Annotated in this window: 53 protein-coding genes and 3 tRNA genes (2 of these 56 running past the window's edge); 30 read left to right on the top strand and 26 right to left on the bottom strand. The window is 68.4% G+C overall.

Annotated elements, in window-relative coordinates:
* Positions 1-148: the 5' portion of a protein sorting system archaetidylserine synthase gene (locus BMW35_RS03135; RefSeq protein ID WP_089667944.1), read on the bottom strand. The gene continues 530 nt to the left of window position 1, outside the view; 148 of the gene's 678 nt are visible here — the first part of the coding sequence; the start codon lies at positions 146-148; its stop codon lies off the left edge, out of view.
* Positions 149-254: 106 nt separating this feature from the next.
* Here BMW35_RS03135 and BMW35_RS03130 point away from each other — a divergent pair, with 106 nt between their 5' ends.
* Positions 255-704 carry a cupredoxin domain-containing protein gene (locus BMW35_RS03130; RefSeq protein ID WP_089667943.1) on the top strand — a complete coding sequence of 150 codons (450 nt, stop codon included), beginning with the start codon at positions 255-257 and terminating at the stop codon, positions 702-704.
* Positions 705-778: 74 nt separating this feature from the next.
* On the opposite strand, the gene BMW35_RS03125 is transcribed toward BMW35_RS03130, so the two are convergent.
* From BMW35_RS03125 to BMW35_RS03110, 4 genes are read right to left on the bottom strand one after another with little or no spacing between them, the layout of a single operon-like run.
* Positions 779-1,408, bottom strand: a complete 630-nt coding sequence (locus tag BMW35_RS03125; protein ID WP_089667942.1) for a 30S ribosomal protein S3ae — start codon at positions 1,406-1,408, stop codon at positions 779-781.
* Entirely contained in the window at positions 1,405-1,644 is a 240-nt protein-coding gene (locus tag BMW35_RS03120; RefSeq protein WP_089667941.1) for a KEOPS complex subunit Pcc1, read from the bottom strand. The genes BMW35_RS03125 and BMW35_RS03120 overlap by 4 nt, the downstream gene beginning before the upstream one ends.
* Entirely contained in the window at positions 1,641-2,708 is a 1,068-nt protein-coding gene (locus tag BMW35_RS03115; RefSeq protein WP_089667940.1) for a hypothetical protein, read from the bottom strand. The genes BMW35_RS03120 and BMW35_RS03115 overlap by 4 nt, the downstream gene beginning before the upstream one ends.
* Positions 2,709-3,173 carry a 30S ribosomal protein S15 gene (locus BMW35_RS03110; RefSeq protein WP_089667939.1) on the bottom strand — a complete coding sequence of 155 codons (465 nt, stop codon included), beginning with the start codon at positions 3,171-3,173 and terminating at the stop codon, positions 2,709-2,711.
* Between the two features lie 219 nt (positions 3,174-3,392).
* On the opposite strand from BMW35_RS03110, the gene BMW35_RS03105 reads away from it, so the two are divergent.
* Positions 3,393-3,464, top strand: a tRNA-Ala gene (locus BMW35_RS03105).
* Positions 3,465-3,849: 385 nt separating this feature from the next.
* Positions 3,850-4,725 (top strand): thermonuclease family protein, encoded by an 876-nt coding sequence (locus BMW35_RS03095; protein WP_143052138.1) that lies wholly within the window; start codon positions 3,850-3,852, stop codon positions 4,723-4,725.
* Between the two features lie 62 nt (positions 4,726-4,787).
* Here the strand turns inward: BMW35_RS03095 and BMW35_RS03090 are convergent, their stop codons facing one another.
* Positions 4,788-5,156, bottom strand: a complete 369-nt coding sequence (locus BMW35_RS03090; RefSeq protein ID WP_143052137.1) for a PD-(D/E)XK family putative nuclease — start codon at positions 5,154-5,156, stop codon at positions 4,788-4,790.
* A 173-nt stretch (positions 5,157-5,329) separates the two neighbouring features.
* On the opposite strand from BMW35_RS03090, the gene BMW35_RS03085 reads away from it, so the two are divergent.
* Entirely contained in the window at positions 5,330-6,433 is a 1,104-nt protein-coding gene (locus tag BMW35_RS03085; protein ID WP_089667935.1) for a DUF4367 domain-containing protein, read from the top strand.
* Between the two features lie 80 nt (positions 6,434-6,513).
* On the opposite strand, the gene BMW35_RS03080 is transcribed toward BMW35_RS03085, so the two are convergent.
* Both BMW35_RS03080 and BMW35_RS03075 read right to left on the bottom strand, forming a co-directional pair.
* Positions 6,514-8,886 (bottom strand): methyl-accepting chemotaxis protein, encoded by a 2,373-nt coding sequence (locus BMW35_RS03080; protein ID WP_089667934.1) that lies wholly within the window; start codon positions 8,884-8,886, stop codon positions 6,514-6,516.
* A complete protein-coding gene (locus BMW35_RS03075; protein ID WP_394327260.1) occupies positions 8,886-9,845 on the bottom strand; it encodes a BMP family lipoprotein in 960 nt (319 codons plus the stop codon). The genes BMW35_RS03080 and BMW35_RS03075 overlap by 1 nt, the downstream gene beginning before the upstream one ends.
* Before the next feature lie 568 nt (positions 9,846-10,413).
* Here BMW35_RS03075 and BMW35_RS03070 point away from each other — a divergent pair.
* Positions 10,414-10,878, top strand: coding sequence for a plastocyanin/azurin family copper-binding protein (locus BMW35_RS03070; protein ID WP_245708121.1), 465 nt, complete (start codon positions 10,414-10,416; stop codon positions 10,876-10,878).
* A gap of 54 nt (positions 10,879-10,932) precedes the next feature.
* Here BMW35_RS03070 and BMW35_RS03065 read toward each other — a convergent pair whose 3' ends face one another.
* A complete protein-coding gene (locus BMW35_RS03065) occupies positions 10,933-11,337 on the bottom strand; it encodes a CBS domain-containing protein (protein ID WP_089667932.1) in 405 nt (134 codons plus the stop codon).
* Positions 11,338-11,472: 135 nt separating this feature from the next.
* On the opposite strand from BMW35_RS03065, the gene BMW35_RS03060 reads away from it, so the two are divergent.
* Complete coding sequence (locus tag BMW35_RS03060; protein WP_089667931.1) at positions 11,473-12,690, top strand: trans-sulfuration enzyme family protein; 1,218 nt, start codon at positions 11,473-11,475, stop codon at positions 12,688-12,690.
* Here the strand turns inward: BMW35_RS03060 and BMW35_RS03055 are convergent.
* A complete protein-coding gene (locus BMW35_RS03055; RefSeq protein ID WP_089667930.1) occupies positions 12,680-13,798 on the bottom strand; it encodes a hypothetical protein in 1,119 nt (372 codons plus the stop codon). The two genes, BMW35_RS03060 and BMW35_RS03055, sit on opposite strands and share 11 nt — an antisense overlap.
* A gap of 95 nt (positions 13,799-13,893) precedes the next feature.
* Here BMW35_RS03055 and BMW35_RS03050 point away from each other — a divergent pair, with 95 nt between their 5' ends.
* From BMW35_RS03050 to BMW35_RS03005, 10 genes are all read left to right on the top strand, one after another.
* Positions 13,894-15,159: a DUF7405 family protein gene (locus BMW35_RS03050; RefSeq protein ID WP_089667929.1), complete on the top strand. Its 1,266-nt coding sequence runs from the start codon at positions 13,894-13,896 to the stop codon at positions 15,157-15,159.
* Positions 15,152-16,195, top strand: coding sequence for a DUF7350 domain-containing protein (locus BMW35_RS03045; protein WP_089667928.1), 1,044 nt, complete (start codon positions 15,152-15,154; stop codon positions 16,193-16,195). Before BMW35_RS03050 ends, BMW35_RS03045 begins: the two co-directional genes overlap by 8 nt.
* Before the next feature lie 112 nt (positions 16,196-16,307).
* Positions 16,308-17,042, top strand: a complete 735-nt coding sequence (locus BMW35_RS03040; RefSeq protein ID WP_089667927.1) for an ABC transporter ATP-binding protein — start codon at positions 16,308-16,310, stop codon at positions 17,040-17,042.
* Complete coding sequence (locus tag BMW35_RS03035) at positions 17,039-18,280, top strand: ABC transporter permease (RefSeq protein ID WP_089667926.1); 1,242 nt, start codon at positions 17,039-17,041, stop codon at positions 18,278-18,280. Before BMW35_RS03040 ends, BMW35_RS03035 begins: the two co-directional genes overlap by 4 nt.
* Positions 18,281-18,388: 108 nt before the next feature.
* A complete protein-coding gene (locus tag BMW35_RS03030) occupies positions 18,389-21,388 on the top strand; it encodes a type II/IV secretion system ATPase subunit (RefSeq protein WP_089667925.1) in 3,000 nt (999 codons plus the stop codon).
* Positions 21,385-23,406, top strand: a complete 2,022-nt coding sequence (locus tag BMW35_RS03025) for a type II secretion system F family protein (protein ID WP_089667924.1) — start codon at positions 21,385-21,387, stop codon at positions 23,404-23,406. Before BMW35_RS03030 ends, BMW35_RS03025 begins: the two co-directional genes overlap by 4 nt.
* Positions 23,407-23,408: 2 nt before the next feature.
* A complete protein-coding gene (locus BMW35_RS03020; protein ID WP_089667923.1) occupies positions 23,409-23,864 on the top strand; it encodes a DUF7287 family protein in 456 nt (151 codons plus the stop codon).
* A 1-nt stretch (position 23,865) separates the two neighbouring features.
* Positions 23,866-24,447: a DUF7288 family protein gene (locus tag BMW35_RS03015; RefSeq protein WP_089667922.1), complete on the top strand. Its 582-nt coding sequence runs from the start codon at positions 23,866-23,868 to the stop codon at positions 24,445-24,447.
* Positions 24,435-24,881: a DUF7266 family protein gene (locus BMW35_RS03010; protein ID WP_218138584.1), complete on the top strand. Its 447-nt coding sequence runs from the start codon at positions 24,435-24,437 to the stop codon at positions 24,879-24,881. The genes BMW35_RS03015 and BMW35_RS03010 overlap by 13 nt, the downstream gene beginning before the upstream one ends.
* On the top strand, positions 24,874-25,623 hold the full coding sequence (locus tag BMW35_RS03005) for a DUF7289 family protein (protein ID WP_089667921.1): 750 nt from the start codon (positions 24,874-24,876) through the stop codon (positions 25,621-25,623). Before BMW35_RS03010 ends, BMW35_RS03005 begins: the two co-directional genes overlap by 8 nt.
* Here BMW35_RS03005 and BMW35_RS03000 read toward each other — a convergent pair.
* The gene (locus tag BMW35_RS03000) at positions 25,620-26,969 is read right to left on the bottom strand and encodes a DUF7289 family protein (protein ID WP_089667920.1); all 1,350 of its coding nucleotides are present in this window, start codon (positions 26,967-26,969) and stop codon (positions 25,620-25,622) included. The genes BMW35_RS03005 and BMW35_RS03000 overlap by 4 nt on opposite strands.
* 223 nt (positions 26,970-27,192) lie before the next feature.
* Here BMW35_RS03000 and BMW35_RS02995 point away from each other — a divergent pair, with 223 nt between their 5' ends.
* Positions 27,193-28,989, top strand: a complete 1,797-nt coding sequence (locus BMW35_RS02995; RefSeq protein ID WP_089667919.1) for a DUF7289 family protein — start codon at positions 27,193-27,195, stop codon at positions 28,987-28,989.
* Between the two features lie 293 nt (positions 28,990-29,282).
* Here the strand turns inward: BMW35_RS02995 and BMW35_RS02990 are convergent.
* Both BMW35_RS02990 and BMW35_RS02985 read right to left on the bottom strand, forming a co-directional pair.
* A tRNA-Arg gene (locus BMW35_RS02990) sits at positions 29,283-29,355 on the bottom strand.
* Between the two features lie 66 nt (positions 29,356-29,421).
* A complete protein-coding gene (locus BMW35_RS02985; RefSeq protein WP_089667918.1) occupies positions 29,422-29,703 on the bottom strand; it encodes a twin-arginine translocase TatA/TatE family subunit in 282 nt (93 codons plus the stop codon).
* Between the two features lie 481 nt (positions 29,704-30,184).
* Between BMW35_RS02985 and BMW35_RS15245 the strand changes: the two genes are divergently transcribed.
* Positions 30,185-30,502, top strand: coding sequence for a hypothetical protein (locus BMW35_RS15245; RefSeq protein WP_143052135.1), 318 nt, complete (start codon positions 30,185-30,187; stop codon positions 30,500-30,502).
* 464 nt (positions 30,503-30,966) lie between these two features.
* Positions 30,967-31,779 carry an HD domain-containing protein gene (locus tag BMW35_RS02980; RefSeq protein ID WP_089667917.1) on the top strand — a complete coding sequence of 271 codons (813 nt, stop codon included), beginning with the start codon at positions 30,967-30,969 and terminating at the stop codon, positions 31,777-31,779.
* A gap of 12 nt (positions 31,780-31,791) precedes the next feature.
* Here the strand turns inward: BMW35_RS02980 and BMW35_RS02975 are convergent, their stop codons facing one another.
* Complete coding sequence (locus BMW35_RS02975; protein WP_089667916.1) at positions 31,792-32,199, bottom strand: hypothetical protein; 408 nt, start codon at positions 32,197-32,199, stop codon at positions 31,792-31,794.
* Between the two features lie 55 nt (positions 32,200-32,254).
* The gene (locus BMW35_RS02970; protein ID WP_089667915.1) at positions 32,255-33,379 is read right to left on the bottom strand and encodes an aminopeptidase; all 1,125 of its coding nucleotides are present in this window, start codon (positions 33,377-33,379) and stop codon (positions 32,255-32,257) included.
* A 111-nt stretch (positions 33,380-33,490) separates the two neighbouring features.
* Here BMW35_RS02970 and BMW35_RS02965 point away from each other — a divergent pair, with 111 nt between their 5' ends.
* Positions 33,491-34,780: an MFS transporter gene (locus BMW35_RS02965; RefSeq protein WP_089667914.1), complete on the top strand. Its 1,290-nt coding sequence runs from the start codon at positions 33,491-33,493 to the stop codon at positions 34,778-34,780.
* 17 nt (positions 34,781-34,797) lie between these two features.
* On the opposite strand, the gene BMW35_RS02960 is transcribed toward BMW35_RS02965, so the two are convergent.
* The 7 genes from BMW35_RS02960 to BMW35_RS02930 all read right to left on the bottom strand — a co-directional run bounded on the left by BMW35_RS02960 (position 34,798) and on the right by BMW35_RS02930 (position 43,422).
* The gene (locus BMW35_RS02960) at positions 34,798-37,212 is read right to left on the bottom strand and encodes a methyl-accepting chemotaxis protein (RefSeq protein WP_089667913.1); all 2,415 of its coding nucleotides are present in this window, start codon (positions 37,210-37,212) and stop codon (positions 34,798-34,800) included.
* A gap of 324 nt (positions 37,213-37,536) precedes the next feature.
* Positions 37,537-37,607: transfer RNA gene (locus tag BMW35_RS02955), tRNA-Gly, on the bottom strand.
* Between the two features lie 166 nt (positions 37,608-37,773).
* Complete coding sequence (locus BMW35_RS02950; RefSeq protein ID WP_089667912.1) at positions 37,774-38,397, bottom strand: class I SAM-dependent methyltransferase; 624 nt, start codon at positions 38,395-38,397, stop codon at positions 37,774-37,776.
* Positions 38,394-40,490 (bottom strand): type II secretion system F family protein, encoded by a 2,097-nt coding sequence (locus BMW35_RS02945; protein WP_089667911.1) that lies wholly within the window; start codon positions 40,488-40,490, stop codon positions 38,394-38,396. The genes BMW35_RS02950 and BMW35_RS02945 overlap by 4 nt, the downstream gene beginning before the upstream one ends.
* Position 40,491: 1 nt before the next feature.
* Positions 40,492-42,141, bottom strand: a complete 1,650-nt coding sequence (locus BMW35_RS02940) for a type II/IV secretion system ATPase subunit (RefSeq protein WP_089667910.1) — start codon at positions 42,139-42,141, stop codon at positions 40,492-40,494.
* A 75-nt stretch (positions 42,142-42,216) separates the two neighbouring features.
* Positions 42,217-43,146 (bottom strand): D-2-hydroxyacid dehydrogenase, encoded by a 930-nt coding sequence (gene ddh / locus BMW35_RS02935; RefSeq protein WP_089667909.1) that lies wholly within the window; start codon positions 43,144-43,146, stop codon positions 42,217-42,219.
* 60 nt (positions 43,147-43,206) lie between these two features.
* Positions 43,207-43,422, bottom strand: coding sequence for a DUF8107 family protein (locus BMW35_RS02930; RefSeq protein WP_089667908.1), 216 nt, complete (start codon positions 43,420-43,422; stop codon positions 43,207-43,209).
* An 82-nt stretch (positions 43,423-43,504) separates the two neighbouring features.
* Here BMW35_RS02930 and BMW35_RS02925 point away from each other — a divergent pair, with 82 nt between their 5' ends.
* Both BMW35_RS02925 and BMW35_RS02920 read left to right on the top strand, forming a co-directional pair.
* On the top strand, positions 43,505-43,909 hold the full coding sequence (locus BMW35_RS02925) for an SRPBCC family protein (protein ID WP_089667907.1): 405 nt from the start codon (positions 43,505-43,507) through the stop codon (positions 43,907-43,909).
* Between the two features lie 39 nt (positions 43,910-43,948).
* On the top strand, positions 43,949-44,176 hold the full coding sequence (locus BMW35_RS02920; RefSeq protein WP_089667906.1) for a hypothetical protein: 228 nt from the start codon (positions 43,949-43,951) through the stop codon (positions 44,174-44,176).
* Positions 44,177-44,187: 11 nt separating this feature from the next.
* Here BMW35_RS02920 and BMW35_RS02915 read toward each other — a convergent pair whose 3' ends face one another.
* Complete coding sequence (locus BMW35_RS02915) at positions 44,188-45,414, bottom strand: CobW family GTP-binding protein (protein ID WP_089667905.1); 1,227 nt, start codon at positions 45,412-45,414, stop codon at positions 44,188-44,190.
* 96 nt (positions 45,415-45,510) lie between these two features.
* Here BMW35_RS02915 and BMW35_RS02910 point away from each other — a divergent pair, with 96 nt between their 5' ends.
* From BMW35_RS02910 to BMW35_RS02900, 3 genes are all read left to right on the top strand, one after another.
* Positions 45,511-45,807, top strand: a complete 297-nt coding sequence (locus tag BMW35_RS02910) for a DUF7990 family protein (protein ID WP_089667904.1) — start codon at positions 45,511-45,513, stop codon at positions 45,805-45,807.
* Positions 45,808-45,872: 65 nt separating this feature from the next.
* A complete protein-coding gene (locus BMW35_RS02905) occupies positions 45,873-46,847 on the top strand; it encodes an ArsA family ATPase (protein ID WP_089667903.1) in 975 nt (324 codons plus the stop codon).
* 222 nt (positions 46,848-47,069) lie between these two features.
* Complete coding sequence (locus BMW35_RS02900; protein WP_089667902.1) at positions 47,070-48,944, top strand: carbon starvation CstA family protein; 1,875 nt, start codon at positions 47,070-47,072, stop codon at positions 48,942-48,944.
* Between the two features lie 65 nt (positions 48,945-49,009).
* On the opposite strand, the gene BMW35_RS02895 is transcribed toward BMW35_RS02900, so the two are convergent.
* The 3 genes from BMW35_RS02895 to BMW35_RS02885 are packed head-to-tail and all read right to left on the bottom strand — an operon-like array spanning position 49,010 to position 50,828.
* A complete protein-coding gene (locus BMW35_RS02895) occupies positions 49,010-49,630 on the bottom strand; it encodes a DUF8052 family protein (protein WP_089667901.1) in 621 nt (206 codons plus the stop codon).
* Positions 49,627-50,007 carry a cupin domain-containing protein gene (locus tag BMW35_RS02890; RefSeq protein WP_089667900.1) on the bottom strand — a complete coding sequence of 127 codons (381 nt, stop codon included), beginning with the start codon at positions 50,005-50,007 and terminating at the stop codon, positions 49,627-49,629. The genes BMW35_RS02895 and BMW35_RS02890 overlap by 4 nt, the downstream gene beginning before the upstream one ends.
* Before the next feature lie 50 nt (positions 50,008-50,057).
* Entirely contained in the window at positions 50,058-50,828 is a 771-nt protein-coding gene (locus BMW35_RS02885) for a TrmB family transcriptional regulator (RefSeq protein ID WP_089667899.1), read from the bottom strand.
* A gap of 108 nt (positions 50,829-50,936) precedes the next feature.
* Between BMW35_RS02885 and BMW35_RS02880 the strand changes: the two genes are divergently transcribed.
* The 5 genes from BMW35_RS02880 to BMW35_RS02860 form a co-directional block, all read left to right on the top strand.
* Complete coding sequence (locus BMW35_RS02880) at positions 50,937-53,468, top strand: efflux RND transporter permease subunit (RefSeq protein WP_089667898.1); 2,532 nt, start codon at positions 50,937-50,939, stop codon at positions 53,466-53,468.
* Positions 53,469-53,517: 49 nt separating this feature from the next.
* Entirely contained in the window at positions 53,518-53,733 is a 216-nt protein-coding gene (locus tag BMW35_RS02875) for a DUF8007 family protein (protein ID WP_089667897.1), read from the top strand.
* A 53-nt stretch (positions 53,734-53,786) separates the two neighbouring features.
* Positions 53,787-54,260, top strand: coding sequence for a DUF5793 family protein (locus tag BMW35_RS02870; protein WP_089667896.1), 474 nt, complete (start codon positions 53,787-53,789; stop codon positions 54,258-54,260).
* A gap of 74 nt (positions 54,261-54,334) precedes the next feature.
* Complete coding sequence (locus BMW35_RS02865; RefSeq protein ID WP_089667895.1) at positions 54,335-55,696, top strand: phosphohexomutase domain-containing protein; 1,362 nt, start codon at positions 54,335-54,337, stop codon at positions 55,694-55,696.
* A 108-nt stretch (positions 55,697-55,804) separates the two neighbouring features.
* Positions 55,805-56,181: the 5' portion of a BMP family lipoprotein gene (locus tag BMW35_RS02860; RefSeq protein WP_089667894.1), read on the top strand. It continues 673 nt past the right edge of the window; only the first 377 of its 1,050 coding nucleotides appear in the window; the start codon lies at positions 55,805-55,807; its stop codon lies off the right edge, out of view.

Here is a 56,181-nt window from a genome sequence, read left to right as displayed (position 1 = left end):
AGCCGTCGGCGATGGCCGCCAGCAGGACGACGCGAGCGGCCAGGGACACGTCGACGGTCACCGCGACGATGGCGACGAACCCCAGCGCCGCGTTCGCCGCCGTCACGGCGTCTGCTAGTCCCAACCGACCGACGAAACGGGGACCCATACGCTTCGGCCAAGACGAGGGGCGTTCTTACGTGTTTACATCCGCCGTTCTCGGCGGCCGGGAACGGACCGCGCCGATTAAATGCGCGACACACTGACTGTGACGCATGCAACGTCGGGCGTTCATCGCTTCCGGCGGCGGACTCGCCGCCACCGCACTCGCCGGCTGCATCGGGCCGTCGCTGGCGGACTCCGACTACGACATCGGGATGGCGTCGAACGCCTTCATCCCTCAGGATCCAGTGGAGGGCGAGGGACAGCCGACCCACGCGGCGTCTGTCGGCGACACCGTCGTCTGGGCGAACAGCGGCTCCCGCAAGCACACCGTCACAGCCTACGAGAGCGGCGTCCCAGACGGCGCGGACTTCTTCGCCTCAGGCGGCTTCGACTCCGAGTCAGAAGCCCGGGAGGCGTGGGAGAAGAGCCTCAACGGCGGCGGGAACATCGCCCCGGGCGAGACCTACGAGGTCACCTTCGACGTCCCCGGCGAGTACTACTACTTCTGCATCCCCCACGAGGGTGGCGGGATGCGCGGGAAGATTCTCGTCGAGGAGTAGTCTCTGGAGAGTGAACGCTTGTCGGTCGGCACTGCCGTTAGCGAACTGCTGAAATGTGAGAACGTCGGGAGTCGCTACTCCTCGTCGTCTTCGTCGACGTCGACGGCAGTCTCCTCCTCCTCGTAGACCTCCTCGGGGTGGGCTTCGAGGGTCGCCTTCTCGACTTCGACGCGGCGCAGCGGGTAGATGGTGTTGGCCTCGTCGTAGATGGCCGACGACAGCCGGCCCTCGATGACGGAGTCGATGAGCGCCTCGAACGTGCGCTCCTCGCCCGCTTCCTCCACGAGGTCGATCATCGTGCGGCGGATGGCCTTCTGCTGGCTCTGGTCCGCCTGCTTCGTCGTGTACGCGACGGGCTGAATCTTGACGCGGTAGTCGTCGGTCGTCAGCACCGTGATGGTGACGGCGACCTTCGACGAGCCGCGGCGCACCAGACTGCGCTGGTAGTCCCGCGTGAGCTCGTGCTTGACGAACTCGGTCGACGCGGTGTCGCTGCCGACGTCCGAAATCTGGAACGTCAGCTTGACGTTGTTCTCGCCGCCGTCTCGGATGTCCGAGAGCGTCGTCTGAATCGTTCGGTCGTATACCTGTTCGGGTTCTTCCGCGAGTGTCTCACCGAGTTCCGCCCGGTCGAACTCCTCGGGCGCAAGCACGGTGTACCACCGCTTCTCCTGGTTCTGCTTTGAGACGGATCGTTCGCTCATGATTGGTGTGTGGTGTGTCGGTCTGCTGTCTCTGCGACTTCGGCTGCGACGGTGAGGTTCACGACGTAGTCGTCGACCGTGGACTGGAGGCCAGCGGTGTCGCCGCGCTCGACGCGCGTCACGACGCTGCCGTCCTCGACTTCTGTGCTCATCTCTGCGGTGTTGTCCGGGCGGACGCTGGCCGCGACGAGGTCGGGGTCCGCGACATCGGTGCGGACCGTCGCCGTCCGGGTCACAGCGCACCCCGCACGGTCTCGACGAGGGCGTCCTCGTCGTCGGTCTCGGTCGCGGCGAGCCGGCTCGTCCCCACTGCGTCGGGGAGGACCGCGCGGGCGTCCGCGTCGGTCGTCGCGAGCGCGGCGGCCCCGTCGCCGACCGCGAGCACGGCGTCCTCCTCGGCCCGGTAGTCCCGGACGAGGCGGGCGACCGTCGGCTGCGAGTCGGCCGCGTCGACGACGACCACGCCCCGGTGGCGGGCCAATTCGGCGACGCGAACCGTCTCGTGTGCGTCGCGGGCGTGTGCCCGCCACGCCTCAACGACGTCCGTGCGGTCGGCGGCCCCGAGCGCGAACGCGACGCCGAGCCCGGGCGAGTCCCAGGCAAGCGCCGCGAGCACGTCCGCGTACCCTTCGACGGTCTCGAAGACCGAGTCCGGGGTCGCGTGCGGCCGCAGCCCAGCGGCCACGGCGTCGGCCGCCCGCTCGCTCGCGTCCTCGGTCGCGTCGAGTGCGACCACGGACGCCAGCCGGCGGCGCGCGCTCTCGTCGAGCCCCGGTGGGAGCCCGAGTTCCGCGAGGGTCGCCCCTGCGGCCTGCTCGTCGCCCGAGAACGACGCGTGGAACAGCGTCGAGTGCGCCAGCCCCGCGGCCAGGTCGGCAGTCGGCACGCCGACGCCCGGCCGTCGGTCGAGACCAGCGGCCTCCCGAACGTCGCTGGACGGCTCCACACCGTCGGCGACCGCGCCGGCGAACGCCAGCACGGGGTCCGGGTCGCCGCCGGCCTCGCGGACCAGCGCAAACGCGTCGTTCGCCACGTCGTCGGTCACGGACGCAGCCGCGTCCCCGCTCTCGATGCCCACGGTCACGTGAGACGCAGTGCTGTCGTCGAACGAGCCCGGCGCGCTCCGAGCCACCCGCACCTGAAACGGTACGGCGCGCTCGTCGCACGCGTCGGCGAGCATCGCGGCAGCCGCGACGCTCCCGCCGGTCGGTGCCGCCGTCACGCGGACGAACTCCGCGTCAGACAGCACCGACGCCGCGTCGGGCTCGCTCGCGACAGCGCTGCGTCCCGTCGTCGCCATCTATTCGAGGAGTTCCTTCGCTCGCTCGTGCGAGTACGTGAAGTCCTCGTCGAGCTCGTCGCCGCGGTAGTAGTCCGCGAGGCGACGGATCTTCGACTGCGTGTTCTGGAGCGCACGCTTGTTCTGGTGGTCCTGACCGTTCTCCTCCACGTGCTCGTACAGGCGCACGGCCTTCTCCAGGAGGTTCCGGAAGTCCTCGGGGAGCTCCGGCTCCGCGTCGTGCTCCTCGAGAATCTCGGTGACCTTCTTCCCGGTCGCCAGCTTGACGTCGGGAATCGGCGTGCCCTGCACGCCCTCGTCGCGCAGCTTCAGGCCGATCTGCGAGGGGTCGTGCCCCTGCTCGGCCAGCTCCACGACGCGCTCCTCGATGGCGTCCTCGTCTACGTCGCTCCACTCCGGCGGTTCGTCTGCCGTCGGGCGGTCCGAACCACTCGAACCGCGACGGCGCGTATGCATTCGTGCCATTGTTCGGATTGGAACAACACGAGACGCTGCCGGCACCGGGTGGTGCCGCGACACTACCGCAGTCCCAAGCCCGCCAAGCGGCGGGCACGTCGGATCTACGGCCGTGCGTTCCCTACCACTGCCCAGATGGGCCGGCAGGTAAAACGTTTCCATCCGTCCAGCCCGCTCCCGAATCGCGGGGTTTATCAACGACCCCCGGCAACGAATTGATGCGTTCGAGGGCTCGTAGATCAGTGGTAGATCATCCCCCTGGCACGGGGAAGGCCTCGGGTTCAAATCCCGACGAGTCCACTCCCACTTCTTCGCCGTAGCTGGTCCCCAAGCGACGGCTGTTTCCAGCCCTGTCGCTCCAAATTCCTGTTTAGAGTCGCCGCAACCAACTCGCGCAGGGATCGGAGAGGAACAGCCGGGAGAACTGACCCTCACGCTATCCGGCGGTTGGGTTGAGGGAAATGCCGGCTTTTCCGGGTGGTCGGCGTGAGCCTCGCGACGGTCCGGTATTCGCGAGGTCGGCGAGTCCACTCGCTCACTGTCTGCCCGGCCTGCGGCTACGAATTCTCGAAGAACGAGGACCGCTACCACCACCTTGGCGACCACGATCCGGAGGACTTCGGCCTGAGCCCACTCGGTGAGACGCGTCCGGACCACGACGCACCCCTCTTCGGGGGTGGTCGCGGTGGCGAGTGAGGAAGTGCCGGCCGTCGAGTTCGTCACGGCCGCCGAACTGCGGGAGTTCCGTCTCAGAACTGTCTTCGTGAGAGGGTTGTTGTCGGCCCTTTTCAGATGTATTATTATACAACGTCAGATTAGGCAGCGTGGAGTGAAACAGATTATCGCAACTATCGGTCTCGCCATGTTGCTCGCCACTGCGGGTTGCATGGGTGGAGGAACGTCTACGGATACGACAACTGCGATGACGACTGACGCATCAACACCGACAGCCGCACCGACGAGCGCCACGACCACTGCGGCACCTGTTGAGACTGTCGAGAAAGCGCCGTCCACGGAACCGACTGGGGCGAAGTCGTTCCAGACCGGGAACAAGACGGGTATCGCCAGCCGCACCGTCTCTGGTGATACGTTCTTGTTCTACTATGATGAAGCGGACGAGCACGCGCTGGTGAAGCTCGCTGACGTGAGCACTCCGCCGTTGAACGAGTCCGAAGTTACGCCTGCCGACTACGGCTATCACGAAGCGGCCAACGAGAGCGAAACACAGGCACACAAGAAGGCGATTGTGGGGTACGGGTACGATGCAGCCTCGGCTGTAGAGAATGACCTGAACCGGATAGGTGGTGCCCCGACTATCGTTCATACTGACCGGACGACCGAGAACGGGACGCCTCTCGTGTACGTCTACTTCGAGAACGACAACGGTGAGAAGGTGATGTTCAACGAGTACCTCCTCCAGCAGGGCATGGCTACACTGACGAACTCCGACTCCCCGTACGCAGATGCACTACAGGCTGCGGAGACGACTGCTCGGGAGAACAACGTGGGTCTCTGGGCACACGACGACGCCAACGAGAGCAACGAGCGTTCGGTGTACTAGCTGATTCAGATATCCACCACCTCCCCGTTTAATTGTCCGATGAGAGGCGGAGCGCGCGCTTCCTATGAGAGCAGACGCGTCTGACTTTTCCTGTGAGTGGAGACAGCGCTGGACTGTGGGTGGCTCAAGAGACGAAGCCCGATATTACGGACGCAGACAATCCCGATTGTAGCTTGTTCCGTTCCGCGATGCTCGCCGCCGCCGTGCCACCGAAGCGTCGGCAGCCTCGATGCCGGCCGCCGCTCGTGGGCGAGGGCTTCGACGCCGCGTCCCCGAATCCGATACGCCGCGAACACGTAGTAGCCGCCCTCGAGCTGTAGCTGCTCGTGGTAGTCTCGATACAGCTTGAACGTCCCGGGCTGGCCGTCGGCGTGCTCGTGCATCGCGGACTCGATCTCGCGTTCCTCGCCACCCGACCCGTCGGCGTCCACTCCACTACCCGTCACCCGCCATCGGAGAGCGGACGCTCACGACGGCTGTCAGACAGTGTCGAGGTGCGGTCGAGTGCGACCGTCTGTGGTCCAACTGTCGGCCAGATAGCGGGATGCAGCGGCTGAGAACGGGCGTTGCGTTGAAGCACCCGGATACTCGAAGTTCGAGTACGATGGCTCTGAAACGGTTCCCGGTGGTTCTCGGTGTGGTTGTCGTCCTCCTCGTCGCGTCCTTGGCCGGATGTGTCGGTCTCGAGGACTCGTCGACGGCCCAGGAGACCACCACGGCAGCGCCGCAGACGACCGCAGGCGAGTCGCCGTCGGCGGACGTCATCGAACAGCACGCACTCAGCAACAACACGTCCGTCGAGAGCGTCACCGGGACGGTCACAATCACGACCGGGACCGGCAACGGGACACAGACGATGGAGGCGAACGTCTGGCAGGTCCCGCCGAACGACGTGCGCTACGAGTACGTGTCCGGCCCGAGCGAGGGGACGCTGCTCGTGTCGAACGAGTCGACGTTCTGGATGTACAACGAGACCACGAACACCGCCCGCCGGTTCCAGTACGACACCGGGCTCGCGGAGAACCTGACGCGAGCGTTCCAGAACCTCTCGTCGGAGTTCACCGCCGAGTACCAGCGCGAGGAGACGGTCTCCGGCCGGGAGACGTACGTGGTGTCCGTCCAGCCGCCGAACGGGACACTCGGCAGCGTCGCGAGCAACCAGACGGTCTGGCTCGACCAGGAGAACTGGTTCCCCGTGCGGACGCAGGTGACGACGACGGTCGGCAACCAGACGTCGACGTCGACGATCACGTACTCGAATCTCACCTACAACGCGACGATTCCGGCCGACCGATTCACGTTCGAGCCGCCGACGAACGCGACCGTAGAGAATGTGACGCTCCCGGAAACGAGGACGTTCGAGTCGGTCGATGCGGCGGCCGCATCAGTGAACTTCTCGGTCCGCGAGCCGACCACGCTCCCGGACGGCTTCGCTCTGCAGAACGTCACAACCACGCAGTCGGGTGCGACGACGGCCGTGTCGCTGACATACGCGAACGAGTCGTCGACGCTGCGGGTCAGCCAGTCCACGGCCACCGGGTCGGCGACGCAGGGCGAGAACGTGTCCGTGGCCGGGTACGACGGGTCGTACGTGGAGTTCGGCGAACGGGGGATTCTACAGTGGCGGACTGACCGGTTCACGTACTCGGTGAGCGGGCCGTTCTCGCGGTCGACGCTCGTCGCAGTCGCGGAATCGCTCCACGAGTGACCGTCGCCCGCTCGGTCGGGGACAGGCCCTCGGTGTTCGGTCGCCCCGTCTGACGGCGACCGAACGGACCGCGAGTCGACTCAGTCGTCGACCGACGCGGTGTCGTTCGACGACTCCGACCCAGTGGTCGCGTCGTCGCGGTCGCGAGCCTCGAACTGACCGACGGTCGTGGCCAGCGAGTCGGCGCGCTCCCGCAGTTCGTCCGCGCTGCGCGCGATTTCGGCGACGGACGCGGACTGCTCTTCGGCGGCCGCGGACACCTGTTCGGCGTCCTGCGTGACGTTCTGACTGATGTCTGCGACCTCGTCGACGCGGCGGACGACGCTCTGGGTGGCGTCGGCCTGGTCGTCGGTCGCGTCCGCAATCTCCTGGATGCCGTGGTTGGCGTCCTCGATAGCGTCGACGGTGTCCTCGATAGCGTCGGCGGCCTCGCGGACAGTCTCGACGCCGGTGTCGATGTGGTCGCTCGTCGCGCGGATGTCCGAGACGGTGTCGTCGGTCTCCGTCTGGACCGCTTCGATTTCGGACTCGATGTCGGCCGCGGCCTGCTTCGTCTCCTCTGCCAGACTCTTCACCTCGTCGGCGACGACGGCGAAGCCCTCGCCGTCCTTGTCGGCGCGGGCCGCCTCGATGTTCGCGTTCAGCGCGAGCATGTTCGTCTGCTCCGCGATGTCCGTGATGAAGTCGACAATCTCGCCGATGTCTGCCATGCGGCTCTGGAGTTCGAGAATCTGGTCGACGGCGTCCGCCGACAGCGACTCGATCTCCGCCATGTCTTCGAGGGCGGACTCGGCGGCCTCGCGGCCCGTCTCCCCGCGGTCGACGGCCTCTTCGGCGGTCTGCGCGACTGTCGTGGAGGACGCCGCGACCTCCTCGATGCTCGCGGACAGCTGGTCCATCTCGCCCGCGGCGGTCTCGAGGTCGTCGTGTTGCCTGATTGCGCCGTCGGCGATCTCCTGGATGCGTTCGCTGACCGTCTGGCTGGTCGTCTCGATCTCCTCGGCACCGGTCGCCACTTCGAGGGTGGCGTCGGCGACCTGGTCGGCGAACACCGCGACCTCGCCGACGGTGGCTTCGAGGCCGTCGAGCATCGCGTTGAACTCCACGGCGACCTCCCGCATCGCGGCCTCCTCGGCGTCCTCGTCGAGGCGCTTCGTGAGGTCACCGGCGGCGACCTCCTGCATCACCCCGCTGTACTCGGCGGCGCGCTTCTGGAGGCGCTGGCTGGCTTCCTCGGCGTCCTCTTTCGCGCGTTCGGCCTCGGCCTGTGCGTCTTCCGCGTCCGTGCGGAGCTCCTCGGCTTCCGCCCGCGCGGCTTCGGCGTTCTCGACCGCCTCTTCTGCTTCCTGGATGCGCTGCTGGAGCGAGACCCGCATGTCGTCGAAGCTCCCGTACAGCCGGCCGATCTCGTCGATGCGGCTCGTCGAGAGGTCGACGTCGAACTCGCCGGCCTCGATGCGTTCGGCGCGGTCCCGCAGGCGCTTCAGCGGGTCGACCGTGCGCTTCCCGAGGACGAAACCGACGACGGACAGCGAGACGACTGCGAGCAACACGAGCAGCCCGACGGTCTCGCCGACCGTGTCACGGACACTGAACGCCTGGGCCGTGTCGACACTCGTGACCGTCACCCAGTCGGTGTGCGGCACGGGCGCGAACGCGTACACGCGACCTCCGGAGACCGACGTGACCGGGGCTGCGGTGCCGTTCGCGTCCCGAATGGCCGCGAGGCTGTCACTGTGGGTGTCGGTGTCGAACTCGCGGTCGATGTTCAGGACCGTCTCGTCGTCGGTGTTCAGGATGGTCGTCTGTTTCGTGGAGTTCGGGTCCGTGAGCCGGTCGACCTGGCTCTGGATGCGCGTGACGACGACGAGGTACGAGCCGTCTCGTTTCGGCACCGAGCTGGCGAACGCCATCACGGGCTCGTCGTTGAGCACGGGCGACCGGTACGACCGCCTGCTCGACCAGACCTCGCTGTTGTTGCCGGGGCCTTCCGGCACGGACGCCGTCGTCCACGGAGCCTGGAGTTCCGAGAGGGCGCGCCCCTCCAGCGGGAGCTCCGTACTCGCCACGACCTCGTCGCGGCTGGCGTTCACGAGGTGCATGCTCACCACGTCGTCAGGGAGTAACTCGTCCTGTAAGAGGATGTACGCCGCCGCCTGCCGGTCACTCCGCAGGGGGTCGCCCTGCGAGATTGACCGCGTGTGCGTGCGCTGCTGTTCCACCCACGACCCGATGCCGTCGCCCTCGATCTGGCTGGTCTCCGCGAGCTGTTGCGTGGTCTGGCGCTCAACCGCGGCGGACGTCTCCTGGAAGGTGAACGCGCCGGCACCGCCGATGACGACGAGCACCGCGAGGAACGCGATGGCGAACTTCGCCGCGTACCGTCGGCGGACGAACCCGGGCGCGAGCCGGTCGAGCGCACCGGCGACCCGCGCGAGGATGCTGCCCGCCATCAGGCACCACCCGTCGGTGGAAGTTCCGATGGCACGTCGATGTCGCCGGCGACGACTGCCTGCCGTGACTCGGCGAGCGCGTCGCGGACGTCGTCGGGAATCGCCGGCTCCAGTGACGTGCCGTAGACGATACCGACGCCGTCGCGGTCGAGGCCGAGGGAGACGACCTCACCCACCGGCAGAGCGTCCTCGACGGTCGCGGCGACGGCGTCGTACACCGCGATGTTCACGCGTTTCACCATGCTCGCGAGTACGACGTCGGCGTACCGCGGGTTGCTGCGGGACTGGTCGGAGTCGACGCCGAGGGCGTACCGGCCGTGGGCCTGCGCTGCCTGGAAGACCCCGAGGCCGGCACCGCCGGCGGCGTGGTAGACGATGTCGGCACCGGACTCGTACATGTCCGCGGCGATGTCCCGAGCGCCCTGGGCGTCGTTGAAGTTCCCGAGGTACTCGGTGAGCACGTCGATGTCCTCGTCCGCGTACGCGACCCCCGCTTCGAACCCCGCCTGGAACTTGTGGATGAGCGGCTGGTCGACGCCGCCGACGAAGCCGACGGTGGCCTCCTCGGGGTTGGTCGCGCCGCCGCCGAGGCTCACGTCACGGGAGGTCAGCAGGCCCGCGAGGTGGCCGGCCTGGAACGAGCCCTTGTGCTCCTCGAAGACGTAGCTGGCGACGTTGTCGGCGTCGACGACCGAGTCCACGATCATGAACTGCTGGTCGCCGTACTCCGGCGCTGTCGCGGACAGCCCCTCGGCCTGGAGGAAGCCGATGCAGCAGACGAGGTCGTAGTTCGGGTTCGTCGAAGCGGCGAGCTCCGCCTGGACGTCCGCGAACGCGGGAACACTGCCGGGTTCGTGGTTGGTGTACTCGATGCCGTGGTCGAGGCGGGCGCGCTGGACGCCGCGGTTCGCCGCGTCGTTGAACGACCGGTCGTCGAGCCCGCCGAGCGCGTACACCATCCCGATAGCGGCGGCCGCGTCCTCGTCGACGGCCGCGGCCGCGGTGGGTGTGTCGCTCTCCCCTCCGCCGCTGTCCCCGTTGTTTCCTCCGATACCCCCCGTGCAGCCGGCGAGCGCCCCTGCGGCGGCAGCGCCCGCGCCTGCGAGCAGTTGTCGTCTCGTCGTAGCGTCGTTCACGGTCGCTCTCGCTCCAACGGACTGGGGCGGACGGTATAAGCTCAAGCCTCTGTTTCTCGCCTGTGATAACCGTACAGCCGCTCTCACGCGGTATCTTAGAGTATTTGACCAGTCTCGGAGTACAAATATTAGGGCGAGTCAGCGACGGGACTACTTGTGCAACTCGGTTCGTGTCGGATATTCGGGGGTGGTTCCGGTCATTGGTCCGTCCACCGACGACGACTGTGACTCGATACGGGAGCCACGCGCCGAAACACGGCGGACGACGGTTATAAAGGCCACTTGAATAGTAGGGCGTTGTCCCAGGATTCCGCATCGGTGGAGTCGTTTAACCGTCCGCAGTCCTGAGTCTCTGATGATGACTCGAGACACTCGACTCGACCGTCGGACAATGCTGAAATCTACGGGCGCGGCCGTCGCAGCCACGATGCTCGCCGGCTGTTCCAGTGGCGGGGATGGTGACGACGGTGGCGACTCCGAGAGTGAGGAGACGACGGCCGGCGACGACGGCGGTGACGACAGTGGCAGTTCCGGCGAGAACACCGTCGCAGTCTCTCCGGACGGCGACCTGAACTTCAAGCCCGAGGAACTCACGGTCTCCGTCGGCGACACCGTCACCTGGGACTTCCAGGCACCGTCACACAACGTCTCCGCGTGGCCGGACATGCAGGACAAGATTTCGATTCCGGACGGCGCTGAGGGCTTCGGGACGATGGAGAAAGGCGGCGAAGCCTTCGCTACCGTCGACGAGGGCACCACGTTCGAACACACCTTCGAGACTGCCGGCGAGTACACGTACGTCTGCACGCCGCACGCGGCGTCGGGTATGGTCGGCACCATCGTCGTCGAAGAGTAAGCGTCACCGCGACTCCCGCCAGAAACAGCAGTTCGTTTTTCCGCCGTCGACCGACTAGGCCGGGCTGGGCGTCTGGACCGTGGAGATGTACGCCGTCAGGTCCGTCGTGGAGATGAGGCCGACGACGGTGCCGTCCTCGTCGACGACGGGCATGTGGTGGAAGCCGTGTTCGACCATCGCGTCCGCGATGTCCTGAATGGAGTCGCCGACGCGCGCGGTCTCGACGTCGGCCGTCATGTAGCGTTCGACCGTCGTCTCGGCCTTCGGCTTGCTGCGAGCGACGATGTCGACGAAGTCGGTGGTCGTGAGGATTCCTTCGAGGTGGCCGTCGTCGTCGACGACGACGAGCGACCCGATGCCGTTCGAGAGCATGGTGTCCGCGGCGTCTTCGACGAGCGTGTCCTTCGTGGCCGTGTAGAGGTCGTCGGACATCAGCTGTCCCACGAAAATATCGTCCATGGTAGGAGTTCTCTGCGGTAGTTCCTTAAACGTTGCCAGCCCCGGCCGCGGCAGTATTCGCCGCAATAATGGAACCGCCGCGAATAATTATCAGATTCTCGAAACATACTTGGTGGGGTGCGTCGACACTCCGGTATGGACCGCCACCGGCAGTTCGAGACGCTCGCCGTCGGCCACGGCGAAGACCCCGCCGAAACGCAGCGCGGCGACGTGGTCTCCCCTATTCACCTCGCGTCCACGTTCGCCGCCCCCGAACTCGACACGGAGATGAGCCTCGACGACGTCGACCCCGACGCCGGCGAGTTCGTCTACTCCCGCCTCAACAACCCGACACGTCACGCGCTGGAGCGTCGCCTCGCCGCGCTCGAAGGCGGCGACCACGGCTTCGCGTTCGCGTCCGGCACCTCCGCCATCGCCACAGCCATCTTCGCCGCCGTCGAACCCGGCGACCACGTCGTCGCCTTCGACGACCTCTACGCCGGCACCCGCCGCATGCTCGAAGCCCTCTTCCGGGATTCGCTGGGCGTCGACGTCTCGTTCGTGGACGCCACCGACCCCGACAACGTCGCCGACGCCATCCGTCCCGAGACGACGTTCGTCTGGATGGAGACGCCGACGAACCCCCTCATGAAGCTCTGCGACGTCGAAGCAATCGCCGACATCGCCGACGACGCCGGCGTCCGCTTCGGCGTCGACAACACCTTCCTCAGCTCCTACTTCCAGCAGCCTCTGGACCTCGGCGCGGACATCGTCGCTCACTCCACCACGAAGTACCTCAACGGCCACAGCGACTCGCTCGGCGGGGCGCTCGTCACCAGCGACGACGCCATCGCCGAACAGGTCGGCTTCCTCCAGCAAGTGGGGTTAGGAAACGTGCTCGCGCCCTTCGACGCCTACCTCACGCTCCGGGGGACCAAGACGCTCTCGCCTCGGATGCGCGACCACGAAGCCAACGCGCTCGCCATCGCCGAGTACCTCGACGACCACGACCAGGTCGCCGCCGTCCACTACCCCGGCCTCGACAGCCACCCGCAGCACGACCTCGCGGACGCCCAGCAGTCGGGCTACGGCGGCATCCTCTCGGTGGAACTGGAGGGCACTATCGAGGACGCCAAGCGCTTCGTCGACGCCCTCGACGAGTTCGCGCTCGCCGTCAGCGTCGGCGGCGTCGAGTCGCTCGTGGAGCTCCCGGCCGCGATGACCCACGAGCCGATTCCGAGAGCGGAACGCGAGGAGATGGGCATCACCGACACGCTCGTCCGGCTGTCCATCGGCATCGAGGCCGTCGAAGACCTCGTCGCCGACCTCGACCGCGGGTTCGACGCGATGACCCGCGAGACGGTCACGAACTGACCGCGGCAGCGCCGTCCGCACTCCCGCCGGTCGCCCGCAGCAGCCCACTCACCATCAGCAGCACGCTCGCCGCGAAGAAGGACCCGCCCAGCGGCGAGGACGGGTTCATGAACGCCCAGTAGGCGGGCGTGGCGGCCCCGCCGACGAACACCGACAGCAGCCCGTAGAACGCCGGCGCGCAGCAACAGCACGCCGTCGCGCCCGTCGTGGCCGCCATCCCGAGCGCGGACGTCGAGGAGTCGGCGTTCCGGCCGGCCCGGTACTGTTGGGCGACGACGCCGACGTTCAGCGCGACGAGGCTCCCGAGCAGCCCGAACAGCAACACGGTGCCGACGGAGACGAACCCGCCCATCGGCACCGAGGGGAAGACGAACTCGACGGCCGGCCACGCCACCAGCGGGTCGGCGACCGGCAGCACCATCACCAGCGCCTCGGTCGGTGCGCCCACGCCGGTGTCCGGGTTGAACGTCAGCGTACCCGCCGAGATGGAGAACACGGCGACGAAGACGACGCCCGCGCCGAGCCCGGCGAGCCGCGGGCCGCGGTCCGCCCGCAGGCTCTGGACGACCGCCCAGGCGTCCCGCCGGAGGACGTACGCGACGGCGAGGACGACGGCGACGACCAGCGTGTGGCCGAGCGGGTGGTAGACGCCGCCGTTCGGCATCGCGACGGGGTAGACGACCCACGCAGCCAGCAGCACGCCGAGCGCGGTGTACCGGGGTCGCTCCGGGTAGCGCGTTCGCCCGACGACGACGCTCCCGAGCGCCATCAGAGAGGCCACGGCGAGGCTCAGCGGCGGGTAGATGTCCGTCAGTCCGGGCGTCGTCTCCGCGACCACCTGGAGTTCCACGACGCCGATGAGTCCGAACCCGCCGACGACGCTCGCGGCGAGCGCGCCGACGGCGGCCTGCGTCCCCGAGAGGAGCCGTCGGCGGTACGCAGCGACGACGCCGGCGGCTGCGACGCCGCCGAGCGCGACCAGCGCGACGAGCAGCCAGTGCGGTGTCCCCGCGTGCGTCGTCCCCGAGTGGGCCGCCGCAGTGCCCGCGAGCGCGGCTGTCGCGCCGAGCGCACCGGTGGCCCTTGCAGCGTCCACGCGTCGAATCATTGCTGGATGTTCCGCCGCCGCCCTCTTTCGCGTTCTGGTTCTCGGTCCGGCGCGCACACCAGAATCCATTAACTCCGTGCGTCCCAACGGCCGGTATGGACCGCGACCAGCGCGGCGTCCCGCGGCGCGAGTTCCTGAAAGCCGCCGTCGCCATCGGCGGCGCGAGCGCGCTGTCTGCGTGCCTGGACCGCGAGGAAGTGTCCGTCCCCACGGGGACCGACGACCCGTCCTCGCTGCCGGCACGCCAGCACGCCTGGAACGCCCACGCAGCCCGCGACGACGCCGGGAACGTCCTGCCGCCCCGCCACCACGTCCTCCTCCACTTCGACTACGACGGCGACCCGGAGGCGGACAGAGCAACGGTCGAATCCGCTCTCCGGAGCCTCGAACGCGCCTACGAGTGGTCGAACGACGGCCTCCTGTTCACACTCGGCTACACGCCGGCGTACTTCGACGCGCTCGGCGGTCCGCCTGCGGGCGTCGACCTCCCACGCCCCGAGGCGCTCTCGGACTTGGAGGACCCGACGCTCGACGAACCGGCTGCGATTCTCCACCTCGCAAGCGACCACGCCCAGGTGGTTCTGGAAGCCGGCGAGGCGATGAAGGGGGAGCGCGACACCGCCAACGACGAGTCCGTAGACGCGGCGCTCACCGACGCGTTCTCGTTCGTCGAGCGCCGAACCGGCTTCGTCGGGACGGGGCTGCCGGCCGACAATCAGGACGTCGACGGCGTCCCCGATTCGGAGCCCGTCGACGAGGACTCCCCGCTGTACATGGGGTTCAAGTCTGACTTCGAGGGGAGTCAGGCGACCGAGGACCGCGTCACCATCCAGTCCGGGCCGTTCGCGGGCGGCACCACCCAGCACGTCTCTCATATCGACCTCGACCTGCGGCAGTGGTACGAGCAGGACAGCCGCGAGCAGCGCGAGGCGAAGATGTTCTGTCCCGTCCACGCCGACGAGGACCGCATCGAGGGCACCGGCGAGAACCTCGGGGACGACCCCCAGCTCGACGACTCGCCGCCCGCCGAACAGACGGCCCGCGAGGACGGCATCGTCGGCCACGGCCAGAAGCTCAAGTCGGTGCGGGAGGACGGCCGCCCCATCATCCTCCGCCGTGACTTCGACTCGACGGACGGCGGCCGCGCGGGCGTCCACTTCCTCGCGCTCCAGCGCGACATCAGCGACTTCGTCACCACCAGAGACGCCATGAACGCCGAGGACATCTCCAGCGAGACCGCAGTCGGACGGCGCACGAACAACGGCATCCGCCAGTACCTCTCGGTCACCAACCGGGGGAACTACCTGCTGCCGCCGCGCGACCTTCGGGCGCTCCCGACGCCGGAGGGCGGCGATGCGTAGGCGTCGCTTCCTCGCCGGCCTCGGCGCGAGTGGGCTGGCGGCGAGCGCGGGGTGTCTGGGGTTCCTGGAGACGGAGCCCGCGAACCGGGAGCCGCCGCTGCCCGAGAACCGCCCCGACGAGCCCTACTACCCGACGCACTACGAGGGCATGGAGATGGCGGGGACGAGCGCGAACGGTCGGTACCGGGCGATGCTCTCGTACACGTTCCCGCACCGCTTCTGGACGGTCACGGGCGAGGAGACCGAGCGCGTGGACTTCGAGTCCAGCGAGGACGCCCACCTGATGGTCTCCGTGTGGGACGACGAGGCGGGCGTCGCGCTGCCCGCCACGAGCCCTCGCATCGAGTACACGAACCCCGACGGCGAGACCGGGCGCGTGAACCCCTGGCAGATGCTCTCTCAGCGGATGGGCGTCCACTACGGCGACAACGTCGAACTCGGGCCTGACGGCGACTACGAGGCGACCGTGCAGGTGTCGCCCGGCGGCACCCGCCGAACCGACGACGTGCAGGTGCCGGACGGCCCGCTGACGTTCTCGTTCTCGTTCCCGTTCTCGCAGGGCCGCCTGAACGACCTCGAATTCACCGACATCGCGGGCGACCGCGAGGGGACGCCGGGCGCTGTCGACCCGATGGGGATGGACGCCGTCTCGGCCGGCCAGACGCCGGCCGCCGAGTCGTTCCCGCTGGAGGTCCGAGGCACCCAGACCGCCGCGGGAGCCGAGTTCGTCGCTGCGACCGCCGACGAGCGCGGGACGCTGGCGACCGGGAGCGACGAGACGTACGTCGCGGTCTCCGTGCGCTCGGCGCACAGCCGCTTCCCGCTGGCGGCCGCCACGCTCTCGCTCGACGCCGCCGGCGACACCCACCAGCTCGTACCGACGCTCGACCCGGAGCTCGGCTACCACTACGCCGCGGCCGTCCCCGGGCTTGGTGACGGCGACGCGCTGACGGTCCGACAGGACGCCGCCTCGCAGCTCGCCCGCCACGAGGGCTACGAGACGGCGTTCTTCGGCGTCGACCCGATGGAGTTCTGACGACCGGTCGGCCGGCGAGCCGGCGAGCCCTCCGGGGCTCCCGCACCGTTACGTCACTGGACGCCCTACTCGGTGACATGTTCGCGACGGACGCCGTGACCGGAGGGAACCGATGAGCGACGTGGCACCCGCGGTCGTGCTCGACGGCGTGCGGAAGACCTACGAGCTCGGCGGTCAGCCCGTCCACGCGCTCCGGGGCGTCTCCCTGCGGCTCCCCAGGGGGTCGTACACGGCCGTGATGGGGCCCAGCGGCTCCGGGAAGTCGACGCTGATGAATCTCGTCGGCTGCCTCGACACGGCCACCGAGGGCCGGGTGGTCGTCGACGGCGAGAACGTCGGCGACCTCTCCGAGGAGGCCCGAACCACGATTCGGGGGACGGCAGTCGGGTTCGTCTTCCAGACGTTCAACCTCATGCCGCGGCTCACCGCCGCCGAGAACGTCGCGCTGCCGATGCTGTTTCAGGGCGTGCCGAGCCGCCAGCGCGACCAGCGCGCCGCCGACCTCCTCGACAGGGTCGGGCTCGGCGAGCGCACCGGCCACCGACCGAACGAACTGTCGGGCGGCCAGCGCCAGCGGGTCGCCATCGCTCGCGCGCTCGCCAACGACCCGGCGCTGTTGCTCGCCGACGAGCCCACGGGGAACCTCGACTCGGAGACCGGCCGGGACATCATGGCGCTGTTTGCGGACCTCCACGCCGCCGGCAACACCGTCCTCGTCGTCACGCACGAACGCCACATCGCCGAGCACGCCGACCGCATCGTCCACCTGCTCGACGGCGAGGTCGAGCGCGAGGAGCGCGTCGCGGAGCCCCGGCGACCGACCGCGACCGGGGGTGGTGAGCAGTGAACCCCGTCGAGAGCTTCCGGATGAGCGTGCGCGCCATCCGCGGCCACCGGCTGCGGTCGGTGCTGACGACGCTCGGGGTCGCCATCGGTGTCGCCGCCGTCATCACGTTCGTCACGCTCGGCGCGAGCCTGCAGGCCGACGTCATCGGCGAGGTGTCGGGCGACCAGCCGCCCCTGATGACGGTGTCGACCGGGCCCGCCGACGACCAGCCCGGTCCGCCCGGGGAGAGTCAGGCAGTGTTCACCGAACACGACATCGAACAGCTCCGGGCCATCGAGGACACCGCGGCGGTCGTCCCGCAGGGGACCGTTCCGATATCGGGGCTGGCCGCGGGCGGCCGGACGCTCGGCTACAATCGCCTGACTGCGACGACTCCGGAGAGCTTCGAGTACGTCGCGACCAGCGGATTCAGCGACGGGACGACGTTCGAGCAGGGCACCCGCGAGGTCGTCGTGAACGAGCCCGCGGCGCGGCTGTTCCCCGGGAACGTCTCCGTCGGCGACACCGTGGCGGTCGTCCGACAGAACGGCAGCCGCGTGAACGCGACGGTCGCTGGCGTGCTGGCGGCCGGCGAGGGGCCGTTCGGGAACGAACCCCTCCCGCAGGTGTACGTCCCGACGGACCCGTTCTACGAGACGCGGCTGGACGCGCCGAGCAGCGACTCCCCCCAGCGCGTCTACCCGACGGTGACCGTCGTCGCCAGCGAGTTCTCCGCCGTCGACGCCGTCCAGAGCGACGTCCAGACGTACCTCGACGAGGACTCCGACGCCCGAACCCTCAAACCCGGGAGCTACGAGTTCCGGGTGCAGACCGTCGAGGACCTCGTCGACCAGATTCGGGAGCTGCTGGACACCTTCACCGCGTTCGTGACCGGGGTCGCGGTCATCTCGCTCGTGGTCGGGTCCATCGGCATCGCGAACATCATGCTCGTCTCCGTCACCGAACGCACCCGCGAAATCGGCATCATGAAAGCCGTCGGCGCGCAGAACAGCGACGTCCTCCAGTTGTTCATCGTCGAGGCCGTCGTCCTCGGCGTCGTCGGCTCCCTCGCGGGCATCGTCCTCGGAGTGCTGGGGGCGTACGCTGCCACGGAGTACGTCGACCTCGCGATGACGTTCCCCGTCGAGTGGGCGGGTATCGCGGTCGTCGTCGGCATCCTCGTCGGCGTCGGGGCCGGTCTCTACCCGGCCTGGAGCGCGGCGCGGACCGACCCCATCGAGGCCCTGCGGTACGAGTGACCGCCCGCGTCGGGGTAGCGTCCCGGTCAGCCGGGGCTCGTTTTCGGTCCTCTACGTTCTGATAATCGGGCGCAAGGGTTTTTCCGACTCGGCCGCCAGAACCCGCCAATGGCAGGGGACGACGCCGAGGCGGCCGGGGGGCCCGCCGGCGGCGGCAGGCAGGACCGGACAGGGGTCTGGTCGGGCGACGCGGGGCTCGAACCGGCGGTGCGGCGGGTCGCCGGCGGCCCCGACGACAGCGGCGGCACCGACCGAACCGGACCGGCGTTCGACGGCGACGCGCTGGAGTCCGCCGTCGAGCGCGTCGAGACGGACCCGGGTGCGGTCGTCGGGGAGTACACCTGGGTCGACTACCTCGACGAGTACGGGCCCGACGGGGCGGCGGACCAGGTGCGCTCGGAGCGCGAGCGCGAGCGCCGCGAGCAGGCCCAGAGGGAGGCCGAAGCCGAGGCCGAGGACCCCGCGGAGGTGGAGGTCAGACCGCCGTATCCGCGCTGGGCGGACCTCGACGCCGACCCGCCGACGCCGGACTGGGACGCGCTGGACGCCGACCCGACGCCCGACCTCGGGTTCGAGCCGAAGGCCCGGGACGCCGTCGTCGACGAGGCCGCGCGGCGCGCGAAGCGCTTCCACGCGTTCTTCGACGAGTACACGAATCCCGAGACGACGCCCGTCGTCAAGGACGACTGGCTCTGGGAGCACTACAAGCGCGAGTACTACTACGTCGGGGAGAACGACTGGACGCGGCCCCGCGACGACGGGAACATCGTCCGGTTCGACCCGACTGACGCGCTGGGTTTCGACCCGGAGACCATCGAGACGTGGCTCTCGGTCAAGGAGACGGCCGCCGACGAGATGCTCGACCTCGAAGACGAGCGCACCGTGAACGTCCGGGAGGACGTCGATGAGGACGCGTTCTTCTCGACGCTGGACGGCCACACGACGCTCGCGAACCGCTACGACCTCGAGAAGGCGGTGCCGATGGCGAAGAAACGCCACTTCACCGAGGTGGAGCGCTACTGGGTGAACAAGCCCGCGGCGTTCGTCGTCATCTTCCACAGCGACCGCGAGAACGAGGAGAAGTACTACGTCGTCGAGCCGTACCGCAACGAGATCGAGGAAGACCTCCAGGACTTCCTGACGGGGAAGCTCCGGACCGCCATCAAGTACGCGAGCGACGACGTGGCGGCGGCCGCGGACGCCGACCAGCGGAAGACCGTCATCGAGCGCGAGACCCGGAAGCTGCTGGCGCGGTACGACCTCTTCGACGACCCCGACGCGGGCGAGTCGCTCGTCGACCGGCTGCTCGGGTCGCTCGGGCTCCGTGACCGCCCGGGTGACACGGACGACGGGGGGCCGCACCTCGATGGTATCCAGGCGCGCCCCGAGCCCGCAGTGCTCGCAGACGACCCCGACGAACTCACGGAGTACCAGGTGGAGACGCTGCTGTACACGCTCCAGCGGGACTTCGTCGGCTACGAGCGCATCGACCCCATCAAGCACGACATCAACGTCGAGGACATCTCCGTCGACGGCTGGAACTCGCCGGTGTTCGTCTATCACACGGACTACGAGAACCTCATCACGAACGTCCACCACGGACAGGAGAGCCTCGACGACTTCGTCGTGAAGCTGGCCCAGCGCTCCGGGAAGGGCATCTCGAAGCGCCAGCCGCAGGTCGACGCGACGCTGCCGGACGGCTCCCGCGCCCAACTCACGCTCGGCAAGGAGGTCAGCGACCACGGCACGAACTACACCATCCGGCAGTTCAAGGACGTGCCGTTCACGCCAATCGACCTCGTGAACTGGCAGACGTTCTCGCTGGACGAGATGGCGTTCCTCTGGCTCTGCATCGAGAACGACAAGTCCATCGTGTTCGCGGGCGGCACCGCCTCGGGGAAGACGACGAGCCTGAACGCCGTCTCGCTGTTCATCCCGAGCAACACCAAAATCGTCTCCATCGAGGACACGCGGGAGGTCGAACTCCCACAGCGCAACTGGATCGCTTCCGTCACCCGGCCGAGCTTCGGGGAGGACGAGACCGGTGACATCGACGAGTTCGACCTGCTGGAAGCCGCGCTCCGCCAGCGCCCCGACTACATCGTGATGGGCGAGGTGCGCGGCGAGGAGGGTCGCACGCTGTTCCAGGTCATGTCGACCGGCCACACGACGTACACGACCTTCCACGCGGACAACGTCGGCGAGGTCCTCAAGCGGTTCACCACCGAACCCATCAACGTCTCGAAGACGCTGTTCACAGCGCTGGACCTCGTGTCGATCCAGTCCCAGACGCGGGTCGCGGGCAAGAAGGTCCGCCGGAACCGGTCCATCACCGAAATCAACCGCTACGACCCCGAGAACGACGAGATAAACGTCAACGACGTGTTCCAGTGGGAGCCCGAGGACGACGAGTACCGTCAGACGGCGGACTCCTCCACGCTGGAGGAGATTCGCTTCGACCGCGGCTGGACCCAGCTGGAGCTCGACCGCGAACTCCAGGAGCGCCGCGTGCTGCTCGCCTACCTCATCACGGAAGGCCTCAACGAGTACGCGCAGGTCGCGGCGACCGCCCAGGCCTACATCAACGACCCGGAGACCATCCTCGCGCTCGTCGCGAACGACCAGCTCGCCGACGCGCTAGCGGACCTCCGGCAGATGGAGAGCGTGTTCATCAACGTCGACCCGGACAAGGAGGAGATGGTGCCTCGCCCCGACCCGAGCGAGCCGGTGCTCGCGGAAGCCGAGGCGGTCGTCGCCGAGGCCCGCGCCGAGGACGGCATCCTCGTCGAGTACGAAGACGAGACGCCAGACTCTCTCGCGGAGGCGCTCGCCCCCGAGAACGCCGTGACGGACGACGTGGTCGCCGACACGCGCGGTCTCGGGCCCGAGGACCTGGAGTCAGCCATCGAGCGCGTCACCGACAGCGACCTCGGCGACGAGGACTTCGGTGACTTCGAGCCGATGAGCGCCGACGACGCCGAAGACGACGGCCTCGACGAGGGAGCGAGCGAGGCTGCGGACGGCGGACAGCCACGGGAGTCGACGGACCTGGGGCTCGGAGGCAGCGAGGAACCCGCGGACGGGCCGGAGGAGGCTGAGGACGGATGAGCACCGGGTCCCGCAGCTTCGGGCAGGGCGCGGACGCGCTCGCCGACGCCTTCTACCCGCTGTACCAGTGGGCGTTCAGCGACCGCAGCGACTTCGTCGGCGACATCGAGACGAAGCTCGCCGAAGCCCGGATGGACGACCCCGTGGAGCTGTTCGTCTCCCGGGCACTCGGCGTCGGCGTGCTGCTCGGTGGCGTGCTCTGGCTGCTCGGCCTGGGCCTCGGCTACGTCCTGTTCTACCTCGGATTCGTTCCGACGGAGACGCTCATCGGCGTCCCCGTCCCGAACGAGACGCTGCTGGCGGTCGTCTCGGCGCTGAAGATTCCCGCCCTCGTCGTCGCCACCGGCCTCGTCTTCGGACTTCTGGGGTTCACGCTCGGGTTCGGCGGCCTCGTCGCGGTCCCCTACATGCGGTCGAACAGCCGGGAGCGCGAGATCAACATGCTGCTCGCGGACTCCGTCTCGTTCATGTACGCGCTCTCCATCGGCGGCATGAACCAGCTCGAAATCCTCGAAGCGATGGCGAAGGCCGACGACACCTACGGCGAGGTCGCGATGGAGTTCCGGGCCATCGTCCAGGAGACCGAGTACTTCGACACCGACTACCGGACGGCGGTGCGGAACCGCGCGATGGAGACGCCGAGCGACGAACTCAGCCAGTTCCTGACGGACATGCTCTCCATCATCAACTCCGGCGGGAACATGACGGAGTTCCTCGCGGACAAGAAGGACAAGCACATGCGAACCGCGAAACAGCAACAGGAACTCACCCTGGAGACGCTGGAGCTGTTCGGCGAGATGTACATGACGCTCTCGCTGTTCCCACTCCTCCTCATCATCATCCTCGTCATCATGAGCATGCTCGGGCAGGCCCAGATGTTCCTGCTGTACGCCACCGTCTACGTGCTCACGCCGATGGTCGGCGTCGGCTTCCTCGTGCTGGTGGCGACAGTCAAGGAGGACGAGCCGGGCGACGGCTATCTGGAACTCGGCGACGGCGAGACGAGCCGGGAACCCGGCCTGCGGGACCTCGGGCTCGTCGAGCGCTTCGTCGGCGAGTACGGCATCTTCGACCGCGTGCGGAGCCGCGAGGGCACCCACGAGACCGTGCGGCTGCTCAAGCACCCGGGCGGCTTCTTCCGCGACCGGCCGCTGTTCACGCTCGCGTTCACCGTTCCCGTCACGCTCGTCGTGATGGGGGCGGCCGTCTTCGGCGGCGTCGCACCCACCAGCTGGCAGGGGATGGTGGACCAGCCCGTCTGGGGGACGTTCCTCTACGCGTACGTCCCGCTGTACGCCATCGGCGTGCCGCTGGCGGTGTTCCGCGAGTGGAATGTGCGCTCCCGGCACCGCATCACGAACAAGCTCTCGGACAACCTCCGGAAGCTCTCCTCGGCGAACGACACCGGGATGACGCTGCTGGAGTCCGTCCAGACCGTCGCCGACACCACCACCGGGAAACTCGGTGAGGAGTTCGAGGTGATGTACGCGAAGGTGAACTACGGCACGAGCCTGCGGCAGGCGCTCGTCGAGTTCAACAACAAGTACCACATCCCGCGACTCGCCCGCACGGTGAAGCTCGTCGCGAAAGCTCAGGAGGCCTCCAGCCAGATTACGGCGGTCCTCACGACCGCAGCGCAGGCCAGCGAGAATCAGGACGACATCGACCGCGAGCGGCGCTCCCGAGCGCGCATGCAGGTCGTCATCATCGTCATGACATACCTCACGCTGCTGGCGGTGATGGTCATCCTCGACGTGAAGTTCCTCGGCACGATGGAGGGGCTCTCGACGTCGGCGGGCGCTGGCGGTCAGGCCGCGGAGGCCGGCGCGAACCAACTGGACTTCGGCGGCGGCATCGACACGGACGCGCTCGGCGCGATGTTCTTCCACGCCGTCACCATCCAGGGGCTCGTCTCCGGGTTCATCGCGGGCTACATCCGGGACGCCAGCGTGCTCGCGGGGGTGAAGTTCGCGGTCGTGCTGCCGACCATTGCCCTGCTCGTGTTCTCGTTCGCGTGACCATGACCGCCAGCACACTCCCGGGACGGCGCGCGCAGACCACGATCGACTTCACCGTGGGCATCAGCGTCTTCCTGGTGACGGTGGCGTTCGCGTTCGCGTTCGTCCCCGGCATCATCGCGCCGTTCGCGGACGCGGGGACGGCCGACCCGGCGACGGCGAACCGCATTGCCGACGGCCTGGCGACGGACCGGCTCTCAGTTGCCGGCGAGGAGTACGTCCTCGACGACGAGCGCGCCGCCGACTTCTTCGGCGACCCGGACGCAATCGACCGCCTCGCGGTCCCCGAGTACCGGACCGTGAACGTCACCATCGAGAACGCGACCGGAGTCGTCGACGTCGGCGGCGAGCGCGCCGCCGCCGGCCCCGAGACGCCGTCGAACGCCGACGTGACGACCGCGTGGCGAACCGTGACAACCGACGACCGGCGGCTCGAACTGACCGTGCGGGTGTGGTAGCGTGCGCGCACAGGCCCACACTCTCGAAGGCGTCGCCGCGGCCCTCATCGTCGTCGCGGCCGTCGCGTTCACGCTCCAGGGGACGGCTGTGACGCCGCTGACCGCCAGCACCGCCAGCCAGCACATCGAGACCCAGCACGAGCGCGCCGCGGCGAGCGTCCTCGAAACCTCGCGTGGCGACGGCTCGCTCTCCGAGACGCTCCGGTACTGGAACGCCTCCGGCGGGGAGTTCGCGAACACCAGCGAGGACGGCTACTACGTCGGCGACCCGCCGAACACGACGTTCGGGCGGGCGCTCGCTGCGACGTTCGGCGGGGACCGCGCAATCGCGTACAACGTCAACGTCTACTACGTCACGGACGACGGCGACCGCCGACAGCGCCGCGTCGTCTACACGGGCGCGCCGAGCGCGGACTCCGTCGGCTCGACCCGGACCGTCACGGTCTACGACGACCAGCAGGTCGTGAACGAGCGCGGCACGGCGGTCGGGCCGAGCGTCGAGAACGCCTCGTACCTCGGTCCCGACACGCCCGGAGCGGTGTACGGCGTCTACACGGTGGAGGTGGTCGCGTGGCGGACGTGAGCCGCGGCGTCTCCACCGCGCTCGGGTACGTCCTCAACCTCGGGGTGGCGACGCTGCTCGTGACCATCCTGCTGCTGTCCGCGGGCACGCTCGTCGAGGACCAGCGCGACCGCGCCGCCGACACGGAACTGGACGTCGTCGGCGAACGCCTCGCCGCGGACCTCGCGGCCGCCGACCGCCTCGCGCGCACCAACGACCCGACTGCGGTGCGAGTCGAGGTCGACGTGCCGGCACGCGTCGCCGGCAGCTACTACACGGCCAGCGTGAACGAGAACGGGAACGGCAACATCGTCCTCCGCGCCGACCAGCCGGACGTCGAGGTCGTCGTGCCGTTCGAGACGACGACCCCCGTACAGGCGTCGACCGTGGACGGCGGCGACCTCGCGGTCGTCTACGACCCCGGTAACGACACGCTGGTGGTGACCGATGCGTAGCCCGCCGGCTGCCAGTCGCGGCGAGACCGCGCGCGGCCTCAGCGACGTCATCGGGTTCGTGCTCGTGTTCGGACTCATCGTCTCCGCCGTCGCCGTCGTCTCCGTCGGCGGCTTCCAGGTGCTCGAAGACGCCCGCGACAGCCAGCAGGTGACGAACGCCGAGCAGGCCCTCGACGTGCTGGACGGCAACGTCGAGGACCTCGCGGTCCGGGGCGCGCCGCGACGCAGTACGGAGATTCTGCTGTCGGAGGCGGAACTCGACTTCGGCGACCCGGTGACGTTCAACGTCACCGCGGGCGGCACGAACTACTACGCGGCGAACGTCACGCCGCTGGTCTACCGGACCGACGGCGGTGCCGAACTCGTCTACGTGAACGGCGCTGTCCTCCGACAGCACGGCGACGACGCCTACCTCGCGAACGAACCCCGGGTGTCGGCCGGCGACCGCACGTTCGTTCCGTTCGTCGTCACGAGCGCGCGCAGCAACGGCGCGTCGGCGACGAACGCTCGTCGCATCCTCGTGCGAACCGTCGTCAACGGTCGCGATGTCCGGACGTTCGACGACCCGGACACGCGCCTGAACGTCACGACACCGAGGGCAGCGGCCTGGGAGCGCTACCTCGAAGCCGAACTCGCCGTCGACTGCGACGGCCCCGACGACGGTTTCACTGGGCGAGTGTCCTGTCCGCTCCCCGGCGACGAAGTGTACGTGCAGGCCATCGGCGTCGGCGTCTCGGTCTAGGTGAGCGTGACGTTCACGGAGTTCTCGGTGACGTGCAGGAACGTCAGCACGCGGCCCGACGAGGAGTTGTAGTCGACGTCCACAGTCGACGCGGCCAGGTCCGTGCTGGCGGAGTTCCCCGGCGGGTCGTTTTTCCCCTTCGACGTCACTTCGAGATCGACGTTCGGCCCCATCTCCGCGAGGTACGTGTTCACGATGTTCCCCACGGAGTCGTTAGTCAGCGGCGACGACCCGTCCTGGTAGGCGAGATTCGTCGCGCCGGTCAGGTCGAAGTGCAGTTCGGGCGTCTTGTCGTTCTTTCCGCTGCACTCGTACGTGAACGACGACCCGGAGTCCCGGCCCTCGGTCCACGCCGTGTCGTTGACCCACTCGTGGACGGTGCCGCCGTTCTCGTAGGTCGCAGCCACCGTCGGACTGTCCCCCTTGCACGGATTCCCGCCGTCGAGTTCCACCTCGAAGCGGTCGGTGCCGCCGTCGTCCGCGACCATCGCCCAGTGCAGGTCGTTGAACGACGATGCCTTGTTCGGGTACAGTGAGAACTGGAGGTTCTCGATGGGTTGGTCGTCCCCGAGCCCCCGGAGTTCGATCGGCGTCTCCTCGAGCGTGTAGGTCCCGCCCGACCCCCGCGCAATCAGTTCGAGTTCCACCCGGCCAGCCGTCTCGTTCACGGTGACGTTGCCAGTCGAACGCTCCCGGAAGAACTGCTCCCAGCCCCGGTAGTAGTCGCTGTCGACCCGAACGACGACGGTGCCGCCGGACAGCGGATTCGACCGGTTCGAGTCACTCGCCACGGGGAACACCGACGTCACCGGCGACCCCGACACGCGAGCCAGCGGCGCGCCCGCGAACGTCGACGACTCGCCGCCGACGCGAATCACGGGCAGCGTCAGCGTCGCGTCCTGATAGTTGAACTCGGGCGGTGACAGCATCTCGGCTCCGCGGCCCGAGGTGCGCCAGACGCCGCCGCCCTGGAACGCCACCCGGGTGTCGCCGCGCTCGTACACCACCTCGCCCATCGTCGTGTTCAGAACCGTGCCGACCTGGCTGCCGTTCTCGTCCAGACGCAGTACCGAGATGCGGCCGGCGTCGGGCTTCACCGCGTACGCCCCGCTGCGGGACTCCGACAGCGAGACCGACTGGCTGTCGGTCCGACCGAGCGCCACCACGGCCGTCCGACTGTCCAGCTGGCTGAGCGACTGCTCGACGCGCTGCGCGTTCGTCGCCTCCTCTGCGCCGTCCAGCGCGGGCGCTGCGAACGCCACCACCGACGTGACCCCCAGAACGGTGATGGCCAGCAGCAACACCAGTCCGATGGTCTCCGACTGCCCCCGCCCCCGACCCGTCATGCTCGTCCGTAGCGGACCACGGTGCATCAACCTGATGGGCAACGAGCCGCCACCTCGACGGAACGCCGACTGACCAGTCCGAATCAGTGCGAGCCGCCACGGTCCACGCGCCGAACCGCCAGCGGGCTTCGTTGTCTGCGGTTCGTTCTCCGTCCTGACGCTGCACAGGGCTATCCCCCCGCTGACAGCAGTACTTTTATTCACTGATAACTAGGGGCGTATCATGACCGACGACCGGGGGGTGTCCGAGGTGCTCGGTGTCGTGCTCCTCCTCGGCATGACGGTGCTGGCGGTGACCACGATTATCGTGGTGGGTGGGCAGTCACTCGACCAGGCCCAGCAGCAGGTATCCCGAGAGCGGTCGGAGCTAGTCGCGGACAGTTTCCACGACGCGGTCGTCGACGCGACGGACGGTGGCGACGGCACTGCCACCGTCGACCTCGGCGGCGTTCAGGCGCGGACAGACAGCGACAGCGGTTGGATACGAGTCACCAGAAACGGCAGCCACGAGGTCGTCAACCAGAGCCTCGGCTCGGTCGTCTTCGGGGACGGCGCGACCGACCACGTCGTGTACCAGGCGGGTGCGGTCTTCCGGGCCGACAACGGACGGATGACGCGAATCCACGAACCCTCGCTGGCGTACTGGGACGAGACGCTGACGCTGCGGCTGGTCGACCTCGCCGGCGACGCCTCGACGAACGGCCGGCTCGCGCTCGACACGACTCCCGGCTCGGGAGCGAGCGTGAACGAGTCGTGGTCGAACCCCGTCGAGGACACCGCGCTCACGGTCACGATTCACAGCGAGTACTACCGGGCGTGGGGCGAGTACATCGCCCGGGAGACGCCCGCGACACCGTTCTACCCCGGGAACGAGACCGTCACTGCTACCTTCGGTCGGGGTCGCGTCGTCGACAACGTGACCGCTGGCATCGTCGCGGGCGTCCCCAGTCGCAGCCTAGAACTCACCCAGGGGTTCTCCGCGGACAGCTACGACTCGACTGTCGCGCCGTACAGCGGCTCCGGGAGCGCCGGCCGCGTCGTTTCGGCCGGTGGCGTCGTGGTGAACGGCGGCGCGAGCGTCCAGGGTGACCTCCGGACGGGTGGCGACCTCACCGTGACCAGCGGCGGGTCCCTCGACGGGTCGGTGCACGTGAGCGGCGACCTCGTCGTCGACGGCGGCGGCAGTGTCGAGGCGGGTCCGGACGGCGGCTGGGTCGGCGGTGACGCGACCGTCGACTGGGGGTCGTCGTTCGACGGCCCGCTCCGCTACCAGGGGAGCCTCACTGACCCCGGCGGCAACGTCGAGAACGCGACCCAGGAGCCGGTCGCAGTCGACGCTCAGACACCTGGCCACATCGAAGACTACGTGGACGACACGGTCTCGCTCGCGGCCGGCGGCAACGACAACAGCGAGACGACCGCCATCACCGGCGACCAGCTCGCCTGTTCGGACGGCGTCGGCGAGACGTGTACGCTGACGGCGGGCACGTACTACCTCGACTCGCTGTCGCTGACCAACGACAACATCGAGTTCCAGCCGTCCGGCGGCGAAATCACGCTCGTCGTGGACGGCGACATCTCGCTCGGCGGCAGTACGACAGTGCGCGTCGTCGGGGACGGCCGCGTGAACGTGGTCGCGACTGGCGACTACGACCAGCAGGGTGGTGCGACCGTCACGAACACCGACGACGACGCGACCCGGCTCTGGCTCTACCTTCCGAAACACAGCAGCGCGTACCTCGAAGGCGGCGGCGAGTTCGTCGGCGTCATCTACGGACCGGGCGGCGACGACGCGGGCGCGTACATCGACCCGAGCGTCCCGATATACGGCGCGCTCGTCGGCGACATCGAGTTTGCCGGCGACGGCGTCCCGGTCCACTACGACCACGCGCTCGCTTCGGTCAGGCCCGTCCCGGTCGACGACTACGGCGGGGACGGCGGCGTCCCCCTGAACAAGCACAGCGCTCCGATCGACTTCGCCCACGTCCGGACGGTCAGCCTCAACGTCACCGCATCCTGACTGCGCCCGGCCGGAACCACCGCTTCCGTCTCCTCGTCGCCGTGCGGGCGTAAGGGATCGAGTGGAGCCGAGACTTCCGAAACGTCACACGTGGGGTCGCTCCTCACTGCACGGGCGTGACGGGAGTCTCGTGAGCGTAGCGAACGAGACAACGTCACGGCCGTGAACAGGTGCGCGAGTGAACGGGCGTGACGGGAGTCGAACCAGAGGCGAGACTCGCTCCGCTCGTCTCGCGTACTTCGAGTCCGCCACGCCGGTTCGTTCGTTGCTCGCTGCGCTCGCTCCTCGCTGCACGGGCGTGACGGGACTCGAACCCGCGATCTAGAGGTTAGGAACCTCTCGCCGTGTCCGCTTGGCCACACGCCCCTCGTGAGAGGGGTGGGAGCGCCGGAGAAAAACGGTTACGCTAGGGGGCGGCGAGAGACGGGGTCGTTAGTTGGCCGCGGTGTCGTCGCGGTCCGCGGTGGTGTCGGTGTCGACGTCAGTGGCGTCGACGTCGGTGGCGTCCTCCGCCGCATCGCCATCTCGAATCTCCTGGAGTTCCTGTTCGACTTCTTCGCGGCCCTTCTGGAATTCGCCGATTGCTTCGCCGCTGGAACGGGCGAGTTTCGGGATCTTGTTGGCACCGAACAGGAGGACGGCAATGAGCAGGATGACGGCCCACTCCATGCCGCCCGGTAGCCCGCCGATGAACAGTGGGGTACTGGTGAGCATCGCTATCTGGGGGTAGCCCTCTCGCAATTATAGGCTTTATGCTCGCCTCAGGTTCGTAGTGACCTGGGTTCTCCGCTGGAGACGCCTGAATGCTTGCGAATTAGACGAATTCGCTTAATGGGTGTGTCGCTGTCAGGTAATTCCATTGAATTCTGGAGTGGCCCAGTATGACTACCCGAATTCACCCTCACTCGCCGGTCGGCGGCTACCGCTAGGTTACTCTTGACGACAGAGCGCTCTTTGTCACGTTCGCCCGGTCTGCTACACTTGACGCCGGCTTGTAGACTGTTCTCGTTGTGACTGTCTGCGTGAGCGCGTTCCGGGCAGACGGTTCGGTTTTCTGATTGGCAATTTGTGGCCTCTGGAGATGTAGTGTCCGTGGCACAAGAACGGATAGGGCCATACACGACTTCATATGATATTATTGTAGTTACTGTCGCATACAAAATCTTTATACCTTGGTGTGAAATACCACGGGTTGATGTTCCAGAGAACATCTACGATTGCCGTGGCCGCTCTCGTGGCTATCACAGCCCTTTCCGGCGGTGCCATGGCCGCCCAGAGCAGTTCAGTTACAGACTCCTCAGCAACTCAGGCGCTCGACACAGACCTCGGTGTTGCCGACCACACCTCCGGTGGCGGTTCAGCCGCCCCGCGCCCGCCGGGCATAGACCTGCCCACGATTCCGACCGGATACGCCACACCTGAGATTGGAATTCACGGGCCGTCGATAGACCCCGGCTTTCCGTATCCCGGAGAAGGGCCCTGTGACCAGCCGCCTTTCGTGCCTACCTGCTAAGCAGCCTTCCGCACTGCTCTCCTCTAGCCAGAGTTCTTTGCCGAATGCATCCGCGCTCTGTAGTAGCGGCGATGTGGCGTTCACGCTTCTGATCGTATGATACCCATCTGTCGAAACTATTGACCAGCATGCTGTTGTCGCACTGCGCCACCGTGGCTGCAATTCCGGACGCCAGCGCGCAAAATGTTGCCTTTGATACAGCCCTCACAGACACGGACCTGCGGTAGTGGTCGTGTATTCCAGTTGTGACGCCCTCTTTCAGGTAGGCGTCGATGACGAACTTGCCGGTCCGGGGCGTGCTCTCACTGAAACCGACATTATCGGCAAGGTACGTCCAAACGACAGACTGGGCCGCGCAGACGGCGCAGATGTTTTCCGGTCTTGGTTAATCGCGGGCGACCGGTGTGGTATCCCGAGCCGACGCCCGCGGAGTTTTTCCCGAGGGCGGTGAAAAGACTGAGAGTATGAGCGATACCACGAAGTCGAACTCCACGGTCGAGTACGACCCGAGCGAGAACCACTCGTACCCCGACGAGCGACTGAACGAGGTTCTGGAGTTCGTGCTGAACCACGAGGAGGTGACGGCCTATCTGGAAGCGCAGAACATCAACCCGGTGAACAGGAAGGGGTACAACGACCACGGTGCGAAGCACATCGAAATCGTGCGGAACCGCGCGCTGCGACTGTACGAACTCCTGAAGCGCGGCGGCGTCCCGTTCAACGGCGCGACCGACCAGGGTCTCGACGAGGCCGACGAGCCGGTCATCGTCGCGCTCGCGGCGACCCTCCACGACATCGGGCACGTCGTCCACCGCGACGACCACGCCTACTACTCGATTCCGCTGGCGGCGGACATCCTCGACCGCATCCTCCCCGAGTTCTACGATACTGCCGACGCCGTCCGCGTCAAAGGCGAGGTGCTGCACGCCATCCTCTGTCACCACACCGAGGAGGACCCGCTGACGACCGAGGCGGGCGTCATCCGCGTCTCGGACGGGCTCGACATGGAGCACGGGCGCTCCCGCCTGCCGTACGAGCGCGGCGGCCGCGGCATCAACACCCTCTCCAGTCAGGCCATCCAGCGCGTCTCTCTGCAGGAGGGCGACGAGACGCCGGTACTCGTCGAAATCGAGATGCGGAACGCCGCCGGCGTCTATCAGGTCGACAACCTCCTGAAGGAGAAGCTCCACCGGTCGGGCATCGAGGACGACGTGCGCATCGTCGCGCTGAACTCCACGGGCGACGGCGACGCGCTCGTCGAACGCATCGAGCTGTAGTCGGAGCGACCGTCAGCGGGGGACGGACGCCTCGCGACCGCGCTGCCAGACGTACACGAGCGCCGCAGCGGGCGGCCCGACGAGGACACCGAGCACGCCGAGCCCGGGAATCAGGAGCAATGCTGGACCGATGAATTGGAACGCGACGACGGAGATGGGGGCGAGTAGCGCGTACGACCACGCCAGTTCGACGCCCGTGCCGTGTTCGGCGAGCGCCCGGCTGTCCAGTTCGAACAGCGCGGCGAGCGTCACCGTCATCGCGGCACCGGCCGCGAGCATCGCTTGGTCGGGATTCGCGTCTCCGAGCGCGCCGACGCCGAACGTGAGCGCTGGTACGGCACCCCAGAGCGCGCCAGCCAGCAGTATCAGTCGTCGGTGGCCGATGTCGCGGAGGGAGGGCTGGGCGGACTCTGTCGCCATGGTCTCACGTCTTCGCCGGATCGGTATAAATACGGCGTCACCTCGCAGCGTGTGATTACGCTGTCGCTTCGGGCTCTGTCCCGTCGTCCTCGGCTTCGAATCCGTCCTCGAATGTGAACGTCCCGTTCCGCTGGACAATTTCCCCGTCGACCTCGATGTACGAGTCCTCGCTCATGTCCGTAATCATGTCGACGTGGATGCTGGAGTCGTTGCGCTCGCGGTCCTCGCCGACGTTCTCCTCGTAGGCGCGGCCGAGCGCGAGGTGGACGGTGTCGCCCATCTTCTCGTCGAACAGCATGTTGTACGTGAACTGGTCGATGCCGCGGTTCATCCCGATGCCGAGTTCGCCGAGGCGGCGCGCGCCCTCGTCGGTCTCCAGAATCTCGTCGAGGGCGTCCTCGTTCTGGCTCGCGGAGTACTCGACGACTTCCCCGTCTTCGAACGTGAGTCGGGCGTCCAGAATCTCCTCGCCGCGCCACATCCGCGGCAGGTCGAAGTGGACGGTGCCCTCGACGCTGTCCGGGACGGGAGCCGTGAACACCTCGCCGCCCGGCATGTTCGCGTCGTCGGCGTCGTTCTCGGGAATCATGCCGTCGACGGACATCGTGAGGTCCGTCTCGTCGCCCGAGACGATGCGGACCTCGCTGGCACCGTCGAGAAGCTCCACCATCTGGGCCTGAAACTCGCGCTGCTCGTCCCAGTCACGGTCGACGGCCCGGTAGACGAAGTCCTCGTAGGCCGCGGTGCTCATCTCGGCCTTCTGGGCGTTCCCGGGCGCGGGGTACTGGGTGCCGACCCAGCGCGTGTCGGCGAGCTGCTCCTGGATTTCCGTGTTCGCGCGGCGCGCCGCCGTCTGGTTCTCCGGTGGGACGTCGCTGGTCTCCGCGACGTTCTCGGAGCCGCGGATGCCGATGTAGGCGTCGGTCTCCTCCAGCGCCGCCAGCCGGTGGTCGAGCAGCGTGTAGTCGTCTTCGTCCATCGCTCGGTCGTAGGCTCGACTCGAACGCGGGTGCCGCCACGAGAGCGACGGCCGAGCACCGATTTCGCCGAGCTTCTCGTAGATCGCGACGACGAGGTCCTCGGCCACGGCAGGGGCGTTGACCTCGACCATGTCGCCCGGTTCGGCTTCGACGCAGTCCTCGACGAGAATCTCCGCGTGACGGCGAATCCGTTCGTCCATACGACCACCCGACGGCGTGCGGACTAAGGCCTGTGGGTAGCGGTCATCCGGCAATCCGCGGACCGCTTCGGTCCATTCAAACACCCCCGCACAGTATTTCGGTTCGTAACCGTGGCCGAGTCTGGCAACCCGGTCTCGTTGCTCCGGAACACCGAGTTCGCTGCCCTCGCAGGCACGGCGTTCGCGCGAGCACAGGCGTACTCCACGATTCTCATCGCGCTCGCGCTGTACGCCGACGCCTTCGGCACCACGGGCGTCGTCGAGGGGCTCTGGGTGACGGGGTTCGCCGTCGTGCAGGCGTTCATCGTCCTGCCGCTCGGCCGCGCTGTCGACACCGGGAACGCGAAGCGCTGGCTGCTCGCCGGCCTGCTCATCAACGTCGCCGTGTTCGTCGCGTTCGCGTTCGTCTCCAACCCCGTCGAGGTGTTGCTCGTCCGCGTCGTCCAGGGCCTCGGCGCGAGCATCCTCTGGATTACGGGGTCGACGGTCGTCGGCGAAATCGCCACCACTGGCGCTCGCGGGCGGTGGCTCGGCGTCTACAACCAGGTCGGTGCCACGTCGTCGTTCCTCGGCGACCTCGTCGGCGGCTACCTCCTGTACGCGTACGGCTTCCCCCACACGTACGCGTTCCTCGCGCTCGTCACTGTCGCTGCGACCGTGCTCGTCCTCGTCGCGCTCCGGGACAACCCCGGCGGACAGGCCGACGAAGAGGAACGCACCGGGCTGGAGACGCTGGTCGGGCTGCTCGACGTGCCGATGGTGCGTGCGCTCGTCGCGTTCCGCACCGCGTTCAGCGTCGGGAAGATGTCCATCATCATCTTCCTCCCCATCTACGCCCGCACCCAGTTCGGCGTCGGCGCGTTCGCCATCGGTGCCATCCACGGCGGCGGTAAGCTCGCGAAGGCGGTCCTCCAGGGGTACGTGGGCGACCTGACCGACCGCGTCGGGAAGAAACACTACTTCGTGCTCGTCGGCGCGCTGCTCTACGGCGCTGGCATCGCGATGGTGCCGCTCGCGCCCCACGCCCAGCGCGCCTTCGAGGCGGTGACCGTGGCCGGCCTCGGCTACGCGTACACCGTCACGCCCGCCGTCGCCACGCTGTTCACGGCCTACCTCGTGCTCGGCGTCGCGGACTCCATCCGGCTGCCCGCGAGCATGGCGCTGTTCGTCACCGAGGGCGAACGCCTCGACTCGCCGGCGTCGGCGATGAGCCTGCGCTCCATCTCCTGGAAGGTCGGCCAGGTCACCGGCCCGCTCTCGGTCGGACTCATCAAGGACGTCTTCGGCCCAACGACGGCGTTCCTCACGGCCGCCGCGTTCATCGCCGCGTCCGCGGGCGTCTTCCTGGTCGTCCGCGCTCGGACCTCGATGCCCGAGGCCAGACCCCAGCCCGGGGACTGACCGGAGCAGAGCCGGCGTCAGTCCCGCCAGTCGAAGCCGTCGGTCCTGACTTCTTCGACCGCCGCGTCGACACTCGCTTCCGGGCTGTCGTCCGGTGACTCGTCACCGGCCCCAGCGGCGTCGACTTCGAACTGAGCGACCTGCTCGCGGAGCGCCGCCGCGCGGTCGGAGAGGGTCCGAGTCTGTTCGGTGACCTCCCCGAGTGTCGCGGCCTGCTCGCCCGCGGCGTCCGCCGCCTGGTCGGCCTCCTCGGCGGTTTCCTCGCCGAGGCCGACCACGTCGTCGACGGCCGCCGCTACGTCTGTCACAGACGACGCCTGGTCGTCCATCGCCCGCGAAATCTCCTGGACGCCGGTGTCGGCCTCCTCGATGCGCGCCACAATGTCCGAGAGGGCGTCCTCCGTCGCCTCCACGGTCTCGACGCCGTCGGCGACGCGGTCCTGAATGCCGTCCATCGCCGCCACGCTCTCGTCGGTCTGCTCGCGAACTTCCGTGACGAGCGCCTCGATTTCGGCGGCGGACTCCTTGGTCTCGTCGGCGAGGTCTTTCACCTCGTCGGCGACGACGGCGAAGCCCTCGCCGTCCTTGTCGGCGCGGGCCGCCTCGATGTTCGCGTTCAGTGCGAGCATGTTCGTCTGCTCCGCGATGTCCGTGATGACGTCCACGATGTCCTCGATTTCGGCCATCCGGGACTCCAGTTCGCGGACCGCCGCGGCCGTCCGTTCGGTCTCCGTCTCGATGTCCCGGAGTTCGGCGACGGCGTCGCTGGCGGCCTCGCGCCCGTCGTCGCCCAGCGCGGCCGCGCTCTGTGACGTCTCGGCGACCTCGTCGGCGCTCGCAGCGACCTCCTCGATGGTCGCGGACATCTCGTCGGTCTCGCCCGCCACGCCCTCTAGTTCGTCGCGCTGCTCGTCCGTGCGCTCGCTGATGCGGCCGACGGCGTCGGAGACCTCGCGCCCCGTCTGCTCGACGCGCTCCGCGTGCGCCGACGCCTCGTCGCTCGCGGCCGCCACCTCGTCGGCGAACGCCACGACGTCCGCGACCGTCGACTCCATGTCCGCCGCCATCTCGTTGAACGACGCCGCCACGTCCGCCATCGCCGTCTGGTCGACGGTCTCGTCGAGCCGCACCGTCAGGTCGCCCGCGGCGTACGCCGCCATCGACGCCGAGAACTCGCTGGCCGTCTCCTCCAGTTCCCGGGCCTGCTGTTCGGACGCCTGTCGCGCGTCCTCGGCGCGCTCCCGGGCGTCCTCGGCCTCGGCCTGCGCCGTCTCGGCCTCCGCGCGCGCCGCCTCCGCGGCCTCCTGCTGTGCTTCGGCCTCCCCGATGCGCTCCTGGACGGTGTCCCGCAGACTCGCGAACGACGCGAACAGCCCGCCGATTTCGTCAACCCGACGCACGCTCAGGTCGGTGTCGTACTCGCCGCGCTCCAGCGCCTCCGCCTTCCGCTCCAGAACGTTCAGCGCCGTCACCGTCCCCCGGCCGAGCGTCAGCCCGATGAACCCGAGGCCGGCCAGCGCCACCCCGAGCATCAACAGCAGATTCTCGCTGACCGTCGACTGGAGCGCGTACGCCTCGTTTGTCGGCACGTGCAGCGCGACCACCCACGGCGTGCCCTCCACCGGCGCATACGCCACCACGTGGTCGGACGCCAGCGTCTTCGTCACCGACCCTGCGCTCACGAAGCCGGCCTCGGTCGCGCCTTCGACGGCCGAACTCCCGTTGTCGACGTAGGGCTGCATCGTCGCGGCCTCGCTGTCGTCGGCGACCACCGAACCCGAACCGCCGACGAGCTGCGTGAAGCTGTCCCCGGTCGGCTTCCGGAAGCTCCCGGTCACCTCGGCCAGACTCGTCGTCATCACCACCGCCGCGCGCCGCCCGAGGTCGGCGTCGATTCGCGCCACGTACGCCACCCGTGTCCCGCCGTCGTTCACGTACGGGTCGGAGACGAAGACGCCGTTGGGTCCGTAGGTCACGCCCTGCTCGCTCCACGGCGTGTCGTCCCTGTTCAGCCGCTCGCCCTGAAGACCCTCAGCCGTGCTCGCGACCACCTCCTGATTCGCGAAGTCCACGTAGTGGATGTTCCCGACGTCGGCCGGCAGGGCGTCCAGTTCGCCCTCCAGGAACTCCCGGATTTCGGCGTTCTGGCCGTTCTCGAGGACGCCGTACTGTGCCAGCATCCGCGCGTTGTTCCTGCGTTCGTCGCGCCACTCGCTCACCGACGACGCGCTCAACTCGGCCGCCGTCGTGAACTCCGCTTCGGACGACGCCCGGAGCTGGCTCGACGTGTCAGTGTACGTCACAGCGCCGACCGCGCCGATACAGACCACCACCACGAGGAGCGCCGCACCGAACTTCGCGAGATAGCTCCGCCGCACGAACCCCGGCAGGAGGCGGCGTCCCACTGCACCCAGCGACGACCGAACTGACATTGCCAGTGGCTGCAGTACTTCGACGGAAAAGCGTACGCATTCCAGTTTCAGTGCTGAGAATAGCACCCCATCACGGATGGGGCTATTCACCCGCGGTTCGTTCCGGCTCACCGAACCAAGAGCCCCGCCACTCAGACGCCCGACTAGTCGGCCTCCGCCTCGTCCTCGAGCATCGTTCGCGTACACCATCCCCAAGAACATAATAAAATTGGTAATTCTAACAACGAGAGTCGTTCTCAGTGGAACCACGCTTATTTTCGTGTATAAATATCCTACATACGAATCCTAAAATTGCCACTAGAGGGAATCTAAGTGTAGAATTAGTGCGCCGACCGGGAATTGAACCCGGGCCATGAGCTTGGAAGGCTCAAGTCCTACCACTAGACCACCGGCGCTCACTTCCACGTTCCCCGCCGTCGTTTATGGGCGTTTCCCTTCGGGCGAGGATTCAAACCCGATGCCGGGACCGCGCCCGGCGTGGTCTGACTGTCGCCGTCGCGCGGCCGAGCGAACCCGGCGGACGCGCCGCGCGACGACAGCGAGTGCGTCCGCCTGTTCGCCCTACTCCGGCGTGACGACGGCGTAACAGTTGCCGCTGGAGACGAACGACGCCACCACCGAGAGTCCGCTGGCCGCGAGGTCGGCGTCGAACTCGGCGGGGTCGTAGACGTGGTAGAACCGGGGGACCGTCTCGCCGCCCGGTAGCGTCCAGTCCACAGTCGTGTCGAATCCCTCGTTCTGGTCGAACCGGTCGTGTTCCGTGCTCCAGACGGAGACGACGGCGGCCCCGTCAGCGCGCAGGACGCGAGCCAGTTCGTCGAGGCTCGCGACGCGCGCCCGTCGGTCCGGGAGGTGGTGCAGCGTCGCGACGTAGACGGCGAGCCCGACGGAGTCGGCCCGCAGCGGCACCCGGGCGGCGTCGCCGGCGACCAGGTCGACCGCGAACTCGCGGTCGCTGGCGCGCTCGCTTGCCTCCTGCAGGAGGCCCGTGCTGGCGTCGACGCCGAGCACGCGGTCGGCGCGCTCCGCGAGCAGTTCGGCGTGCCGGCCGTTCCCGCAGCCCAAATCCAGGGCGACCTCGGCCGTCCTGCCGTCGAGGAACGACTCCACCTCGGGCCACGGGTACTCGCGAGTCTGCGCGAAGTGGCCGGCGATGCGGTCGTACGTGTGGTGAACGTCAGTCATCCGATGAGCAGGAAGACGCCGTACGCGATTGCCAGCATTACGGTCGCGTGCTTCGCGCCCGACTTCACCGTCCCTTCACCCATCTGCCCGGCGACCAGCCCCGAGCAGACCGCCTGCACGAGCCCGGTGTGGAAGAACACCGTGCTGTAGGCCTCCTTCTTCGCCTCGGTGAGCTGGCCGGCCTGCGAGAACGGTCCGGTGTCGACCGCGTTGCCGGCGTCGACGGCCGGCGCAGCCGACTGCGTCGGGATGTTCGGGATGAAGATGACGTCCAGCGCGCCGACGATGGCGATGAACACGAAGAACGCGATGTAGATGACGACGAGGTACGTCAGCAGTTCGTTCCGGCGGTCGCGCTCCAGCCGGCGGGTCGCCTTCGCTTCGTCCGCGGCGATGCGGAGCACCGGCCCGAGGTCGCCGCTCGCCGACATCGCGTTCGTCGTCAGCGTCACGACGCGGGAGATTGCCGGCGTGTCGACGCGGTCGCGGAACCGCTCGAAGGCGTTCTCCATGCGGGCACCCCACTGGACGTCGGCCCAGGTGCGTTCGAGTTCCTGGGTGAGCGCGCCGAGTTCGCCCTCGACGGTGCGGCCGAAGCTCTCGACGGCCGCCATGCCCGCCTCGTTCGTCGACGCGAACCGGTCGAGGAAGTCCGGGACGCCGGCTTCGACGGCTTTCCGGCGGCGTCGCGATATCTCGTACGCGAGCGAGAACGACCCGAGGACGAACAGGGTGGCGTGGACGAGCGCGTCGTCGTACGCGGTCGCCTCGAGGACGCCCGCGGTCAGCGGCCCCCACCACTGGACGCCGAGGTAGAGCACGGCTATCGGAACTGTCGCCCAGAACAGCACCGTCGGGTTCTCGAGAACCACAGTCGTGGGGTTCCGGAGTCGGTAGAGGATCGGTCGGAGGCGCTCGTGGACGGCGAACCGTTCGCGGTTCGCGGTCCGCGTGTCGGTCGAACCGACGCCGCCGTCGGTGGCCGCGACGGGCGAGGGGATAGACTGGAACCGCAGCCCCTCGTCAGTGTTTCCGTCCTCTTCGCTGGTGCCGCCGGTCGCGGCGTCGGTGATGGAGTCCAGGTAGACGACGAACGCGACGGTCGCCGCTGGGATGAGGAAGAACGCCGTGAGCTGGAGGAAGTCGAGGGTGCCGCCGATGGTGAGCCCGATGACGACGAGGATGGTGATGAGGAACAGGGGGCCGGCGACGAGCACGGTGACGTAGGCTTCCGCGAGCGTCGCGAGCAGTTCGAGGAACTGCTCCTGGTTCGCTTCGGCCTCCTCCGAGTAGTAGTCGTACTCCTGTTTGAGGAAGCTCGGGAGGTCGCGGCCGGACTGCAGGACGCTGCCGAGGTTCTCTGTGAACTCCGAGAGGTCGTCGCTCGGGGTGCGTTCGGAGAGCCGCTGGAGCGACTCGATGACGTCCGCGCCGTAGAGGTCGACGTCTTTGACGGCGACGGCCATCTCCCGGGCGGCGTCGCCGTACACCGCCTGGTTGCGTGCGAGGATGCGGAGGACGTCCGAGAGCGTCATGCCGCTCCGGGAGAGCGCGTACATGAACGCGACCGTGCGCTCCATGGAGGCGTCGATGCGGCGCGCGCGCTCGCCGGCCTCGTAGCTGGGGAGCAGCCACCGGACCTTGTAGGCGGCGTAGGCCGCGACGACGCCGAGCGTGGCCCCCGACGCGAGGAAGACGACGAACAGCTCGCCGACGGAGAAGGCCGCGACGCTCTCGACGAACAGGCCCTGAACGGCGGCCGGGAACTGGCTGCGGAGGCTCTCGCCGGCGTTCCCGAGGAAGACCAGGATGCCGGCGACGAGGTAGACGCCGAGCAGGCTCGCGGTGAGCGCGGCGACCGAGGAGAAGAGGTAGGTGCGGGCGGCGTACAGCTGGTACGTCTGTGGCACGTGGGCACCGCGGAGCGCCGCGAGCTGGTCGGGGTTCGCGGTCTGGCGCTCGCGCGCGAACCGCCCGAAGATAGCGATGGCGGCCCGCGAGAGCGCCCGGTCGATGGGTGCGACGACGGTCGCGAGCGTCACGACGAGGAGGACCGCGAAGACGGCCGCCAGCGGCAGGTAGACCAGCACCATCTCAGTCAGTGACGCCCGGCGCGTCGACGGTGACCTCGGCGTCGAGCGCCTCCGTGACGCGGTCGACGACGCGCTCGGGCTGGGCGTAGTACTCGTTGACGAGCGCGGTGAACCGCCGGTAGTCGGTGACGTCCTGTTCGACGAGGTACTGGAGGACCGCCTTGCGGTTCTGGAGTTCGCGGAGGAGTTCGCTGCGGGACCAGCCGCGTTCCTCCTGAATCTCGTCCAGGACGTTCGAGTCGCGCTGGTCGAAACTGTCGCTCGTGGCGTTCCACTCGAAGGCCGTGGAGTAGTCGAGGTCGCCGGTGCGCTGGTCGATGCCCTCGATTTCGGCGATGACGCGGTTCCGGCGGACGCGCTCGTCGCCGACGTGCGTGAGCGTCTGCACGCAGAGGATGTCGAGGCTCTGAATCATCGCCCGGGGGACGTTGATGGGGTCGTTCTCGAGGCGGTTGATGACCGTCTGCACGCTGTCGGCGTGCATCGTGGAGTACGTCGTGTGGCCGGTGTTCATCGCCTGGAACAGCGTCATCGCTTCCTCGCCGCGCACCTCGCCGACGACGATGTACTCGGGGCGGTGGCGGAGCGCGGACCGCAGCAGGTCGTACATCGTGATGTCGTCGCCGCCACCCCCCGATTCGCGGGTGACCGAGGACAGCCAGTTGTCGTGGTAGAGCGCGAGCTCGCGGGTGTCCTCGATGGTGAGGACCTTCGAGCGCGGCGGCACGAACATGGAGACGGCGTTCATCGACGTGGTCTTCCCGGAGGCGGTGCCGCCCGCGAAGATGAGGCTCTTGTTGGACTCGATGGCGAGCCAGAGGTACGCCATCTGGTCGAGGTCGAACGTGTTGTAGTCGACGAGCGTCGCGGGCGTGAACGGCTCCTCGCTGTACTTCCGGATGGTGAACGCCGACCCGCGGGGAGTGACTTCGTCGCCGAGTGCGAGTTCGGCCCGCGAGCCGTCCGGCAGCGTCGTCTCCGTGACGGGGTCGCCGATGGAGATGTGGCGGCCGGACTGCTGTGCGAGGCGCACGACGAAGCTGTCGAGTTCCTGTTTGCCGTAGCTGACGTTCGTCTCGATGTCCGTGTACTCGGTGTGGTAGACGAACAGCGGGAGTTCGTAGCCGTCGCAGGAGATGTCCTCGATGTGGGGGTCCTGCATCAGGGGGTCGAGCTTCTCGAACCCCTCGAAGGCGCGGTGGAGGTAGTAGAACAGCCGGTAGAACGCGTTCGGGTCGATGTCGACGGCGTACTCGGAGAGCAGCCGCTGCATCTGGGCCTTGAGGACGGCCTCCCGGTCGTCCGGGTCGTACGTGGCGTCGTAGATGAGGGTGTCCCGGATGTCGTCGTAGAGCGTGTCCAGGAGGTCCTGCTCGAAATCGTCGAGGTGCGGTTCGACGACCTGGTATCGGTGTTCGTCGTTCTCGTCGTCGAAGCCGATGAAGACGAAGGCGTAGGGCGCGTTCACCCAGTAGCGGTCGACCTCCTCGAAGCCGTCGAGCCCGTCGAAGGAGACGAGCGAGCCGTGGGCCTGCGGGTCGTACTCGGGGACGTCCACTGCGGAGCCCTGGAGCACTTCGACGACGCGGCGGGCGCGCTGTCGGAGTCCGTCGAGGCCGTCGTCGAGTCCCGCGAGGAAGTCCTCGGCCATCGGTTCTACTGACTTCTTCGCTCGCGTGAACTTAAAAACTGCCCGGCCACGGCGTCGGGGCCGGCGGGGACGCTCCTACACCACGGTGTTTCCGAGGCGCTCGCCGGCCGCCAGCCGACGGGCGTTCTCGGTGACGAGCGCGGCGATGTTCTCGGGGTAGTCACGGGTCGCTGCGGCCGCGTGCGGCGTGACAATCACGTCGTCGAAGTCCCACAGCGGCGAGTCCTCGGGCAGCGGCTCCGTCTCGAAGACGTCGAGGGCAGCGCCGGCGAGTTCGTCGTTCCGGAGCGCGTCGACGAGCGCGCTCTGGTCGACGACCGGCCCGCGGGCGACGTTCAGGAGGACCGCGTCGTCGCGCATCGCGGCGAACTCCGCGTCCCCGACCATGCTCTCCGTGTCGTCGGTGAGCGGGACGGCGAGCGCGACAAACTTCGCGTCCGCGATGGCCTCGTGGAGTTCGCCGGTCGGGTGGACGCGGTCGACGTGGTCGACCGGCGTGGGCGTGCGCTTGACCCCTGTGACGTCCATGCCGAGGGCGTCGGCGCGCGCGGCGATGCCCTTGCCGAGCGTGCCGAGGCCGACGACCGACACCGAGGAGCCGTCGACGGTGAACGAGTCCTCGCGGTCCGCCCACGCCCACTCGGAGCGCTCCTGGTTCGACCGGTACTCGTGGAGGCGGCGCGCGAACGAGAGCATGTAGCCCGCGACGGTCTCGCCGACCGACGCGCCGTGCAGTCCCGTGCTGTTGGTGACGGTGATGCCGCGGGCCTCGTACTCGCCGAGCGGGAACTTGTCCACGCCCGCCTGTACGGAGTGAACCCACCGGAGGTCCGCTTCGAGGAAGGCGTCGTCGTGGGCGAACGTCACGAGCGCGTCGAGACCATCGAGGTCGCCGGTGCCGACAATCGAGACGTCGACCGCGTCGGGGCCGTCGAGTTCGGCGGCGAGTACCGCGGGCGGGAACACCGCCCCGACGGAGTCGTGGATGCCGAGGGTGCGTGTCATGTCGGGTCTGGATTCCGCAGCGACTCCCTACAGTGTACCGGCTCCGGCACTCCGAGCCCACTACTTGCTGACGGCGTACGCGACGGCGAACAGGAGGATGGCGATGGTCGCCGTGTTCACGAGGTTGAACTCCAGGAAGCCGACGAACCCCATCCCCCACGCGATGGTGACCGCGAACAGGGTCGAGAGCACGACGTTCAGCGCGAGCACGACGCGCGGGTCGCCCTTCGACTGTTCCGCGCCGGCCCCGAAGCCGTCCGGGTCGGTGTCGTCCATGTGGGCAAGCGAGTGGGACCGGCACTTAGCTCTTGGCGGTCCCGGTGCCAGACGCTAAGGCCCCAGGGTGGCATCGTCCGGTATGCGCGACGTGGAACGGACGCGACGGGTTCGGGGGACGCCCGCCGAAGTCCTGCGGCTGCTGTCGCCGACGACGGTCGTCGACTGGGAGGGGAGCTTCGACGTCTTCGACGTGGACGCGGACGGCGACGATACCGTCGTGACCGCCGGTGGGACGGGCGTGAAACTCCGCCTGCGGTTCGTCGAACTCGACGACGGCTACCGCTACGAGCAGGTCGGCGGTGGCGGGCCGTTCGAAGAGATGACGACGCGACTGCGCGTGACGGCCGAGGACGAGGGGGCGCGCGTGACGGCAGCCTCCTCGGTGGCGTTCGGGTCGCCGGTGCCGTTCGCGGACCGCGTGGCGGCTTGGAAGCGCGGCGGCGAACTCGACCGGCTGCTCGACCGCATCGACGCCGAAACCTGACGGGGCGAGAACTAAGGACCCCGACACTCAACTACGTGTATGGGCATTATTGACGTGGTGTCGTCGCTCGGCCCCGACACCGACGACGCTGCGGCCGCCGAGCAGTCCGACGGCGCGTACTGGTGTGACGACTGCGACGTTCGCGTCCGCGACGTCGATGTCGACGACGAGGGACTGACGCTCGCCGACGGCGGCACGCCGACGTGTCCGGACTGCGGCGACGCGATGCGCTTCGAGCGGTCCCACGCCGACGACTGCGCCTGCTGACCGACGGCCGCTCACTCGGCGTCGACCGGCGTCGGCTCGCAGACGACCGCTTCCTCGCCGTTCTCCGTCGGAAACGGCTCCGTAGGGAGCGCCTCGGCCTTCTCCCACTCGTCGTCGGTGACGAGCGCGCCCTCCAGTCGCTCCCGGAGCGCGGCCTCGTTGAAGTCCGTGCCGATGACGACGTACTCCGTGCGGCGGTCACCGTGCTCGTCGTCCCACTTCAGGCTCGGCCGGTTCGACCTGTAGAGGTCGCGCTGGACCTCGGGCAGCGACGCAATCCAGGGGCCGCGGGCGGTCACGCGCACCGACGGGCCGGCCTGCGCGACCGTCTGCCGAAACTCCGAGCCGGCGACCCACGTCGTCCCCTTCGAGCGCACGACGCCGTCCGGGAGGTCCCGCAGCACGGCCGCGAACCGCTCCGGGTGGAACGGCCGCCGCCGACGGAACGTGAACGACGACACGCCGTACACCTCGTCCGGGTGGCGGTGGCCGTGGTGGTCTTCTCCCTCGTCGTGGTCGTGGTCACCTTCCGCCAGCGCGCGCTTCCAGCCGGGGAGGTCCTCGACTCCGGTCTCCTCGAAGCTGTCGAGGTCGAACAGCCAGTCCGGGTCGACCGCCGAGAACTCCGTTCGGCGCGTCTCGGCGTCCGGCTGGAGCGCGGCGACGAGCTCCTCGGCGCGGTCGAGCTCCGCCTCGCTGCAGAGGTCGGCCTTGTTCAGGAGGACGGCGTTCGAGACTTCGATCTGCTCCACGAGCAGGTCCGAGAGCGGGCGGTCCTCCTCGCCGGTGCCGCGTCGCTCCGGAGTACCGTCGCCGCCGAAGGTGTCCACGAGCAGGCGGGCGTCCACGACCGTCACGAGCGCGTTCACTCGGTACCGGGCCGCCGCCCGCGACTCGGCGGTGAACAGCCGCGCGACCGGCGCGGGCTCCGAGATGCCCGAGGACTCGACGACGAGGTGGTCGAACTCGCGCTCGGTCGCCAGCCGCACCACCGCCGACTCCAGATCGTCCTGGAGCTCACAGCAGATGCAGCCGTTCGACAGCTCCGTGACGCCGCCGGCGACGTCCGTCTCCGAGCCCTCGGCGACGAGCTCGGCGTCCACGTTCACGTCGCCCATGTCGTTGACGAGGACGGCGACGTCGCGGTCGCCCGCGTTCCGCAGAACGTGGTTCAGCAGCGTCGTCTTCCCCGCGCCGAGGCTGCCGGACAGCACCGTCACGGGAATGCGTTCGTTCATACCCCCCGATTCGGGCCGCCCTCCTTCAGGCTCCCGCTCCCAGCACCCCACTGCGTGGGACGACAGCTTTTACCGCACGGGTTCGTATCCTCGCCCATGACGCTGGCCGACCGCATCGAATCCTACCGGGCGACCCTCGAAGAGTGGCTCCGGGGGCTCTACCACGGCATGATTACCCACCCGGCCTACGAGAAAATCGAGAAGGAGGCCGAGGACGCCGAGGACGCGTTCCTGCTGGCGTGCTTCCCGGACGCCTTCGGCATCCCGTCGCCCGTCTCCTACTACACCGCCGAGCTGCTCCCGTACATCGAGGACGAGTTCGAGGCCTGGGAGCGACGGCTCTGGGACCGCGACAGCTACATGGAGCGGAAAGGCCAGCAGTACCACTTCTGATGCAGGGACCACACGACAGCCACGCCGAGACCGAGCACTGCGCGGACAGCCGGGTGACGCGATAGATGGAGCCGTTCGTGTTCGTCGGCGGGAAGGGCGGCGTCGGCAAGACGACCGTCTCCTGCGCGTACGGCGTGAAGTGCGCGAACGAGGATGTGGACACGCTCGTCGTCTCCACCGACCCCGCACACTCCGTCTCCGACGTTTTCGACCAGCAGTTCGGCGACGAACCGGAGCCCGTCGCGGGCATCGACAATCTGGACGCCCTCGAAATCGACCCCGAGGAGGAGGTGACCGCTCACCTCGACGACATCCGTCGCCGGCTCTCCGACCAGGTGTCGGCGGCGATGGTCAACGAGATCAACCAGCAACTGGAGATGGCCCACCAGACGCCGGGTGCCTACGAGTCGGCGCTGTTCGACCGGTTCGTCGACGTGATGCGGCACAGCGACCCCTACGACCGCGTCGTCTTCGACACGGCACCGACCGGGTCGACGCTGCGCTTGCTCGCGCTCCCGGAGTTCATGGAGGGCTGGGTGAACCGCCTGATGCACAAGCGCGAGCAGAGCATCGACCTCTTCGAGAAGGCCGCCATCGGGAACAACGAACCCCGCCGCGTGATGGACGGCGACCCCGTCCTGGAGCGACTCCGGGAGCGCAAGGAGTTCTTCGAATACGCAGGCGGCGCGCTCCGCAACGACGCCGCGTTCTTCCTCGTGCTGAACCCGGACACGCTCTCGCTGAACGAGACGGAGCGCGCCATCGCCGACCTGGAGGGCGAGGACCTCGGCGTCCGCGGGCTCGTGGCGAACAAGCTCGCACCGTCCCCGGACGACGACGAGGACGGACGAGGGGCCCGCTACCTCCGGGACCGCGTCGAGACCGAGCGCGAGCGGGTCGAGCGCGTGCGGGAGACGTTCGACCCGCCGCTCGTCGCCGAAATCGAGTTCCGCACCCGCGAGGTTCAGGGCGACCTGCTCGAGGACGTTGCGGCCGAACTCGACGTCGAGGTGCGCGCGGAGCCGCCGACGTTCGTCTGAGCGGAGACGTCAGATTGTCCTCGCCGCGCGCGGCCGCTGTTATGCACAGACTACCCGAGCCGCGACGAGTCCGCTCGACGACAGTTCGTGGGGTCTCACCCGGATTCAGTCGTCCTTTCGATTCGACAAATGCGGAATGAAAGCCGTTCCGTACGAGGATTTCACTTGGATACAAACACATAAATAATAGTCTGTGAATGACTCGCACGAGGTGGGACTGTAATGACGCAAGTAATCTGGATCGTGGCCGCGGTACTCGTCACGTTCACGGTGGGATACGTGGGGTACTCGAAGTACCTCTCCCGATTCGTGGACCTGGACGACTCCCGCGAGACCCCGGCACACAAGTACGAAGACGGACAGGAGTACGTACCGGCGAAGAAACCAGTGCTGCTCGGACACCACTTCTCGAGCATCGCGGGCGGCGCACCCATCGTCGGCCCCATCACGGCGGGCGCAATCTGGGGCTGGGCTCCGGCGCTCGCGTGGGTCGCCATCGGGAACCCCCTGATGGGGGCCGTCCACGACTTCATCTCGCTGTCCGGGTCGATGCGACACGAGGGAAAGTCCATCGGCTACATCATGGGCGAGTACGTCGGCGAGCGCGGGAAGGACATGCTGCTGTGGTTCGCCTTCCTCACCATCATTCTCGTGGTGGCGGTGTTCGCGCTCGTCGTCGGCATCGTGCTGAACGCGTACCCGTCGGCAGCCACCGCGAGCTTCGTGTACATCGCGCTGGCGTTCGCGTTCGGCATCTACCTCTACCAGCTCGACGGCCCGTTCATCCCCGGCACCGTCGTGTTCGTCGCCGGCGTGTTCGCTGGCGTCTGGCTCGGCGTCCAGTACCCGTTCGCGCTGTTCGAGTTAGCGGGCGACGCCGCGCACCCCGCGGGAACGTTCATCCTCTTCAGCGGAACCGGTTCGTGGGTGCCCGGCGCGGGAGCCCTCGGCGGCAACACCGCCGCGTGGGTGCCGGTAATTCTGGTGTACGCGGCGCTGGCGAGCGCGCTCCCAGTCTGGGTGCTGCTCCAGCCGCGTGACTACCTGTCGTCGTTCCTGCTGTACGCGGGCGTCGGCGGCGCGCTGCTCGCCATCGTCGCCGGGACTATCGGGTCCGCCTTCGGCATCTCGGCCATCACGCCAACCGAACCGCTCGTCATCGCCGACAGCCTCGAACCGTTTACCGGGTTCCTCGGGGTCGACGCAGTGTCGCCGTTCCCCCTGTTCCCGATGCTGTTCGTCACCATCGCCTGTGGGACCATCAGTGGCTTCCACTCACTGGTGTCCTCGGGGACGACCGCGAAACAGCTCAACAAGGAGAGCGACGCGCGGCTCATCGGCTACGGCGGCATGCTCGGTGAGGGGCTGCTCGCCGCCGTCGCAATCTCCACGCTCGCCGTGGCGGGCGCGGCCAGCGCTGCCACGGCCGGCAACATCGGTGGCGCGCTGCCGAACTTCGCGGCGGGCGGCGGCACCATCCTCACGAGCCTCGGCCTCTCCGCCGAGTTCGGCGCGCCGTTCATGGCGCTCGTGCTCGTGAGTTTCCTGCTGACTTCCACCGACACGGCCGCGCGGCTCGGTCGCTATATGATGGAGGAGATCGTCGGAACGCAGGGAAGCGGCTCCGAGACCGGTCTCTCCGGCGGCATCGGGTCGTTCGCTCGCGGCCGGTACACGAACCCCATCGTCCAGTGTGTCGTCGCGTACGTACTCGTCATCTCCGGCGAGTGGAACACGCTGTGGACGCTGTTCGGCGGTGCGAATCAGCTGCTCGCCGCGCTCGCGCTGCTGACGGGCACGGTGTGGCTCGCTAACTGGGACGAGTCCAAGCAGCTCGTCAGCACGGGTGTTCCGATGGCCATCATGGTCGTCGTCACTGTGCTCGGGCTGTCATGGATCGCGTTCAAGGAACAGCTCTACGACCAGCTGATTCAGGGCGGTGCGACGGGAATCGGTGCGCAAGCGTCGGCCGGCGTGCGCGTCGTGCTCGCGGTCGTGCTGATCTACCTCGCGCTGTCGCTGGTGCGCATCGGCTACGGAAACATCACGAGCGTTCGGAGCGGCCGCGAACCGGCGGCCGACCCGAGCGACGACTGACGCGTCGTTCGTCACAGTCCCCGCCATTTCCGCCCTCTACTCGCGCCGGAGAGCGGCCGCGCCGGTCAGTTCCAGAAACGCTTCGCGAACCGCGAGAAGAACCCCTCGTCGGGCCGTTCGACGTCGCCCCAGAGCGCGAACGCCTGGAGGACGTCGGCCTCCTGACTGGCGACACCGTTCTCGTCGTCGGGCGCGACGACGACGAGGTTCACCTCGTAGCAGCCGTAGTAGCCGTACTTCAGGAGCGTGCGGTCCCGGAACCCGGAGACGAACGACTGCACGGCGTCCGAGAGGCTGTCTGCGACGAGCACGAACGTGAAGTTCGTCTCGTAGTGTTCCTCGTCGGCGTCGATCCAGTCGTCGGCGAGGTCGTGACCGAGGTCGACGAGCGCCCGCAGATCCGCGACTGTCGGTTCGCCGGCGCGCCGCGCGAAGACGTGTTCGCGGGTCTCGTGGTCGGCGTAGTTCAGCGCCGGGTGGAGGAACTGCTTCTGGCTCTCCATCCGGAGTTCGCCGTACAGCGCGAACGAGTGGCCGCGCACCGCGTAGTCGCGTTCGAGGTCGTAGCTGTACATCAGTCGGTCGCCGACGCGGTCGAAGTACTCGTCGTCCCACGCCGGCACCTCCTCGCGAATCTCCTCGGGGAGCTCCTCCGGGTCTCTCGCCGCGCTCTCGGTGTCGCTCATTCGTCCTCGGGGTCGTAGGGGACAGCGTCATCGTCGGCCGGCGGTGCGCCCACCGCGAGCAACTCGACGGCGTCGTCGGCGTCCTCGGGGTTGTACGCGCGGTGCGGGCTCTCGGGGTCCGCGGCGAACAGGCTGCCCTCCGGGACCGTCAGGTCTCCTTCGGGCGTCTCCACGTGGAGGGTCCCGGAGAGGACGTAGAACGCCTCCTCCTGGGTCTCGTGGTAGTGGTAGGCGAGCGGCGCTTGTTCGCCGGGTTCGGCACAGAAGTAGTTGAGCGCCAGCTGTGAGAGGTCCGCGGGCTCGGTGAGGCCGCGGTACTCGCAGGGACGGCCCTCGGCCGGCTGGACTGTCTCCGTGTCGACGACGCGGTATCCCATGTGCCAAGATACCACAGGGAGGGTAAAAGGCCGTCGCGTCCCGGCAGTCCCTACCGGCCGTCGAGCGCGCCGTCGTCGAGCCCGGACTCCATGCCGGCGTGGACGAACCGCGCGAGAATGTGCCCGATGCGGGTCCCGGCGGTCCACATCGCCACCTCGTCGAACGGCTCGTGGCCGTCGTCGGTCGGGACCGACAGCAGGACCGTCGCGTCGTCGACGAGCAGCGTGCGACCCGCGTACCCCTCGTCGGCGGACGCCTCGGAGACGATTACTCGCGCGTCCGATAGCCGGTCGGCGAGCGCGGAGTCCGCCGTCACCACTGTCACGTCGATGCCGGCCGCGGCGCGCTCGTCGAGCGCCGCCGCGAGGTCGTCCCGCATGGTGGCTGCGCCTGCGCCGACGAGTACCACCTGGTCGTCGGCGCGCTCCACGAGGTCGACCGCGCGGTCACGGATGGGGCCGTGGCCGCGGAGCGTCGCGACGTCGCCCGCGTCGGTCCGGTCCCCGTGGTCGCCGGCGACTGCTTCGAGGTTGTCGAACGCGCGGGCCTGCTGGCGGTCGATTCGCTCCCGGAGCTGGGCTCGGGCGCGTTCCAGTGAGACGGGCCGGTACGTCTTCGGCGAGGACTCGACGACCTCCAGGAGCCCTCTGTCGGCGAGGTCGTCGGCAGCGCCGTACACCTGCGAGCGCGGGACGTCCGCGACCGCGGCGACGTCCTGAGCGGTGCCGTCGCCGAGCCGCTGGAGCGCGACGAACACACGGGCCTCGTAGTTCGAGAGCCCGAGGTCGCGCAGCGCGTCGACGGCGTCGTGTGCGCTCATCGTCGCCTCCGAGTCCGCGGGCCGGACTGAAGAGCGTTCGCCTCCCGACTCAAGAAATATTGTAGGATTCTACAAACAGCTAAGTTGCTGGCGGCGACACGTCGACCAATGAGCGACGGACTCGCCGACCGCTACGCCGCGACACTCACACGGTACAGTCGCCCGATACTCGCCGTCCTGCTGGTCCTCACGCTCGCGATGGGGGCCAGCGCGACCGGCGTCGACGGCGGGCTCTCAATCGCCTCGTTCGGCAGCGACTCGACGGAGGCCCAGAAACTCGACTACGTCCGCGAGACCTTCGACACCGGCGACCGCAACACCACGTCGATGCAGGTCGTCGTGCGCAGCGACAACGTCCTCTCGCGGGACTCGCTGCTGGAGACGCTGCGGTTCCAGCGCGCGGTCCGCACCGACGACGCCATCGGGGGAACGCTGGCGGCCGGCCAGCCGACCGTCGGCGTCGGGAACCTCGTCGCGACGGCGGCCGTCCACGCCGGCAGCGGCGACGGGGCGGGCCCACCGACGCGGCCGACGCTGGACGAGCAGATCGCCCAACTCGAAGCCATGAGCGCCAGCGAGGTCGAGGCGACGGTCGCCGCGGTGCTCGACCCCGAGCGGGAGACGCCGGGCGTCGACCCCTACTCGCTGCTGGCGACTGACTACGAGCCCGGCAGCACCACGGCGAGCGCCCGGGTCCTGTTCGTCAGGCAGGCGACCGACGGCGGCGAGTCGCTGTCCGAGGCCGTCGTCGACGCCCAGCTGGCGACCCGGGGACTCGCCGACGAGTACGTCGAGACCAGTGACGCGTTCGTCTTCGGCGCAGGTATCGTCGACGACGAGTCCACGCGGGCGACGGGTGAGAGCTTCGCGCTCATCACGCCGGTCGCGCTCCTGTTGATTCTCGGCGTGCTCGGCGTCGCCTACCGGGACGTCGTGGACGTCGCGCTCGCGCTCGCCGGCACACTCGTCACGCTCGTCTGGATGGGCGGCTTCATGGGGTGGGCGGGCATCGGCGTCACCCAGATTCTCATCGCCGTGCCGTTCCTGCTCGTCGGGCTCTCCATCGACTACGCGCTGCACGTCGTGATGCGCTACCGGGAGGCCCGCGAGGCCGACCCCGACGCGCCGGTTCAGGAGGCGATGCGCGTCGGCCTCGCGGGTGTCACCGTGGCCATCGCCGCGACGACGTTCACGACGGTTGTCGGGTTCCTCTCGAACACGGTCAGTCCCATCCAGTCCATCGCCGACTTCGGCCTCGTCAGTGCAGTCGGCATCGCCTCCGCGTTCGTCGTCTTCGGCGCGCTGCTGCCCGCGGCCAAACTCGAACTCGACGCCCTCCTCGAACGGTTCGGCGTCGACCGCCGGAAGCCCGCGTTCGGGTCGAGCGGCACCGCCGAGCGCGTCGTCGGAGCCGGCACGACGCTCGCCCGAACCGCACCCGTCGTCGTGGTCGTGCTCGCGCTCGTCGTGAGCGCTGGCGGCGGGTACGCAGCGACCGACATCGACACGTCCATCGACCAGGTCGACTTCCTGCCGCGGGACTCCCCGGAGTGGATGGATTCGCTGCCCGGACCGTTCGCGCCAAGCGACTACGACATCCGCGAGGGCGCGGTCTTCCTGAACGACAACTTCGCCCAGTCGCGGGACAGAACGACGGTCCACGTGCTGGTCGAGGGAGCGGTCACGGACCCCGAAACACTCGACCGCGTGGCCGCCGGTGACGCCGCGGTCCCGAACGCCTCCTCGGCCGTCACGCTCGCGAACGGCCGCCCGGCGCTCGACAGTCCGGTGACCGCAATCCGCCAGACGGCCGCCGAGAACGAGACGTTCGCCGCGCTCGTCGAGCGCAACGACCCGGACGGCGACGGCGTCCCCGAGGCGAACCTCGCAGCCGTCTACGACGGCCTCTACGAGACCGCGCCGGACCGCGCGAGCGCCGTGGTCGCCCGGAGCGACGGCGAGTACCGGGCGCTCGACACCCGCATCACGGTCTCTGCGAGCGCCACCACCGCCGCCATCACCAGCGAGATGCGGTCGGTCGCCGACACCGTCCGCGGTGACTCCGCGCTCACCGTCACCGCCACCGGCCCGCCCGTCGTCGACCAGGTGGTGCAGTCGGCGCTCCTGCGGACGCTCGTGGAGACGTTCCTCATCACGCTCGGCGTCATCCTCGCGTTCCTCACGGCGCTGTTCTACCGCCGGCACGGTACGCCCCTGCTCGGTGCCGTGACGATGGTGCCGGTGGTCGCCGCGCTCGGCTGGATTCTCGGCGCGATGTACCTCCTCGGCATCCCGTTCACCACGGAGACCGCAATCATCGCGAGCATCGCCATCGGGCTCGGCGTCGACTACGCCATCCACGTCAGCGAACGGTTCCTCGACGAACTCGGGGCCGCGACCGACGTCTTCGACGCGCTCGACGCCACCGTCACGGGCACCGGCGGCGCGCTGCTCGCGAGCGCGGCGTCGACGGCCGCTGGCTTCGGCGTGCTCGTGCTCGCGCTCGTCCCCTCGCTGCGGCGGTTCGGTGCCGTCACCAGCACGGCCATCGCGTTCGCGTTCGTCGCCAGCGTCCTCGTGCTCCCGAGCCTGCTCGCGCTCTGGCACCGGCACCGCGGCCACGCCGTCACTGGCGGCTGAGCCCGCTGCCGCCGGCAGACCTTTGCCCCTGGGCGTGTGACGGACACCCATGGGAAACGAGAGTCCGACCGAGGCCTGCGGCCGCTGCTCGATGACGACAGTCGTCGACGCGGCCGTCGACGAAGACGAGGGCCGCGACCCGTTCGGCGACGACCGTATCGAGGTCGAGGAGTCGGAGTTGACGCGAGTGAACCCCGTCGCGTGGACCCGCCGCGTCACCGCGCGGCTGAACGACGCGGTCGAACAGTTCGCGTACGGCCGGTGACCCGCAACGGGCGTTACGTTCATTTCCCCGTCCACCCAACTGGTCTGTAGGGAATGCGCCGGGACTACTTCGAACTGGACGTGTCGAACGTCGACTGGGTGGACGGCAGCGGCAGCCCCGAGAAGCCGAACGTCGCCATCGACTTCGCGGGGCCCGCCGACGAGCTCCGTGACCGACTCACTGACAACACGGGCGAACTCCTCGACGCCGAGGGGACGGACGCCGGCTTCCGGCTGACCGACGACGTGGACGACCCGGACGCCAGCGGCGTCGTCTCGGTCACGAACCGCATCACCGGGGACTTCGTCCTCGAACTCAACGTCGACGCCGAGGACGTGCTCCAGTTCGTCCGGGCCGCCCGCCGCTACGGCGAGTCCACGGACGACGGCGACGGCCGCTACCGCGTCGAGATTCGCGTCGACGACGGTGTACTCGCCGTCTACGAGAAAGCCACGTTCCTCGTCTACAGCAGCGACGGCGACCTCCTCCGCGGTCACAGTCTCATCCCGAGCGGCGTCGAACTCTGAGGCGCGCCGGGGCGGCCGCCCGGGCTGGTTCTGGAATAGGGATAGCTAAGTGCGCGGGCCCGCTGCCGTCGCCCATGGACCTCTTCGGGACGGCAGGCATCAGGGGGGACGCGGCCGAGACCGTCGACCCTGAACTGGCGCTGGCTGTCGGGACCGCGGCGGCGAGTGAGGCGCGCGACGGCGGCGACCGCGAGTTCGTCGTGTCGCGGGACGGCCGAGTGACCGGCCCGGCGCTCGCCGCGGCGGCGACGGCCGGCCTGGAGTCGGCGGGCGCTCGCGTCCTCAGAGCGGGCGTGCTGCCGACGCCGGCGCTCGCGTACGCCAGCCGAGGGCGGCGCGGCATCCAGCTCACGGCGAGCCACAATCCGCCGGAGGACAACGGCATCAAGCTGTTCGTGGACGGTGAGGAGTACGACCGCGACGCCGAGCGCGCCGTCGAGGCGAGCGTCGCGGACGGCGCGAGCTACGCGACCTGGGACGAGTGGGGCGACACGGAGTCACTCGACGTGCTCCCAGACTACCGGGCGGCCGTCACGGAGTACGCCAGCGAGCACGGTGCGCCGCTGGCCGGCCTCACCGTCGCCGTGGACTGCGGGAACGGCGTCGCCGCGCTCGCCACGCCGCAGGTGCTGCGGGCGCTCGGCGCGCACGTCGTCACGCTGAACGCGAACGTCGACGGCCACTTCCCCGGCCGGCCGAGCAAGCCGACACCGGAGACGGTCACCGACCTCCGGGAGTTCGTCGCGAACGGCGACGCCGCGTTCGGTATCGCCCACGACGGTGACGCCGACCGCATCGTGCTCGTCGACGGCGACGGCGACGTCGTCCACGAGGACACCGTCGTCGCCGTCCTCGCGGAGCACTACACGGACGCGAGCGACGCCGACGACCCCGTCGTGGTGACAACGCCGAACGCGAGCGCCCGCATCGACGAGCGCGTCGAGGCGGCCGGGGGTCGCGTCGAGCGCGTTCGACTCGGCGCGCTCCACGAGGGCATCGCCGCGGCGCGCGAGGACGGCGGCGACGTCGTGTTCGCGGCCGAACCCTGGAAGCACGTCCACACCGGGTTCGGGGGCTGGATAGACGGCGTGACCTCCGCGGCCATCCTGTCCCGGCTCGCGGCCGACGCCGGGGGGCTCGCGCCGCTCCGAGAGCCGGTCACGGAACGCCCGTACCGGAAGGTCAGCGTCGAGTGCCCCGACGACGAGAAAGCGGCGGTGATGGCCGCGCTCGGTGACGACCTCCCCGCGGCGTTCCCGGACGCCGACGTCGACACCGAGTACGGCGTCCGGCTGTCCTTCCCGGACGCTTCGTGGGTGCTCGTGCGGCCGTCCGGCACCGAACCCTACGTCCGCGTGTACGCCGAGAGCGAGGACGTCGACGACCTCGTCGAAGCCGCGGTCGGCGTCGTTCGGGACGCCGTTGAGGACGCGTGACGTTCACTCGGGACGGGACGGTGCGGGCCTATAGATGTCGATATCGCCGACGGTAGCTGGACAAAACGGCACGTTTATCACGAGTTCTCGCCCTGACTATTGGCAAGCATGGCCGAGTTCGATCGACGAAAATTCCTGAAGCTGACGGGGGGCACGGTTGGCGCATCACTACTCGCTGGCTGTACTGGCGGGGGCGGCGGCAGTGACAGTACGAAGGTCGGCATGGTGTACGCCACCGGCGGGCTCGGCGACGGGTCGTTCAACGACCAGGCCCAGCAGGGCCTCGAACAGGCAGAGGACGAGCTGGGCATCACGTACGAGGAGTCCCAGCCCGAGAGCAACTCCGACTTCGCGTCCGCCCAGCAGCAGTACGCACAGGACGGCAGCTTCGACCTCGTGAACTGCATCGGCTTCGCGCAGAAGGACGCGCTGACGACGAACGCGGAGGAGTTCCCGGACCAGAAGTGGACGCTCATCGACGAGAC

The sequence above is a fragment of the Halobacterium jilantaiense genome, assembly GCF_900110535.1.
Taxonomy (GTDB): Archaea; Halobacteriota; Halobacteria; order Halobacteriales; family Halobacteriaceae; genus Halobacterium; species Halobacterium jilantaiense.
The sequence above is the reverse complement of the archived record's forward strand: the minus strand, read 5'-3'. Positions and strand labels throughout refer to the sequence as shown.

What these genes read in the sequence shown, in the direction of transcription:
- BMW35_RS03130 (WP_089667943.1), top strand. Translation starts at nt 255, where the DNA reads ATGCAACGTCGGGCGTTCATCGCTTCCGGCGGCGGACTCGCCGCCACC.
- BMW35_RS03125 (WP_089667942.1), bottom strand. Translation starts at nt 1,408, where the DNA reads ATGAGCGAACGATCCGTCTCAAAGCAGAACCAGGAGAAGCGGTGGTAC.
- BMW35_RS03115 (WP_089667940.1), bottom strand. Translation starts at nt 2,708, where the DNA reads ATGGCGACGACGGGACGCAGCGCTGTCGCGAGCGAGCCCGACGCGGCG.
- BMW35_RS03110 (WP_089667939.1), bottom strand. Translation starts at nt 3,173, where the DNA reads ATGGCACGAATGCATACGCGCCGTCGCGGTTCGAGTGGTTCGGACCGC.
- BMW35_RS03085 (WP_089667935.1), top strand. Translation starts at nt 5,330, where the DNA reads ATGGCTCTGAAACGGTTCCCGGTGGTTCTCGGTGTGGTTGTCGTCCTC.
- BMW35_RS03080 (WP_089667934.1), bottom strand. Translation starts at nt 8,886, where the DNA reads ATGGCGGGCAGCATCCTCGCGCGGGTCGCCGGTGCGCTCGACCGGCTC.
- BMW35_RS03075 (WP_394327260.1), bottom strand. Translation starts at nt 9,845, where the DNA reads ATGGTGTACGCGCTCGGCGGGCTCGACGACCGGTCGTTCAACGACGCG.
- BMW35_RS03070 (WP_245708121.1), top strand. Translation starts at nt 10,414, where the DNA reads ATGCTGAAATCTACGGGCGCGGCCGTCGCAGCCACGATGCTCGCCGGC.
- BMW35_RS03065 (WP_089667932.1), bottom strand. Translation starts at nt 11,337, where the DNA reads ATGGACGATATTTTCGTGGGACAGCTGATGTCCGACGACCTCTACACG.
- BMW35_RS03060 (WP_089667931.1), top strand. Translation starts at nt 11,473, where the DNA reads ATGGACCGCCACCGGCAGTTCGAGACGCTCGCCGTCGGCCACGGCGAA.
- BMW35_RS03055 (WP_089667930.1), bottom strand. Translation starts at nt 13,798, where the DNA reads ATGATTCGACGCGTGGACGCTGCAAGGGCCACCGGTGCGCTCGGCGCG.
- BMW35_RS03050 (WP_089667929.1), top strand. Translation starts at nt 13,894, where the DNA reads ATGGACCGCGACCAGCGCGGCGTCCCGCGGCGCGAGTTCCTGAAAGCC.
- BMW35_RS03045 (WP_089667928.1), top strand. Translation starts at nt 15,152, where the DNA reads ATGCGTAGGCGTCGCTTCCTCGCCGGCCTCGGCGCGAGTGGGCTGGCG.
- BMW35_RS03040 (WP_089667927.1), top strand. Translation starts at nt 16,308, where the DNA reads ATGAGCGACGTGGCACCCGCGGTCGTGCTCGACGGCGTGCGGAAGACC.
- BMW35_RS03030 (WP_089667925.1), top strand. Translation starts at nt 18,389, where the DNA reads ATGGCAGGGGACGACGCCGAGGCGGCCGGGGGGCCCGCCGGCGGCGGC.
- BMW35_RS03025 (WP_089667924.1), top strand. Translation starts at nt 21,385, where the DNA reads ATGAGCACCGGGTCCCGCAGCTTCGGGCAGGGCGCGGACGCGCTCGCC.
- BMW35_RS03020 (WP_089667923.1), top strand. Translation starts at nt 23,409, where the DNA reads ATGACCGCCAGCACACTCCCGGGACGGCGCGCGCAGACCACGATCGAC.
- BMW35_RS03005 (WP_089667921.1), top strand. Translation starts at nt 24,874, where the DNA reads ATGCGTAGCCCGCCGGCTGCCAGTCGCGGCGAGACCGCGCGCGGCCTC.
- BMW35_RS03000 (WP_089667920.1), bottom strand. Translation starts at nt 26,969, where the DNA reads ATGACGGGTCGGGGGCGGGGGCAGTCGGAGACCATCGGACTGGTGTTG.
- BMW35_RS02995 (WP_089667919.1), top strand. Translation starts at nt 27,193, where the DNA reads ATGACCGACGACCGGGGGGTGTCCGAGGTGCTCGGTGTCGTGCTCCTC.
- BMW35_RS02985 (WP_089667918.1), bottom strand. Translation starts at nt 29,703, where the DNA reads ATGCTCACCAGTACCCCACTGTTCATCGGCGGGCTACCGGGCGGCATG.
- BMW35_RS15245 (WP_143052135.1), top strand. Translation starts at nt 30,185, where the DNA reads ATGTTCCAGAGAACATCTACGATTGCCGTGGCCGCTCTCGTGGCTATC.
- BMW35_RS02980 (WP_089667917.1), top strand. Translation starts at nt 30,967, where the DNA reads ATGAGCGATACCACGAAGTCGAACTCCACGGTCGAGTACGACCCGAGC.
- BMW35_RS02975 (WP_089667916.1), bottom strand. Translation starts at nt 32,199, where the DNA reads ATGGCGACAGAGTCCGCCCAGCCCTCCCTCCGCGACATCGGCCACCGA.
- BMW35_RS02970 (WP_089667915.1), bottom strand. Translation starts at nt 33,379, where the DNA reads ATGGACGAACGGATTCGCCGTCACGCGGAGATTCTCGTCGAGGACTGC.
- BMW35_RS02960 (WP_089667913.1), bottom strand. Translation starts at nt 37,212, where the DNA reads ATGTCAGTTCGGTCGTCGCTGGGTGCAGTGGGACGCCGCCTCCTGCCG.
- BMW35_RS02950 (WP_089667912.1), bottom strand. Translation starts at nt 38,397, where the DNA reads ATGACTGACGTTCACCACACGTACGACCGCATCGCCGGCCACTTCGCG.
- BMW35_RS02945 (WP_089667911.1), bottom strand. Translation starts at nt 40,490, where the DNA reads ATGGTGCTGGTCTACCTGCCGCTGGCGGCCGTCTTCGCGGTCCTCCTC.
- BMW35_RS02940 (WP_089667910.1), bottom strand. Translation starts at nt 42,141, where the DNA reads ATGGCCGAGGACTTCCTCGCGGGACTCGACGACGGCCTCGACGGACTC.
- ddh (WP_089667909.1), bottom strand. Translation starts at nt 43,146, where the DNA reads ATGACACGCACCCTCGGCATCCACGACTCCGTCGGGGCGGTGTTCCCG.
- BMW35_RS02930 (WP_089667908.1), bottom strand. Translation starts at nt 43,422, where the DNA reads ATGGACGACACCGACCCGGACGGCTTCGGGGCCGGCGCGGAACAGTCG.
- BMW35_RS02925 (WP_089667907.1), top strand. Translation starts at nt 43,505, where the DNA reads ATGCGCGACGTGGAACGGACGCGACGGGTTCGGGGGACGCCCGCCGAA.
- BMW35_RS02920 (WP_089667906.1), top strand. Translation starts at nt 43,949, where the DNA reads ATGGGCATTATTGACGTGGTGTCGTCGCTCGGCCCCGACACCGACGAC.
- BMW35_RS02915 (WP_089667905.1), bottom strand. Translation starts at nt 45,414, where the DNA reads ATGAACGAACGCATTCCCGTGACGGTGCTGTCCGGCAGCCTCGGCGCG.
- BMW35_RS02910 (WP_089667904.1), top strand. Translation starts at nt 45,511, where the DNA reads ATGACGCTGGCCGACCGCATCGAATCCTACCGGGCGACCCTCGAAGAG.
- BMW35_RS02905 (WP_089667903.1), top strand. Translation starts at nt 45,873, where the DNA reads ATGGAGCCGTTCGTGTTCGTCGGCGGGAAGGGCGGCGTCGGCAAGACG.
- BMW35_RS02900 (WP_089667902.1), top strand. Translation starts at nt 47,070, where the DNA reads ATGACGCAAGTAATCTGGATCGTGGCCGCGGTACTCGTCACGTTCACG.
- BMW35_RS02895 (WP_089667901.1), bottom strand. Translation starts at nt 49,630, where the DNA reads ATGAGCGACACCGAGAGCGCGGCGAGAGACCCGGAGGAGCTCCCCGAG.
- BMW35_RS02890 (WP_089667900.1), bottom strand. Translation starts at nt 50,007, where the DNA reads ATGGGATACCGCGTCGTCGACACGGAGACAGTCCAGCCGGCCGAGGGC.
- BMW35_RS02885 (WP_089667899.1), bottom strand. Translation starts at nt 50,828, where the DNA reads ATGAGCGCACACGACGCCGTCGACGCGCTGCGCGACCTCGGGCTCTCG.
- BMW35_RS02880 (WP_089667898.1), top strand. Translation starts at nt 50,937, where the DNA reads ATGAGCGACGGACTCGCCGACCGCTACGCCGCGACACTCACACGGTAC.
- BMW35_RS02875 (WP_089667897.1), top strand. Translation starts at nt 53,518, where the DNA reads ATGGGAAACGAGAGTCCGACCGAGGCCTGCGGCCGCTGCTCGATGACG.
- BMW35_RS02870 (WP_089667896.1), top strand. Translation starts at nt 53,787, where the DNA reads ATGCGCCGGGACTACTTCGAACTGGACGTGTCGAACGTCGACTGGGTG.
- BMW35_RS02865 (WP_089667895.1), top strand. Translation starts at nt 54,335, where the DNA reads ATGGACCTCTTCGGGACGGCAGGCATCAGGGGGGACGCGGCCGAGACC.